Annotated in this window: 54 protein-coding genes and 1 pseudogene (2 of these 55 cut by a window edge); 29 read left to right on the top strand and 26 right to left on the bottom strand. The window is 68.3% G+C overall.

What is annotated here, in order from left to right; translation table 11 throughout:
- Positions 1-856 carry the 5' portion of a WS/DGAT/MGAT family O-acyltransferase gene (locus tag AC3ERS_RS15205; protein WP_431967825.1) on the bottom strand. It extends 566 nt beyond the left edge of the window, so the window shows 856 of its 1,422 coding nt (coding positions 1-856); the start codon lies at positions 854-856; its stop codon lies beyond the left edge, outside the window.
- A 647-nt stretch (positions 857-1,503) separates the two neighbouring features.
- Here AC3ERS_RS15205 and secA point away from each other — a divergent pair.
- Positions 1,504-4,347: a preprotein translocase subunit SecA gene (gene secA, locus AC3ERS_RS15210; protein ID WP_431967827.1), complete on the top strand. Its 2,844-nt coding sequence runs from the start codon at positions 1,504-1,506 to the stop codon at positions 4,345-4,347.
- Between the two features lie 201 nt (positions 4,348-4,548).
- Positions 4,549-6,126 carry an ATP-binding protein gene (locus AC3ERS_RS15215; RefSeq protein WP_431967829.1) on the top strand — a complete coding sequence of 526 codons (1,578 nt, stop codon included), beginning with the start codon at positions 4,549-4,551 and terminating at the stop codon, positions 6,124-6,126.
- A 60-nt stretch (positions 6,127-6,186) separates the two neighbouring features.
- On the opposite strand, the gene AC3ERS_RS15220 is transcribed toward AC3ERS_RS15215, so the two are convergent.
- The gene (locus AC3ERS_RS15220) at positions 6,187-6,630 is read right to left on the bottom strand and encodes a DUF4352 domain-containing protein (RefSeq protein ID WP_431967831.1); all 444 of its coding nucleotides are present in this window, start codon (positions 6,628-6,630) and stop codon (positions 6,187-6,189) included.
- A gap of 320 nt (positions 6,631-6,950) precedes the next feature.
- On the opposite strand from AC3ERS_RS15220, the gene AC3ERS_RS15225 reads away from it, so the two are divergent.
- The gene (locus AC3ERS_RS15225) at positions 6,951-7,328 is read left to right on the top strand and encodes a nuclear transport factor 2 family protein (protein ID WP_431967833.1); all 378 of its coding nucleotides are present in this window, start codon (positions 6,951-6,953) and stop codon (positions 7,326-7,328) included.
- 91 nt (positions 7,329-7,419) lie between these two features.
- Here the strand turns inward: AC3ERS_RS15225 and AC3ERS_RS15230 are convergent, their stop codons facing one another.
- The 4 genes from AC3ERS_RS15230 to AC3ERS_RS15245 all read right to left on the bottom strand — a co-directional run bounded on the left by AC3ERS_RS15230 (position 7,420) and on the right by AC3ERS_RS15245 (position 12,141).
- The gene (locus AC3ERS_RS15230; RefSeq protein WP_431967835.1) at positions 7,420-8,175 is read right to left on the bottom strand and encodes an aminoglycoside adenylyltransferase family protein; all 756 of its coding nucleotides are present in this window, start codon (positions 8,173-8,175) and stop codon (positions 7,420-7,422) included.
- A 43-nt stretch (positions 8,176-8,218) separates the two neighbouring features.
- Positions 8,219-9,220: a ribosome small subunit-dependent GTPase A gene (rsgA, locus tag AC3ERS_RS15235; RefSeq protein WP_431967996.1), complete on the bottom strand. Its 1,002-nt coding sequence runs from the start codon at positions 9,218-9,220 to the stop codon at positions 8,219-8,221.
- A complete protein-coding gene (gene aroA / locus AC3ERS_RS15240; RefSeq protein ID WP_431967837.1) occupies positions 9,217-10,512 on the bottom strand; it encodes a 3-phosphoshikimate 1-carboxyvinyltransferase in 1,296 nt (431 codons plus the stop codon). Before aroA ends, rsgA begins: the two co-directional genes overlap by 4 nt.
- 120 nt (positions 10,513-10,632) lie before the next feature.
- Positions 10,633-12,141 (bottom strand): aldehyde dehydrogenase family protein, encoded by a 1,509-nt coding sequence (locus tag AC3ERS_RS15245; protein WP_431967839.1) that lies wholly within the window; start codon positions 12,139-12,141, stop codon positions 10,633-10,635.
- 170 nt (positions 12,142-12,311) lie between these two features.
- Between AC3ERS_RS15245 and AC3ERS_RS15250 the strand changes: the two genes are divergently transcribed.
- Positions 12,312-13,115, top strand: coding sequence for an SOS response-associated peptidase (locus tag AC3ERS_RS15250; RefSeq protein ID WP_431967841.1), 804 nt, complete (start codon positions 12,312-12,314; stop codon positions 13,113-13,115).
- Between the two features lie 36 nt (positions 13,116-13,151).
- Here the strand turns inward: AC3ERS_RS15250 and AC3ERS_RS15255 are convergent, their stop codons facing one another.
- Positions 13,152-13,550 carry a hypothetical protein gene (locus AC3ERS_RS15255; protein ID WP_431967843.1) on the bottom strand — a complete coding sequence of 133 codons (399 nt, stop codon included), beginning with the start codon at positions 13,548-13,550 and terminating at the stop codon, positions 13,152-13,154.
- Positions 13,551-13,889: 339 nt separating this feature from the next.
- A complete protein-coding gene (gene ybaK / locus AC3ERS_RS15260; protein WP_431967845.1) occupies positions 13,890-14,381 on the bottom strand; it encodes a Cys-tRNA(Pro) deacylase in 492 nt (163 codons plus the stop codon).
- Positions 14,382-14,564: 183 nt separating this feature from the next.
- On the opposite strand from ybaK, the gene AC3ERS_RS15265 reads away from it, so the two are divergent.
- Together AC3ERS_RS15265 and rsrA are read left to right on the top strand one after the other, a co-directional pair.
- Positions 14,565-15,329, top strand: coding sequence for a sigma-70 family RNA polymerase sigma factor (locus AC3ERS_RS15265; RefSeq protein WP_488186262.1), 765 nt, complete (start codon positions 14,565-14,567; stop codon positions 15,327-15,329).
- 20 nt (positions 15,330-15,349) lie between these two features.
- Positions 15,350-15,613, top strand: coding sequence for a mycothiol system anti-sigma-R factor (gene rsrA / locus AC3ERS_RS15270; RefSeq protein ID WP_431967999.1), 264 nt, complete (start codon positions 15,350-15,352; stop codon positions 15,611-15,613).
- A 74-nt stretch (positions 15,614-15,687) separates the two neighbouring features.
- On the opposite strand, the gene AC3ERS_RS15275 is transcribed toward rsrA, so the two are convergent.
- The gene (locus AC3ERS_RS15275) at positions 15,688-15,762 is read right to left on the bottom strand and encodes a 50S ribosomal protein bL37 (RefSeq protein WP_022597109.1); all 75 of its coding nucleotides are present in this window, start codon (positions 15,760-15,762) and stop codon (positions 15,688-15,690) included.
- Positions 15,763-15,896: 134 nt separating this feature from the next.
- Between AC3ERS_RS15275 and AC3ERS_RS15280 the strand changes: the two genes are divergently transcribed.
- Positions 15,897-16,112, top strand: coding sequence for a biotin/lipoyl-binding carrier protein (locus AC3ERS_RS15280; RefSeq protein ID WP_431967847.1), 216 nt, complete (start codon positions 15,897-15,899; stop codon positions 16,110-16,112).
- Between the two features lie 20 nt (positions 16,113-16,132).
- Positions 16,133-17,647, top strand: a complete 1,515-nt coding sequence (locus AC3ERS_RS15285) for a sensor histidine kinase (RefSeq protein WP_431967849.1) — start codon at positions 16,133-16,135, stop codon at positions 17,645-17,647.
- A gap of 432 nt (positions 17,648-18,079) precedes the next feature.
- Here AC3ERS_RS15285 and AC3ERS_RS15290 read toward each other — a convergent pair whose 3' ends face one another.
- A complete protein-coding gene (locus AC3ERS_RS15290; RefSeq protein WP_011211115.1) occupies positions 18,080-18,334 on the bottom strand; it encodes a WhiB family transcriptional regulator in 255 nt (84 codons plus the stop codon).
- Positions 18,335-18,582: 248 nt separating this feature from the next.
- Positions 18,583-19,530, bottom strand: a complete 948-nt coding sequence (locus AC3ERS_RS15295; protein ID WP_431967851.1) for a diacylglycerol/lipid kinase family protein — start codon at positions 19,528-19,530, stop codon at positions 18,583-18,585.
- Positions 19,531-19,658: 128 nt separating this feature from the next.
- Between AC3ERS_RS15295 and AC3ERS_RS15300 the strand changes: the two genes are divergently transcribed.
- Complete coding sequence (locus AC3ERS_RS15300; protein ID WP_431967853.1) at positions 19,659-20,087, top strand: hypothetical protein; 429 nt, start codon at positions 19,659-19,661, stop codon at positions 20,085-20,087.
- Positions 20,088-20,108: 21 nt separating this feature from the next.
- Here AC3ERS_RS15300 and AC3ERS_RS15305 read toward each other — a convergent pair whose 3' ends face one another.
- The 5 genes and pseudogenes from AC3ERS_RS15305 to AC3ERS_RS15325 form a co-directional block, all read right to left on the bottom strand.
- On the bottom strand, positions 20,109-20,798 hold the full coding sequence (locus AC3ERS_RS15305; RefSeq protein WP_431967855.1) for an endonuclease V: 690 nt from the start codon (positions 20,796-20,798) through the stop codon (positions 20,109-20,111).
- A 17-nt stretch (positions 20,799-20,815) separates the two neighbouring features.
- A complete protein-coding gene (locus AC3ERS_RS15310; protein WP_431968001.1) occupies positions 20,816-21,292 on the bottom strand; it encodes a GNAT family N-acetyltransferase in 477 nt (158 codons plus the stop codon).
- A gap of 8 nt (positions 21,293-21,300) precedes the next feature.
- A complete protein-coding gene (locus tag AC3ERS_RS15315; RefSeq protein ID WP_431967857.1) occupies positions 21,301-21,909 on the bottom strand; it encodes an acid phosphatase in 609 nt (202 codons plus the stop codon).
- 46 nt (positions 21,910-21,955) lie between these two features.
- A complete protein-coding gene (locus AC3ERS_RS15320; protein WP_431967859.1) occupies positions 21,956-23,191 on the bottom strand; it encodes an Rv3212 family protein in 1,236 nt (411 codons plus the stop codon).
- 1,040 nt (positions 23,192-24,231) lie between these two features.
- A pseudogene (locus AC3ERS_RS15325) lies at positions 24,232-25,644 on the bottom strand (DEAD/DEAH box helicase); the annotation flags it as partial.
- 528 nt (positions 25,645-26,172) lie between these two features.
- Between AC3ERS_RS15325 and AC3ERS_RS15330 the strand changes: the two are divergent.
- Positions 26,173-27,219: an alpha/beta fold hydrolase gene (locus AC3ERS_RS15330; RefSeq protein ID WP_431967861.1), complete on the top strand. Its 1,047-nt coding sequence runs from the start codon at positions 26,173-26,175 to the stop codon at positions 27,217-27,219.
- 55 nt (positions 27,220-27,274) lie between these two features.
- Positions 27,275-27,973 carry a ferritin-like fold-containing protein gene (locus AC3ERS_RS15335; RefSeq protein ID WP_431967863.1) on the top strand — a complete coding sequence of 233 codons (699 nt, stop codon included), beginning with the start codon at positions 27,275-27,277 and terminating at the stop codon, positions 27,971-27,973.
- 79 nt (positions 27,974-28,052) lie between these two features.
- On the opposite strand, the gene AC3ERS_RS15340 is transcribed toward AC3ERS_RS15335, so the two are convergent.
- Complete coding sequence (locus tag AC3ERS_RS15340) at positions 28,053-28,892, bottom strand: helix-turn-helix transcriptional regulator (protein ID WP_431967865.1); 840 nt, start codon at positions 28,890-28,892, stop codon at positions 28,053-28,055.
- A 101-nt stretch (positions 28,893-28,993) separates the two neighbouring features.
- On the opposite strand from AC3ERS_RS15340, the gene AC3ERS_RS15345 reads away from it, so the two are divergent.
- Together AC3ERS_RS15345 and AC3ERS_RS15350 are read left to right on the top strand one after the other, a co-directional pair.
- Positions 28,994-29,545, top strand: a complete 552-nt coding sequence (locus tag AC3ERS_RS15345) for a YceI family protein (protein WP_431967867.1) — start codon at positions 28,994-28,996, stop codon at positions 29,543-29,545.
- 153 nt (positions 29,546-29,698) lie between these two features.
- Positions 29,699-29,926 (top strand): DUF3107 domain-containing protein, encoded by a 228-nt coding sequence (locus tag AC3ERS_RS15350; protein WP_431967869.1) that lies wholly within the window; start codon positions 29,699-29,701, stop codon positions 29,924-29,926.
- A 90-nt stretch (positions 29,927-30,016) separates the two neighbouring features.
- On the opposite strand, the gene fasR is transcribed toward AC3ERS_RS15350, so the two are convergent.
- Positions 30,017-30,706, bottom strand: coding sequence for an HTH-type transcriptional activator FasR (gene fasR / locus AC3ERS_RS15355; RefSeq protein ID WP_431967871.1), 690 nt, complete (start codon positions 30,704-30,706; stop codon positions 30,017-30,019).
- A gap of 576 nt (positions 30,707-31,282) precedes the next feature.
- Here fasR and AC3ERS_RS15360 point away from each other — a divergent pair.
- The 7 genes from AC3ERS_RS15360 (at position 31,283) to AC3ERS_RS15390 (ending at position 39,040) form a co-directional block, all read left to right on the top strand.
- Entirely contained in the window at positions 31,283-32,275 is a 993-nt protein-coding gene (locus tag AC3ERS_RS15360; protein ID WP_431968003.1) for a DUF3152 domain-containing protein, read from the top strand.
- A gap of 95 nt (positions 32,276-32,370) precedes the next feature.
- Positions 32,371-33,555, top strand: a complete 1,185-nt coding sequence (moeZ, locus tag AC3ERS_RS15365) for an adenylyltransferase/sulfurtransferase MoeZ (protein ID WP_431967873.1) — start codon at positions 32,371-32,373, stop codon at positions 33,553-33,555.
- A 186-nt stretch (positions 33,556-33,741) separates the two neighbouring features.
- Positions 33,742-34,593 (top strand): TIGR02569 family protein, encoded by an 852-nt coding sequence (locus AC3ERS_RS15370; RefSeq protein ID WP_431967875.1) that lies wholly within the window; start codon positions 33,742-33,744, stop codon positions 34,591-34,593.
- A gap of 190 nt (positions 34,594-34,783) precedes the next feature.
- On the top strand, positions 34,784-35,701 hold the full coding sequence (locus tag AC3ERS_RS15375) for an SCO2523 family variant P-loop protein (RefSeq protein WP_431967877.1): 918 nt from the start codon (positions 34,784-34,786) through the stop codon (positions 35,699-35,701).
- A gap of 28 nt (positions 35,702-35,729) precedes the next feature.
- The gene (locus AC3ERS_RS15380; RefSeq protein ID WP_431967879.1) at positions 35,730-36,746 is read left to right on the top strand and encodes an SCO2522 family protein; all 1,017 of its coding nucleotides are present in this window, start codon (positions 35,730-35,732) and stop codon (positions 36,744-36,746) included.
- Positions 36,747-36,803: 57 nt separating this feature from the next.
- Positions 36,804-38,033: a GNAT family N-acetyltransferase gene (locus AC3ERS_RS15385; RefSeq protein WP_431967881.1), complete on the top strand. Its 1,230-nt coding sequence runs from the start codon at positions 36,804-36,806 to the stop codon at positions 38,031-38,033.
- A 20-nt stretch (positions 38,034-38,053) separates the two neighbouring features.
- Positions 38,054-39,040 carry an SCO2521 family protein gene (locus AC3ERS_RS15390; RefSeq protein WP_431967883.1) on the top strand — a complete coding sequence of 329 codons (987 nt, stop codon included), beginning with the start codon at positions 38,054-38,056 and terminating at the stop codon, positions 39,038-39,040.
- 10 nt (positions 39,041-39,050) lie between these two features.
- Here AC3ERS_RS15390 and AC3ERS_RS15395 read toward each other — a convergent pair whose 3' ends face one another.
- From AC3ERS_RS15395 to AC3ERS_RS15405, 3 genes are all read right to left on the bottom strand, one after another.
- Entirely contained in the window at positions 39,051-39,917 is an 867-nt protein-coding gene (locus AC3ERS_RS15395; protein WP_431967885.1) for a hypothetical protein, read from the bottom strand.
- Positions 39,918-40,165: 248 nt separating this feature from the next.
- Complete coding sequence (locus AC3ERS_RS15400; RefSeq protein WP_431967887.1) at positions 40,166-41,644, bottom strand: MFS transporter; 1,479 nt, start codon at positions 41,642-41,644, stop codon at positions 40,166-40,168.
- Positions 41,645-41,900: 256 nt separating this feature from the next.
- Positions 41,901-42,572 carry a FadR/GntR family transcriptional regulator gene (locus tag AC3ERS_RS15405; RefSeq protein WP_431967889.1) on the bottom strand — a complete coding sequence of 224 codons (672 nt, stop codon included), beginning with the start codon at positions 42,570-42,572 and terminating at the stop codon, positions 41,901-41,903.
- A 65-nt stretch (positions 42,573-42,637) separates the two neighbouring features.
- On the opposite strand from AC3ERS_RS15405, the gene AC3ERS_RS15410 reads away from it, so the two are divergent.
- From AC3ERS_RS15410 to AC3ERS_RS15435, 6 genes are all read left to right on the top strand, one after another.
- Positions 42,638-43,897, top strand: a complete 1,260-nt coding sequence (locus AC3ERS_RS15410) for a CynX/NimT family MFS transporter (protein WP_431967891.1) — start codon at positions 42,638-42,640, stop codon at positions 43,895-43,897.
- A gap of 262 nt (positions 43,898-44,159) precedes the next feature.
- Positions 44,160-45,617: a nitrate/nitrite transporter gene (locus AC3ERS_RS15415; RefSeq protein ID WP_431967893.1), complete on the top strand. Its 1,458-nt coding sequence runs from the start codon at positions 44,160-44,162 to the stop codon at positions 45,615-45,617.
- Between the two features lie 28 nt (positions 45,618-45,645).
- On the top strand, positions 45,646-48,186 hold the full coding sequence (nirB, locus tag AC3ERS_RS15420; RefSeq protein ID WP_431967895.1) for a nitrite reductase large subunit NirB: 2,541 nt from the start codon (positions 45,646-45,648) through the stop codon (positions 48,184-48,186).
- A gap of 64 nt (positions 48,187-48,250) precedes the next feature.
- Positions 48,251-48,646: a nitrite reductase small subunit NirD gene (gene nirD / locus AC3ERS_RS15425; RefSeq protein ID WP_431968005.1), complete on the top strand. Its 396-nt coding sequence runs from the start codon at positions 48,251-48,253 to the stop codon at positions 48,644-48,646.
- Between the two features lie 6 nt (positions 48,647-48,652).
- A complete protein-coding gene (locus tag AC3ERS_RS15430) occupies positions 48,653-49,897 on the top strand; it encodes a uroporphyrinogen-III synthase (protein ID WP_431967897.1) in 1,245 nt (414 codons plus the stop codon).
- Positions 49,894-50,673, top strand: a complete 780-nt coding sequence (locus AC3ERS_RS15435; protein ID WP_431967899.1) for a sirohydrochlorin chelatase — start codon at positions 49,894-49,896, stop codon at positions 50,671-50,673. Before AC3ERS_RS15430 ends, AC3ERS_RS15435 begins: the two co-directional genes overlap by 4 nt.
- Positions 50,674-50,841: 168 nt before the next feature.
- Here AC3ERS_RS15435 and AC3ERS_RS15440 read toward each other — a convergent pair whose 3' ends face one another.
- Complete coding sequence (locus AC3ERS_RS15440) at positions 50,842-51,120, bottom strand: hypothetical protein (RefSeq protein ID WP_431967901.1); 279 nt, start codon at positions 51,118-51,120, stop codon at positions 50,842-50,844.
- Between the two features lie 10 nt (positions 51,121-51,130).
- Between AC3ERS_RS15440 and AC3ERS_RS15445 the strand changes: the two genes are divergently transcribed.
- The 3 genes from AC3ERS_RS15445 (at position 51,131) to AC3ERS_RS15455 (ending at position 52,620) form a co-directional block, all read left to right on the top strand.
- A complete protein-coding gene (locus tag AC3ERS_RS15445) occupies positions 51,131-51,466 on the top strand; it encodes a TfoX/Sxy family protein (RefSeq protein WP_431967903.1) in 336 nt (111 codons plus the stop codon).
- 136 nt (positions 51,467-51,602) lie between these two features.
- Positions 51,603-52,061, top strand: a complete 459-nt coding sequence (locus AC3ERS_RS15450) for a cupin domain-containing protein (protein WP_431967905.1) — start codon at positions 51,603-51,605, stop codon at positions 52,059-52,061.
- Positions 52,062-52,167: 106 nt separating this feature from the next.
- Positions 52,168-52,620 carry a VOC family protein gene (locus AC3ERS_RS15455; RefSeq protein WP_431967907.1) on the top strand — a complete coding sequence of 151 codons (453 nt, stop codon included), beginning with the start codon at positions 52,168-52,170 and terminating at the stop codon, positions 52,618-52,620.
- Between the two features lie 73 nt (positions 52,621-52,693).
- On the opposite strand, the gene narI is transcribed toward AC3ERS_RS15455, so the two are convergent.
- The 4 genes in view from narI to AC3ERS_RS15475 are tightly spaced (at most 1 nt apart) and all read right to left on the bottom strand, a layout consistent with a single transcriptional unit that may run on beyond the window.
- The gene (narI, locus tag AC3ERS_RS15460; RefSeq protein WP_431967909.1) at positions 52,694-53,452 is read right to left on the bottom strand and encodes a respiratory nitrate reductase subunit gamma; all 759 of its coding nucleotides are present in this window, start codon (positions 53,450-53,452) and stop codon (positions 52,694-52,696) included.
- Complete coding sequence (gene narJ / locus AC3ERS_RS15465; protein ID WP_431967911.1) at positions 53,449-54,129, bottom strand: nitrate reductase molybdenum cofactor assembly chaperone; 681 nt, start codon at positions 54,127-54,129, stop codon at positions 53,449-53,451. Before narJ ends, narI begins: the two co-directional genes overlap by 4 nt.
- Positions 54,126-55,916, bottom strand: a complete 1,791-nt coding sequence (gene narH, locus AC3ERS_RS15470; RefSeq protein ID WP_431967913.1) for a nitrate reductase subunit beta — start codon at positions 55,914-55,916, stop codon at positions 54,126-54,128. Before narH ends, narJ begins: the two co-directional genes overlap by 4 nt.
- A gap of 1 nt (position 55,917) precedes the next feature.
- On the bottom strand, positions 55,918-57,015 hold the final stretch of the coding sequence (locus AC3ERS_RS15475; protein WP_431967915.1) for a nitrate reductase subunit alpha. It continues 2,658 nt past the right edge of the window; the window shows 1,098 of its 3,756 coding nt (coding positions 2,659-3,756); the start codon falls outside the window, past its right edge; the stop codon is at positions 55,918-55,920.

The following is a 57,015-nucleotide window of genomic DNA, read 5'->3' on the forward strand; positions in this document are numbered from 1 at the left end:
GCAGCGCCCCGGTGACCACGGCGAGGATCGCGTCGTTGGTCGAGCAGTCGAAGCGGTGGCGGATCTTGCGGTAGTCCTCCAGATCGGTGCGCACCACGTCGAAGCGGCGGCTGCGCGAGGTGCGCGCGTTGAGCGGGCTGTCCGGCGCGCCGATGGCGGCGGTGCGGACCGCCGAGACGACCGAGTCGACCGCGCGGCCCGCCGCGCCGATCATCGCGAAGGCGTCCGCGCTCGCGTCGCGGGCCACCTCCAGCGCCTCGCGGGGCTGGGCCGCCAGATGGGTGAGCGCGCCGACCAGCAGTTCCACGTCGGTGGGTTCGCGCGGAGCGACCCAGGCGTCGTCGGCCAGACCGCGCGGCGACGGGCTGGCGTCCAGGATGACGTGCCCGATCTCCAGCGCGCCGACGCCGTCCACCAGCGCCGAGTGGGTCTTGGTGAAGATCGCGCTGCGGCCCTCGGTGAGCCCCTCGATCAGGTACATCTCCCACAGCGGTTTGCTCTGGTCGAGCGGCCGCGATGCCAGCCGTGCGACCAGGTCGTGCAGCTGTTCGTCGGTGCCCGGACTCGGCAGTGCGGAGCGGCGGATGTGATAGGTGATGTCGAAGCGGCTGTCCTCCACCCACACCGGTCTGCCGAGCGCGAACGGGATCTCGCGCACCTTGCGGCGGTAGCGCGGGACCAGCGAGAGCCTGCTCTCCACCAGGTCGACGAGCCGGTCGTAGTCGAGGGGCGATTCGCCGTCGAGGAGGCCGTCGCCGGTGTTGCGGACGATCGCGAGCGAGCCGATGTGGATCGGATTGCTGCTCGACTCGAGCCGATAGAACGCCGCGTCCTGTGGCGTCAAACGCGTGATCACGCTGCCCGGTGCTCCTTCCGATGCCGTGTCCCCGCCTCATTGTCGTTCGCGACAAGGAAAAGGTGGTGGATCCTGTGGCATATCCAGCGAAATCGGTACATATCTTTACCCCTGGCAACCCGCGTGGCAGGGTTGTCCGAGCTCGTTCGGGCGGGGTGGGGTTTCGATAGAGGTGGGGACTGCACAGTCGGCGACCGTCGCTTTCGCTCGCTCCGCATCAGGGGATCACGAGCCGCACTGCCCTTGCCGTCCCGCGCATATGCCGCTGCCACCGGCGCGTCGGACCCCTGTCATCGTATGGCACCGACCTTCGAAGCGGCTCGGCTCGAGCGTGATTCGCCCCCGGTTTGCGGCGCGACCGCCCGACGCCACGGCGCTGACCCGCGGATTCGCGCCCGCCGCGGGCGTCGCGCGGACCGCGAGGCGAGTACGGTGAGAAGCGACGCCCCGCGGCCGCCGCGGCGATGGCGCCGAGTACCTGCAGCCGGACGCGGTGCGTTCCGGGCCCCCGCACGTGGCCAGGGCGAACGCGGACGTCGCTAGCATGGTTGCAGCATTACCATGAGGCGTGCTGCGGATTCCGCCGTGCCCGGCGGAAGATGTGGGGGCCGACATTTGACACACCGACCAGAGGACTGACGAGACCCGTGCCTGCGCTGACACTGACGAGGTTGCTACGGATTGGTGAGGGTCGCACCGTCAAGCGGCTCGCTCATCTGGCCGACGAGGTCCTCGCGCTCGAAGCGGAGCACGAGCAGCTCACCGACGGCGAACTGCGCGCGAAGACCGACGAGTTCAAGCAGCGCTACGCCGACGGCGAGAGCCTCGACGACCTGCTGCTCGAGGCGTTCGCGGTGGCTCGCGAGGCGTCCTGGCGGGTGCTCAACCAGAAGCACTACAAGGTCCAGGTGATGGGCGGCGCCGCGCTGCACCTCGGCAACATCTCCGAGATGAAGACCGGTGAGGGCAAGACCCTGACCTGTGTGCTCCCCGCTTACCTCAACGCGCTGTCCGGCGACGGCGTGCACGTCGTCACCGTCAACGACTACCTGGCCAAGCGCGACGCCGAGTGGATGGGCCGCGTGCACCGCTTCCTCGGCCTCGAGGTCGGCGTCATCCTCGGCGGTATGAGCCCGGCCCAGCGCCGCGCCGCGTACAACGCCGACATCACCTACGGCACCAACAACGAGTTCGGCTTCGACTACCTGCGCGACAACATGACGCACTCGCTGGACGACCTGGTCCAGCGCGGGCACAACTTCGCCGTGGTCGACGAGGTCGACTCCATCCTCATCGACGAGGCCCGCACGCCGCTGATCATCTCCGGCCCGGCCGACGCCTCCTCGAAGTGGTACGCCGAGTTCGCGCGCATCGCGCCGCTGCTGAAGAAGGACCTGCACTACGAGGTCGACATCAAGAAGCGCACCATCGGCGTGCACGAGGCGGGCGTGGAGTTCGTCGAGGATCAGCTCGGCATCGACAACCTGTACGAGGCCGCCAACTCGCCGCTGGTCAGCTACCTGAACAACGCGGTCAAGGCCAAGGAGCTCTACCAGCGCGACAAGGACTACATCGTCCGCGACGGCGAGGTCATCATCGTCGACGAGTTCACCGGACGCATCCTGGTCGGCCGCCGCTACAACGAGGGCATGCACCAGGCGATCGAGGCCAAGGAAGGCGTCGAGATCCAGCCGGAGAACCAGACGCTGGCCACCATCACGCTGCAGAACTACTTCCGGCTCTACGACAAGCTCTCCGGCATGACCGGTACCGCCGAGACCGAGGCGGCCGAGCTGCACCAGATCTACGGCCTGGGTGTCGTCCCGATTCCGACGAACAGGCCGATGGTGCGCGCCGATCAGTCGGACCTGATCTACAAGACCGAAGAGTCCAAGTTCGCCGCCGTGGTCGACGACGTCACCGAGCGGCACGAGAAGGGCCAGCCGGTGCTGATCGGCACCACCAGCGTCGAGCGCTCGGAGTACCTGTCCAAGCAGTTCACCAAGCGCGGCATCCCGCACAACGTGCTGAACGCGAAGTTCCACGAGAAGGAAGCCGAGATCATCGCCGAGGCCGGTCGGCCCGGCGCGGTCACCGTCGCCACCAACATGGCGGGCCGCGGTACCGACATCGTGCTCGGCGGCAACCCGGACATCATCGCCGACATCCTGCTGCGCAAGCAGGGCTTGGACCCGGTCGACACGCAGGAGGAGTACGAGTCCGCCTGGCATCCGACCCTGGAGCAGGTCAAGCAGCAGACCGAGGAGGACGCCGAGGCGGTCCGCGACGCGGGTGGTCTGTACGTGCTCGGCACCGAGCGCCACGAGTCCCGGCGTATCGACAACCAGCTGCGCGGTCGCTCCGGCCGTCAGGGCGACCCGGGCGAGTCCCGCTTCTACCTGTCGCTGGGTGACGAGCTGATGCGGCGCTTCAACGGCGCGGCGCTCGAGGCGATCATGACGCGGCTCAACCTGCCCGACGACGTGCCGATCGAGGCCAAGATGGTCTCCAAGGCGATCAAGAGCGCGCAGACCCAGGTCGAGCAGCAGAACTTCGAGATCCGCAAGAACGTCCTCAAGTACGACGAGGTGATGAACCAGCAGCGCACCGTTATCTACGGCGAGCGCAACCAGATCCTGCGCGGGGAGGACATGGAGGGCCAGGTCCAGAACATGATCACCGACGTGATCTCCGCCTACGTGGACGGCGCCACCGCCGAGGGCTACGTGGAGGACTGGGATCTGGACAAGCTGTGGACCGCGCTGAAGACCCTCTACCCGGTCGGCGTCGACTACAAGGAGCTGACCGGTGAGACCGGCGTCGGCGAGGCGGGCGACCTGACTCGCGACGAGTTGCTCGACGCCCTCCTCGACGACTCGCACGACGCGTACGACAAGCGCGAGCAGGAGATCGACGGCCTGGCCGGCGAGGGTTCCATGCGCAATCTCGAACGGCAGGTGCTGCTTTCGGTGCTGGACCGCAAGTGGCGCGAGCACCTCTACGAGATGGACTACCTCAAGGAGGGCATCGGCCTGCGCGCCATGGCGCAGCGGGATCCGCTGGTCGAGTACCAGCGCGAGGGCTTCGACATGTTCTCGGCGATGCTCGACGGCCTGAAGGAGGAGTCGGTCGGCTTCCTGTTCAACCTTCAGGTCGAGGTGCAGCAGCCGCAGCCCGCGGGCGTCGCCGTCGACCCCGGCCTGCGCTCCCCGGTCGGCGCCATGTCCGGCGCCCCCGCCCCGCTCCCGACCGAGGAAGCCCCCGCCGCCAACGGCGCCCCGGCCGCCTTGCGCGCCAAGGGCATCGACGAGCGCACCACCCGCGGCTTCAGCTACTCGGGCCCGGACGAGCGCGGCGGCGCGGAAGTCCACAGCGACGCCGAGGAGTACGGCTCCGAAGCCGGCGCCCACTCCACTCGTCGCGAACGCCGCGAAGCGGCCCGCGCCGAAAGCAAGGGCAAGCGCGCTCCGAAGTCGCGTCGTCGGCACTGAGCGACCCGAACACCGAAGGCGCCCCGGGGTTTCCCGGGGCGCCTTCGCCCGTTTTCCGGCTCGACCTTGCTCATTCGATTCGGATTCTCGTAATCGGAGAGGCACTGCCTTCGGTGCCGTTCGTCAGGGCTCGCAAGTAGTGTGTGCTGGTCGAACCCGCGAGTGAGGTGACTCCAGCGGCCAGGAGGGGAAGGACTTGCATTGCGGTACTTCAACACCACGGGGCCCTGCGACCCGAAACGGCATTACATGCTCCCCGCCGCCGAGCGGCTGCCCGATGCTCGCCGGTTCATCGACCGTGGGCAGTACTTCGTCCTGCACGCGCCGCGACAGTCCGGGAAGACGACCAGTCTGGCGGAACTGGCGCGGGAGTTGACCGAAGAGGGGGAGTACCTTGCGTTGCGCTTTTCTTGCGAGTCTGCCGAACCCTTCGGTGATGACGTCGACGTCGTAGAGCAAGTCCTGCTGGATGTGATAAGCAAACGGGCCATGGCGCGTGGGTTCGCTCCCGAGTTGTTACCCCCCGACCCGTGGCCAGAGGCCAAGCTGGGCAACCGCCTCACCGTCGCACTCACCGCGTGGACCGTCCGTTGTCCTCGGCCGCTGGTTTTGTTCTTCGACGAGATCGACGCAATCCGGGGCGAGAGCCTGCGCAGCGTGCTAAGGCAGCTGCGGGACGGCTACACCGATGAACGGGACGAATTCGTGCATGCGGTCGTGCTGTGCGGGCTGCGCGACGTCCGAGACTACAAGGTGGCTTCCGGAGGCGACCCGTCGCGACTCGGATCCGCCAGCCCATTCAACATCAAGGTCGAATCGGTGCGCATCGGCGACTTCACCCATGCCGAGGTGGCCGAGCTGTATGAGCAGCACACCGAGGAAACCGGGCAGAAGTTCACCGCCCGCGCAGTCGATCTCGCCTACTACTACACCCAAGGTCAGCCCTGGCTCGTCAACGCCATTGCGGCCGAGGTCATCGACAAGATGCGGGTGCGAACCACGATCACCGACGACCACATCGACGAAGCCAAGGAGCGGTTGATCGTCGCGCGTGCCACCCACCTGGATTCGCTGGTCTCGAAACTGGGTGAGGACCGTGTGCGGATGGTCATCGAACCGCTGATCGCGGGCACGTTGCTGGATGCGGATCTCACCTTCAACGATGCCGTCTCCTACGTCCGGGATCTCGGCCTCATCGCAGACGATCGACCGGTCCGCGTCGCCAACCCGATCTACAAGGAAGTCATCCTCCGGGTGCTGGGATCGGCGATCGAGAACAACGTGCTCCTCGAGCCGAGCAGCTTCCGGATGCCGGACGGCCGCCTCGACTTCCCCCGCCTGCTCACCGAATTCGCCGCGTTCTGGAAACTGAACGGTGAGGTCCTCGCTGCCCAACAGGGCTACCACGAAGCGGCCGCGCAGCTGGTGATGATGGCGTTTCTGCACCGAATCGTCAACGGCGGCGGCTACATCGACCGGGAATACGGAGTCGGCCGCGGACGTATCGATCTGCTCGTCCGCCAGCCCTATACAGACGCGAACGGCCGCCGGGCGTGGCAGCGCGAGGCGTTGGAGCTGAAAGTCTGGCGGGACAGGGAAACCGATCCACTCGCCGTCGGCCTCGGCCAGCTCGACGGGTACCTGGACCGTTTCGAATTGAGCACCGGAGTACTGGTGATCTTCGACCGCCGCTCCGCAGCCGAGCCGATCGATCGTCGCACCGTGTTCTCCGAGGCGACAACACCCGCCGGCCGAACGGTCACCGTCTTGCGCGCCTGAACTTGCCAGAACCGAAGGCGCCCAGAGGTTTCCCGGGGCGCCTTCGTCGTCTTCAGTCGATCACCCCAGTGCGACTCGGGCGCCGCCGGAGAAAGCCGAGTCGTGGAATTCGATGGCGGCCGGGACGGTGCCTTTCGGGACGTCGAAGGCGAGGATCACCGAGATCTTGTTGCCGGGGTTGATCTCCGCCGCCAGATCTTTATCGAGGTTCAGCTCGGCCGCGGTGTCGTTGGTGTACAGGCGTCCTTGGTCGTCCACCAGTTTCTGGTTGTCGCCGAAGTAGGTCTGCGGTTTGTCGGCCGTGTTGGTGACGTCGACGTACACCAGGATGTATTCGCCCTGAGCCTCCTTCTTCAGGAACTCGTTGTCACCGACCGAGGCGACGGGCGGATCGACGCGGGTGACGACGAAACCGAACTTCCCGTCGCGAACCTCCGAACCCGCAGGCGCGGCAGAGGTCCGCTTCTCCGTGCTCTCGGCCATCTCGTCGGCCGCGCTGCTCAACAGCGCGACGCAACCGCCGAAGGTGATACTCCGGCGGGCATCCTCACCACGGTCCGGACACGCCGTTGGAGGGTGGCGTCGGCCCCGCTGCCAGCGGGGAAAACCGGGCGGTACGCCAGTGCACGGCCCGTCCGATTCGGAGTACGCGCCGTATCGAGATCGCACGACGAGAGGCGTCCGGGTTTTTCCGGGGCACCTGAGTGTTTCGTTGTCGAGCGACCGACGCGAAATGTGGGTCAGATTGGGCGGTCCAGTTGATCGGGGATAGGCCGAAGCGAATATTCGGCGCTTTCGCCCGCCGCGGGAGTACCGTCTGCGGCATGGATCGCGATACGGTTCGCGCATGGGTGGCGGGCTATGAACGGGCTTGGCGCACATCGGGCACCGACGCTCTCGCTGAGCTGTTCGCCGCCGACACCCACTATGTGGTGTCTCCCTGGGCGGAGCCGATTGTCGGCCGCGCGGCGCTGGCCGAGTTCTGGGAAGCAGGCCGGGACGGAGCGGACGAGCCGTTCGCGATGACCTTCGACCTCGTCGCGGTGGACGGCGACACGGCCGTGGTCCGTGTGCAGGTCGAATACGAGCGGGACGATCCCGCGCGCTGGCGTGACCTGTGGGTCATCCGCTTGGACGATTCCGGTCGCTGCGTCCACTTCGAGGAGTGGCCGTTCGCGCCGGGGCAGCCGGACGTTCAGTGACCACGGCGTCGTGCGGCGTTCGATCCGAACGCTCCGACAAGAGCGCGAACTGCCCGCCCCGACGGCGACGTGCTCGGCGCTTATACGCGATTCACGCGCTGTACTGAAGTATTTCGCTGACGAGCGCGGACGCGGTGTCGTGCGCCTGCGGTAGTCGGTCGGCCCACACGTCCTCGGCGTCCCCAACGTAGACCGCGCGGGCGTGCGCGAGCGCCGGCCGGTGTTCGGTGGGGAGCCGGTCGAGGGCCCAGCTCGCGGCCTCGGATTTGGCGCGAATCTCGCCCGTTTCCAATGTCATCCAGACACGGGCCAGGCGGAGCAGCACGTTGCGGGTGTCGCTGTCGAGTTCGGCGAGCAGGTCGGTGACGCCGTCGAGCAGCACGCCGCGCAGATGCTCCGGCGGGACGGGGTCGAGGAGCTCCGCGGGCGGCGGGCCGAGCAGCGGCGAGTCGGCCTGGAGGGTCATCGTGATCAGGACGGCGAGGTCGGGATCCGGTGCGGCGGTGGGCAGCATGCCCCGTTCGTAGTCGTCGCGCAGCCATTCGCCGTACTGGAAATCGAGGGTCGGCGGGTACTGCCACGGCCGCACATCGGCCTGGGCGACCGTGCTGAGCTCGATCGGTCGCCCCGCGCCGGGGACGCGCGGATCGCCGGAAACGGTCAGTAGTCCGTCCATCAGCGCGCGGCGTCGCGCACTGTCCAGACGCCCATCGGTGACGACGAGAACGTCGATGTCGCTGTGCGGCCGCAACCCGCCGAGCGCGGCCGAACCGTGGCGGTAGGCGCCGAGCAGCAGGGGCCCGAGCGTGGTGCGGAGCAGGTCGGCGACGGCGGCTTCCTGGGTCACCCGGTCCACCCTACTGCCGTAGGGCGCGTCAGCGGGGGAAGCGCTACCAGGGCTCGTTGGAGTTCAACGCCACCAGCAACCGCCGGATGGCGGCCACCCGCCGCTCCTTGTCGGGCAGCGTGTCCAGCGCGCACTCGGGATCCGCGGGCGGCCCGAGGTGGGTGCAGCCGCGCGGGCAGTCCTCGATCGCCTCGGCGAGATCGCTGAACGCCAGGATGACGTCGTCCGGGGTGATGTGGGCGAGGCCGAAGGAGCGCACGCCGGGTGTGTCGATCACCCAGCCGCCGCCGGGCAGCGGCAGCGCGATGGACTGAGTGGAGGTGTGCTTGCCTTTGCCGACGCCGGAGACCTCGCCGACCGCCCGATCGGCGTCCGGCACAAGGCGATTCACCAGGGTCGACTTGCCGACGCCGGAGTGCCCGATGAACGCGGTGAGGTGGTCGGTCAGCAGGCCGAGGACCGGATCGAGTGGATCGTCGATGCCGCCGTAGACGATCGTGAGATCGAGATCGTCGAAGGCCGAGGCGAATTCGGAGTCGGCGGCCAGATCGTGCTTGGTGAGGCACAGCACCGGACGCAGCCCGCCGACGTAGGCGGCGACCATGCACCGCTCCACGAAACCGGTGCGCGGCGGCGGGTCGGCCAGCGCCACCACGATGAACAGCTTTTCGGCGTTGCCGACCACGATCCGCTCGAACGGGTCGGTGTCGTCGGCGGTGCGGCGCAACACCGTCCCGCGTTCGCCGACGCGCACGATGCGGGCCAGGGTGTCGGGTTTGCCGGACAGATCGCCCACGACGTCCACCTGGTCGCCGACCACGATCGGGGTGCGGCCGAGCTCACGCGCCCGCATGGCCACGATCCTGCGTTCGGGGTCGCCGCCCAGCACGCAGCCCCAGCGCCCGCGGTCGACGGAAACCACCATCGCGGCCTCGGCGTCGTTGTGCTGCGGGCGAGTCTTGGTGCGGGGACGCGAACTTCGGCCGGGACGAACCCGCACATCGGATTCGTCGTAGCCCGCGGCGGAGCGTCGTGGCCGGCTCAGTGCGCAGCTCCGTCGTTCAGCATCCGCTCCCACAGCGCGACGAAATTCGGCAGTGTCTTGGCGGTGGTGCCGATGTCCTCGATCTCCACGCCGGGCACCTTCAGGCCGAGGATCGCGCCCGCGGTGGCCATCCGGTGGTCGGCGTAGGAGTGCCAGGCGCCGCCGTGCAGTGGTGCGGGCACGATCTCGAGCCCGTCCTCGGTCTCGGTGACCTTGCCACCGAGACGGTTGATCTCGGTGGCCAGCGCCGCCAGCCGGTCGGTCTCGTGCCCGCGCAGGTGCGCGATGCCGCGCAGCCAGGACGGGGAGTCGGCCAGCGCGGCCAATGCGGCGACGGTCGGGGTCAGCTCGCCGACGTCGTGCAGGTCGATGTCGATGCCCGCCAGGCGTTCCGGCCCGCGCACGGTGAGCACACCGTCGAAGACCCTGGCCTCCGCGCCCATGCGCACCAGGATCTCGCGGATCACGTCGCCGGGCTGGGTGGTGAGGCGTGGCCAGTGCGGAATCCGCACCTCGCCGCCGGTGACCGCCGCCGCGGCCAGGAACGGCGTGGCGTTGGACAGGTCGGGTTCCACGTCCCAGTCGACGGCGCGGACAGGACCGGGCTCGACGACCCAGGTCTGCGCCTTGCGGCTGTCGGCGGGCGCCTGCACCCGAACATCGGCGCGGCGCAGCATTTCCACCGTCATCTCGATGTGCGGCATGGACGGCAGCGCTTTGCCGTCGTGATGCACGGTCAGGCCCTCGTCGAAGCGGGCGGCGGAGAGCAGCAGTCCGGAGACGAACTGCGAGGATCCGGAGGCGTCGATGGTGACCGGCCCGCCGCGCAGTGCGCCCTTGCCGTGCACCGTGAACGGCAGCGCGTCGCCGTCGATGTCGGCGCCGAGCCCGCGCAGCGCGTCCAGAATGGTGCGCAGCGGCCGCACCCGAGCCTGGGCGTCGCCGTCGAAGGCCACATCGCCGACCGCAAGCGCCGCCACCGGCGGCAGGAACCGCATCACGGTGCCCGCGAGGCCGCAATCGACCGCGCCGCCGCCGAGCGTCGCCGGGGTGACGCGCAGCGTCTCGGCGTCACCCGCGATGTCCGTGCCCAGCGCGCGCAGCGCGGCGATCATGAGATCGGTGTCGCGGCTGCGCAGCGCCCCCGTGATCGTGGAGGGTCCGTCGGCGAGTGCCGCGAGGATCAGTGCGCGATTGGTGATCGATTTGGATCCGGGCAGGGTGACGGTCGCGTGTACCGGGACATCGACGTGGGGCGCTGGCCAGAAAGTCACCAGTCCATCTTGGCCCATCGGGTGATCGGACACACCGGCGGTCGTGAACTGCGGCCGAATCGGTGCCGGGAGGACGGGCACGCCGGTATGCGCGAACCAGCCGTCCGCTGCGGCCGGTTCGCGCATACCCGGCGTTGTCTACTTGTGCCTGCCGTGCAGGAACGGAACCAGCTTGCGCAGCAGCTTCATGGTCGAATCGGTGCGGGTGTAGCTGAGCAGCGCCATACCGGGAACCGTGAAGCGCTGCACCGCGATCGAATGCGGCCGGACGAACTCGCGCAGGCCCGGTTCGCCGTGGATGCGGCCGATGCCGGAGTCGGCGACCCCGCCGAACGGCAGACCGGGGATGGCGGCGAAGGCGAGCACCGAATTCACCGAGGTGGCGCCGACGCGCAACCGGCGCGCGATGTCCAGGCCGTTCTTCTTCGAGTACACCGCCGAGGACAGGCCGTACTTGGACTTGTTGGCCAGTTCCACGGCCTCGTCGACGCCGTCGACGGTGCGGATGGTGACGGTCGGCCCGAAGGTCTCCTCGGCCACCGCCTCGGAGTCCTCGTCGACGTCGACGAGGACGACCGGCTCGATGAACGGACCCTTGATCGACTCGGGCCCGCCGAGCACCGCGGTGCCGCCCTTCTTCAGCGCGTCCTCGATGTGACGGCGCACGATATCGATCTGGCTCGGCATGGTCATCGGGCCGTAGGCCGCCTTGTCGTCCGAGCCGGGCTTGATATCGGAGAGGATCCGCTTGACCTCGGCGACGAATTCCTCGCGCACCGAGCGGTCCACGTACACCCGCTCCACGCCCGCGCAGGTCTGGCCGCTGTTGGCGGTGGCGCCCCAGGCCACCGCGTCGGCCGCGGCCTTGACGTCCGCGTCGCCCGCCACGATCACCGCGTCCTTGCCGCCACACTCCAGCAGGACCGGGGTGAGGTTCTCGGCGGCCGCGGCCATGATGCGCTTACCGGTCGCGGTGGAACCGGTGAAGGCGATCTTGTCGACGCCGGACTTCACCAGCGCCGCGCCGGTAGCGCCGTAACCGTTGATGGTCTCGAAGACGCCCTCGGGCAGTTCGGGGTTGGCCTTCTTGAACGCCTCGGCGAGGAAATTGCCGATGCCCGTGGAGAATTCGCTCGGCTTGAACACCACGGTGTTGCCAGCGGCCAGGGCGTAGGCGATGGAGCCGTTCGGGGTGTAGACGGGGTAGTTCCACGGTCCGATCACGCCGATGACGCCGAGCGGGCGCTGCTCGAGACGGGCGGCGAAGTTCGACATCAGCACACCGGGGGAGACCTTCTTCGGCGACAGCAGCTTCTTGGCGTTCTTGGCCGCCCAGGCGATGTGCTCGAGCGCGAGCATCAGCTCCAGGAACGCGTCGTCGAGCGGCTTGCCGTTCTCCTTGTGAATCAGCGCGGTGAATTCCTCGGAGTCGGCGACCAAGCGGCTCGACCAGCGCAGCAGATGCTTGCGGCGTTCGTCGAAGCTCAGCGCGCCCCAGGTGGTGGCGGCGGCACGGGCCTTGGCGACGGCCGCGCGCACCGCGTCCTCGTCGGCGATGGGATAGGTGGCGATGACCTCGCCCGTGGCCGGGTCGACAGACTTCAGCAGTGTGTCGGGTGTGGCGGGGGTGGTCTCGGTGGTTGTCACGTGGGCTCTCCTCTTGCCTCTACGGTGGCCGGTCGGTGCGCGTGCCGGAGCGGATGGGTGTGATGGCCGTCCCATCCGTTGAGAGAATGCTAGGTCAAAACTCTCACCAGGTCACCACTCGGTATCGATTGTCCCCGAGCTTGTCGGTGTGGGGTGGGAGTATCGGAGATATGTGCGGACGATACGCGACGACGACGAACCCGGGCAGGCTCGCGGTCGAGCTGGACGCGATCGACGAGACCGGCAGCGAAAACGATTCGCGCGGAGGCGGTTTCGAGAACTACAACGTGGCGCCGACGAACCGGGTGCTGACCGTGGTGGAGCGGCACGACCACGACCACCCGGACGACGATCCGACGCTGCGCATCCGGCGCATGCGCTGGGGACTGATCCCGACCTGGACGAAGGCATCCGAGCCCGGTGTCCCGGCCAAGGGCAAACCGCTGTTCAACGCCCGCGCGGACAAGGCGACCACCACCGCCTCGTTCCGCGACGCCGTGAAATACCGGCGCTGCCTGGTGCCGATGGACGGCTGGTACGAGTGGCTGACCGAACCGGACCCGATCGGCGGCGCGAAAGGCAAGGCCGTCAAGCACCCGTACTTCATGGCCAACGCGGACGGCTCCCTGCTGTACATGGCCGGGCTGTGGTCGGTGTGGCGGGACCGCTCGGTGCGCGACAGCGAGCCGCTGCTGTCCTGCACCATCCTGACCACCGACGCGGTCGGCGACCTGACCCGCATCCACGACCGGATGCCGCTGCCGATGCCGCGCGAGCACTGGGATGCCTGGCTGGACCCGGACCACCCGGCCCCGGCGGAGCTGCTCGAGACGCCGAGCGTGGACGCGGTGGCGGGCATCGTCGCGCGACCGGTGTCGCCGCTGGTGAACAGCGTGAAGAACAACGGCCCCGAACTACTCGCCGAGGTGTCGGGAGGCGGCGGAGAGAAAGCCGGGCAGATCAGCCTCTTGTGATCGCCCGGCCGTCGCGCTATCGGCGGTTCGCGTAGCTCACAGCTTGCATTTCACCGCGTCGGTGGCGATGTTGAGCCCGCACTTGATGATGTTCGCCATCAGATCGATGATCGCGGAGGTGACGCCCCCGCCGTTCTTCTCGGCCTTGTCCGACTGCTCGTTCTGCTCCTCGTCCAGGCCGGACTTCTTGTCGGACTTGCCGTCGGACTTGTTGTCGGACTTGTTGTCGGAATTCCCACCGGACAGCCCGGCGAAGGGATCGTCGTCGGACTCGTCATCGGCCAGCCCGTCGAACGGGCCCTCGACCTGAGTCGCGGACGGGCCGCCCGGCGCGGCGGCGGCCTCGGGCGCCTGCAACGCGGCGGAGCCGACGGTCAGCAGGGCGGCTCCGGAGAGGGCGACGATCGCGGTGCGCAGACGGTAGTGCTGGGACATTTCGCATCACATCCTCGGGTCGGACGAATCGGACCTTGTTCGGTAACGCAGCTATCGGCGACGTGGAACGGGTGACGCACAGATCAGTAACGCACAGAAGAGGCGGCGCGCCCGCCGGTTTCACGGCGTTGCCGCCCGAGGCGTTACACAAGCAATTCGACGCCGCCAGCGCGCCGGTTGGGCCGTCCTTCTCGCCGATACGGTCCGTTCTCGCCCGCTCGTCGCAATCCCGGAGGCGGAGCCCACCGGCCCGATCGTTCAGGCCGTGATGGATGCGCTCTGTTCGTGCGCTCGACGCGTCCCGGGGCCCTGCCAACAGGAGCCGACCGGGCGCTCCGCTCAGGCCGTGATGGGCGCGGTGACCGCTGACGCGGCGCGGACGAGGTCGGCGGGTGCGAGCTCGATCTCCAGCCCACGCTTGCCCGCGCTGCACAGCACGCGGTCCCAGCTCAGCGCCGAGTCATCGATCACGGTCGGCAACTGCTTGCGCTGCCCGAGCGGGGAGATGCCGCCGAGCACGTAGCCCGTGGTGCGTTCGGCCTTGGTCTTGTCGGCCATGGCTGCCTTCGGTGCACCAAGCGCCGCGGCGGCGGCCTTGAGCGAGAGGGTGTTCGGCACCGGAAGCACCGCGACGGCGAGCACACCCGTCGACAATTCGATGATCAGGGTCTTGAAGACCTGCGCCGCGGTCACGCCGAGCTCGGCGGCCAACGCGTCGACGGCCTCGGCGCCGTAGGAGTCGGCGCGCGGATCGTGGGCGTAGGAGTGCACGCGGTGCGCGATGCTCGCCTTGGCCAGGGTGCGGATCGCGGGGGTCGAGGCGCCTGCCATGGGCGACAGATTAACGGCGCTCGGCGCCCTCGCCGCAACTCGTTTTCCCGGGCGGTGGCCGCGCGGGAAACCACGGCGCGCCGGATGCGGGAACACAGCGTGAGTCGGGCATGTTGCATGCGATACAGGCGCGGCGGACCGCCGTCGCGCCGGACGAACAGTACGAGGGACGACGTGAAGGAGATGTCGGTGTCCGTTCTGCTCGACGAACGTCCGGTGTGGACCGTCGCGTCGCCGACGAAAGCCGGGTTCCCCTCCGATCTGGACTTGCCGGTAGATTTGGCAGGTACAGCTATCGAAGGGACAGGTGTGACGAGCGACGAAGGCGTGGTGCACGACGACGGCGAGGTCGGCACCGCGGTCGATGATGCCGAGCTGGCGCAGCGTTTCGAGCGGGACGCGCTCCCGCTGCTCGACCAGCTCTACGGCGCGGCGCTGCGTATGACCAGGAACCCGGCCGACGCCGAGGACCTCGTGCAGGAGACCTACGTCAAGGCGTTCCAGGGGTTCAAGTCCTTCAAGGAAGGCACCAACCTCCGCGCCTGGCTGTACCGGATCCTGACGAACACCTACATCAACTCCTACCGCAAGAAGCAGCGCCAGCCCGCGCAGTACCCGACCGACGAGATCACCGACTGGCAGCTGGCCGCCACCGCGGAGCACAGCTCGACCGGCCTGCGCTCGGCCGAGGTCGAGGCGCTCGACGCCCTGCCGGACGACGACATCAAGGCCGCGCTGCAGGAACTGCCGGAAGAGTTTCGTATGGCGGTGTACTACGCGGACGTCGAAGGCTTCCCGTACAAGGAAATCGCCGACATCATGGGCACTCCCATCGGTACGGTGATGTCCCGGCTGCACCGCGGCCGCAAGCAACTGAAGGGTTTGCTCGCCGACGTGGCGCGCGAACGGGGGTTCAACCGCAGCGAGCGCCAGGAGGTCAAGCAGTGAGTGTGGAGCGGGACCCCGACATGGAGCTCGACTGCACGGCGGTACTAGCCGACGTCTGGCTCATACTGGACGGTGAATGCGACGACGCGACCCGCGCTCGTCTGCAGCATCACATGGATCACTGCTCGCCGTGCATCGAGGCGTACGGCATCGAGGAGAAGATCAAGAGTCTGCTCAGCCGCAAGTGCGGCGGCGACAAGGCGCCGGACTCGTTGCGCGACCGGCTGACTCTGGAGATCCACAAGTCGATCACGGTGATCAGGTCCGACACCACCGAGGCCTGACCACCCGAAAACGACCGAGCGGCACGCTCTTCCCCATGGGGAGCGTGCCGCTCGGTCGTTTCGTGCGCTACAGCTCAGGCGTTGGGCCGCTTGCCGTGGTTGGCCGCGTTTCCCTTGCGGCTGCGCTTCTTACGTCCGCGCTTACCCATAGGTAGTCTCCCTTCTGATTGAAGGTCATTCTTTCACGTGTGGTTGGCTGTACCTTCAGCGGATACAGGCGCGGTGCGGCGTCGCCGTCGGAGGTCCGGCGGAGCCGCCCGATCAACCGAGTGAATGAGGTGTCATGGCTGAGGAAGTGCGCGCGGAGATGGTGTCCACGGTCCTTACCGTCGAGGTGGCTGTGGGCGATCACGTCGAGGTCGACCAGACGCTGATCCTGCTGGAGTCGATGAAGATGGAGATCCCGGTCATCACCGAGAACGGCGGCGAGGTCACCTCCATCGCGGTGAAGCCGGGCCAGGTCCTACAGCAGGGCGATCTCATCGCCGTCGTCTCCTAGCGCGAAGCGGTAGACCGAACGTGGCGACACTGAGCGAGCTTCTTGCCGAACACACCGACCTCCCCGGCGTCGCCGTGGATCACCTGCAACGGGTGGTAGGAGATTGGCAGCTGCTCGCCGACCTGTCCTTCGCTGATCTGCTGCTGTGGGTCGGCGCCGGACCGGTGGTCGAAGGCGCGGACATCGTCTGTGTCGCCCAGTGCCGCCCCACCACGGCAGCCACCGTGCACGTGGAGGATCTGGTCGGCACCACCGCCGTCCAGGCCGATCACCCGCAGGTCTTCGACGCGTTGACGACCGGCAAGATCGTGCGCGCCGACAGCGATGTGGAGGCGCAGGGCGTCTATCACCCGCACCCCGTGCACGCGATCCGCGAGGCCATCCCGGTGCGCTGCGGGGACGACGTGATCGCAGTGCTCTCCCGCGACACCGACATGCAGCGCTCCCGGGTTCGCAGCACCCTCGAGATCGCCTATGTCGCGTGCGCCGACGACCTGTGCCAGATGATCGCCGACGGCAGCTTTCCGACCACCGAGGACCGGGCCGCCACGCACTCCAGCCCGCGCGCGGGCGACGGCTTCATCCGGCTCGACACCGACGGCACGGTCGTCTACGCCAGCCCGAACGCGCTCTCGGCCTATCACAGGATGGGCTTGCAGAGCGATCTGGCCGGACAGGATCTGGCCGTCACCACCCGCTCGCTGATCACCGACCCGTTCGACGCCCAAGAGGTCGTCGGCGACATCCAGGCCGCGCTGGCCGGGCGCACCGGGCGGCGCATGGAGGTCGAAGCGCGCGGCGCCACCGTGCTGCTGCGGACCCTCGTGCTGCGCCCGCACGGCGAGCTCGCGGGCGCCGCCGTGCTGGTCCGCGACGTCACCGAGGTGAAGCGGCGCGACCGCGCGCTGTTGTCCAAGGACGCGACGATCCGCGAGATCCACCACCGGGTGAAGAACAACTTGCAGACCGTCGCCGCGCTGCTCCGTTTGCAGGCCAGGCGCACCGAGAACGAGGAGGCGCAGGTCGCGCTGACCGAGTCGGTGCGCAGGGTGACCTCGATCGCCTCGGTGCACGAGATGCTGTCGATGTCGGTGGACGAAGAGGTCGATCTGGACGAGGTCGTCGACCGGCTGCTGCCGATCATGGCCGATGTCGCGACCGTGCACACCACCCGGATCAAGGTGCGCCGCGCGGGTTCGCTCGGCGTGTTCTCCGCCGAACGCGCCACCCCGCTGGTGATGGTGCTGACCGAGCTGGTGCAGAACGCCATCGAGCACGCCTTCGACTCCGGCCAGACCGGCACCGTGACGATCCGTTCCGAGCGTTCCGCACGCTGGCTCGACGTGATCATCAGCGACGACGGCCGCGGCCTCCCACCCGGCTTCAGCCTGGAGGCCTCCGACCGCCTCGGCCTGCAGATCGTGCGCACCCTGGTGACCGCGGAACTCGGCGGCTCCATCGGCCTGCACCCCGGCGCGGACGTGGGAACGGACGCCGTCCTCCGAGTCCCATTGGGCCGTCGTTCCGGCCGCTGACCTGCGATTTTGGTCGGCTGACCCGCGGTTTCCGTTGGCGTTCACGGGCCTTGCAGGAGGCGCAACGAGGCCACCCAATCCCTCGACCGCCTACCGTCATGTGACGAAGATCTCCCGATATGTCGGCGTGTCCCGGCACACTTCTGGCGTGTCACCGTCCATCGCCCCGCAACCACCACAATAAGCCTGTCCAACAACAGGTTTCGAGCGAAGCGAGATCGAGCATCAGCGTTCGCGGCCGTCTCGCGCCCGAGCGACCGAAGCGCACGCGACGCAGTCGCAAGTCTCGGTCGCTCGGGCGCGAGACACTAAGGGCCGCGAACCGCCGCGACGAAGTCGCGGCAAAACAATAGAGCCCGGCACCTCTAGGGTGCCGGGCTGAATGCTTTACCGGGCCGGGCTGGACAAGGCCCGGTAAGGCCGGTCGTCTTGTCAGACGACAGTGCGGGTGCGGGTGCGCGCGTTGCGACGCTTGAGCGCCCTGCGCTCGTCCTCGCTCATACCACCCCACACGCCGGCGTCTTGTCCGGACTTCAGGGCCCAGGACAGGCAGTCGGCAGTAACGGGGCAGCGAGCGCAGACCAGCTTGGCATCGGCAATCTGCGCGAGCGCAGGACCACTGTTACCCACCGGGAAGAACAGTTCGGGGTCCTCATCGCGACAGATGGCCTTGTGGCGCCAGTCCATTCCTCTGCTCCTTTGCTGGGCGCCGCAAAGGGCGCCTGTCGTTAGTGGATCGTTCACTTGTGCGACTCGAATGTTTCCGCACGGTTGCTTGTGAATGCTTTCACGAACACCGTAGATGTCAATAGGTATCCGGTGCACCGTGGGGAAGCTCACGCCATCGAGGTGTCCCCAAGGGGGACCTGCCCGGTCCTTTGTACTCGCTCTATGTGGTTTTCGCAGCACAACCGCGAGTTTTTCGCGGCGTTTCGTCAGCGGCGAGGCTGCGGCGCGACCACTTCGAGCACGTCGGGGACCGCCGTGAAATCCACCACGTTGCGCTTCCCGATAAAGTCGCCATCGATTTGCAGGCCGATGGGCTGCTTGGTCTCGATACGCACCGAAGGCACGTCGTCTTCACGAAACAAATTGCGGGACTTGGGATTTCCGTTTTCGGACAGGAGTTGCCGGGCGAGCATCAGTGTGGGCAGCACCGCCATGGATCGGACGGCGAACAGCCCGAGGCCCGTTTCGAAGCTCGTGCCGGGGTTGGTGCGCACCGGAGTGGCGTTCAGGTACGTCCACGGACTGGCGTTCGTGACGAACGCGTAGTGCACCTCGTCAACTACTTCGTGCCCCGGAATTTCGATGCGAATGTCCGGTTCCCGACGCTTCGCGCGAAAGAATTGTCGCACAGTTGTTCGAACATATCGACCGGGAGTGGCGGCGTGGCCTTTGGCGCGACTGGCGTCGATGGCCTCGCACACGTCGGCGTCGAGCCCGACGCCCGCGCTGAACGTGAACCAGCGGTCGTCGGCGAGACCGAGGCCGATGGTGCGATCGTGTTCCAGGGTCAGCAGGTCGATCAACTGGTTGGTCGCGGTCACCGGATCGGGCGAGATGCCGAGCGCTCTGGCGAACACATTCGCCGAGCCGCCGGGGATCACACCGAGCCGGGGAATCCACGCCTGTCCATCGTTCAGTTCGGGCAGCGGGAGGAAACCGTTGATGGTCTCGTTTACTGTCCCATCGCCGCCGTGCACGACGATCAGGTCCATCTCGTTGGTCGATGCCCACTGGGCCAGTTCGGCCGCGTGGCCGCGATGCTGGGTGTGCGCAACGGTCAGCTGAGTGCGGCTCTCCAAAGCATGGGCCAGTAGGTCTCGGGTCGCCGGTGTGGTCGAGGTGGCATTCGGGTTCACGATCAGCAACGTCCGCACGTTCGCAGCCTAGTAGGCGCGGCGGATCGCGTTCGCCGGCAGCGGGCGCACGACCGGGGTACGCCAGGACGCGACGGCGGGCGCGGCCGTGACCGGGCGCACCCTACGACGCGTCGTAGGCTTGGCGCGTGGCGGAAAGCGGCAAGGCAGAGGTTTCGGCGGACACGGTTCCCGCGACGGTCCGCGGCGCGGGCGGACTGGTCGCGCTGGAGGGTGCGGTCGCGGTGACGGTGGCGATCGTGCTCGTGGTGCGCGGGCTGCTCGGTCACGACCAGTCGCAGGCCAGCGGCTACGGCACCGCGGCGTGGTTCGGCATCCTCGGCGGCGCGGTGCTCGCCGCGGGCGTCGGGCTGCTGCTCGGCCACCGCTGGGGCCGGGCCATCGCCGTCATCGCCCAGATCCTGCTGCTTCCCGTGGCGTGGTCGCTGCTCACCGATTCGCACCAGCCGGTGTACGGCGCCCTGCTCGGCGTCGTCGTGGTCGCCGCGCTGATCCTGCTGTTCGTGCCGTCCTCGACGCGCTGGATGGCCAGGGACTACGGGGTGGCGCCGGACTAGCCGGACGCCGCCCTGCCGCGTCTAACGCGCGGCCGCGATCGCCGCGCGCAGCGCCTGCCGGCACAGCGCGTCGGCCCTGCGGGTGGTCTCGGGCTGGCGGTACTGCGGCGTGAGCGCGAGCACCTGCGCGCAGGCGGTGTCGAGATCGATCAGGTGCCCGACCGAGACGAAGACCGGCTTCACGCCCGTCCTGGTGCGCAGCGCCCTGCCGACCACCTCGCCATCGATGACCAGATCCGACGCGTCGCCGCGCTCCGGACCCGGCTCGGCGTAGTCGCCCCACGCGTTCTTGGCGACCCCGATCGTCGGCACCCCGGCCAGCACGCCGACGTGGCAGGCCAGCCCGAAGCGGCGCGGGTGGGCCAGTCCCTGGGCGTCGCAGATCAGCAGATCCGGTGCGGCGCCGAGTCTTTCGAGCACGCCGAGGGTGGTGGGCAGCTCGCGGAAGGCGAGCAGGCCCGGCACGTACGGGAAGCTCACCGCGCCGTGCGCGACGGCGGTGTCGACCGTCGCGAGGGTCGCGGCGTCGAGCACGACGACGGCCGCGGCGACCACGCCGCTCTCGTCGTCGTAGGCCGAGTCGAGCCCGGCGACTGTCCCGAATTGCGGCGGCTGGGGATTCGCGGCGACCACGAGCGGGCGCAGCGAATCCTGGATCGCCATCGCCTCCTCGGCGTCGGCGGGCCAGCGATCGGGTGTGTCGATCAGCACCGATGCTCCGCGCGGGCTCAGGACGCTTCGGCGGCCAGCTTCACCAGCTCGCCGCCCGCCAGCCGGTACCCGACCCACTCGTCCTGTTCGACGGCTCCGATCGAGCGGTAGAAGTCGATGGACGGCGTGTTCCAGGTGAGCACCGACCAGGAGACCCGGCTGTAGCTCTTGTCGACGGCCTCTTTCGCCAAGGCCGCGATCAGCGCCTTGCCGTAGCCTTTGCCGCGCGTCTCGGGCTTGACGTACAGGTCCTCCAGATAGATGCCGTGCACGCCGTCCCAGGTGGAGTAGTTCAGGAACCAGATCGCGCAGCCGACCACGCCGGTCTCGTCCTCCGCCACGTGCGCGAACAGCGCGGGCGCGGGCCCGAACAGCGCGGCGCGCAGCTGCTCCAGCGTGAGCGTGCACTCGTGGCGCGCCTTCTCGTACTCGGCGAGGTCGTAGACGAGGTCCACCAACGCCGGGACGTCGGCGGGGGTGGCGCGGCGGATCAGATCGGTGGTCACTCGGCTCCCTCGATGGTCGAAACGATGTTGTGCGCGTGGATGGTTCGCTCGTCGTGCTCGTAACCCAGCAGGCTCAGAGCGGCGGTCGACATGGCGAAGCGCCTGCCCTCGACGACCTCGAACTCGGCCCACCGCGCGATGAGCACGCGAGAGAAGTGCCCGTGCCCCACCAGCACCACATCCCGCTCCGGCAGGACGGGCTCGACGGTCGCGAGCACCCGGTCGGCCCTGACGCGGACCTGCTCGGCGGTCTCGCCGCCGGGCGTCACGCCGGTCCAGACGGTCCAGTCGGGCGCGGTCTCCCTGATCTCCTTGGTGGTCGTGCCCTCGTAGTCGCCGTAGTCCCATTCGGCGAGGTCGTCGTCGACGGTGGACTCGGGGAGACCCGCCAGCGCCGCGGTGCGCACCGCGCGCTGCCGCGGGCTGGTCAGGACGAGCGGATCACGCAGCTTCAGCTCGGCGAGCACCCGTCCCGCGGCCTCCGCCTGCCGCTCGCCGCGCTCGGTGAGCGGCAGATCGGTGCGACTGGTGTGCCGCAGATCGCGCGACCAGGAAGTCTCGCCGTGCCGGAGCAGAACCAGCCGGGCGTCGTTGTGTGCGGACATGTTCTCCATCATGGTCAGGCGCCGGACTCGCCGCCCGCCCGGTGCGTCAGCCGAGCGCGTGCAGGTCCCCGTCGTGCAGTTCCAGCACCGTGGTGCCGAGGACGGCGAGGGAGATCGGACCGCCCGCGTAGCCGGCCCGCTCGACCGGGATGCGTCCGACCTCGGCGCCCGAGGTCGTGTCGAGGACGGCGAGGCCGTCCGCGACCGGCATCAGCATCCGTCCCGCCATCAGCGCGGGCGAGCCGAGCGCGTTGGGCGCGACCCACAGCGGATCGAAAGTGCTTGCGTTCAAGGCGATCAGGCTGTTGCCGGTGAACACCAAATAGGACGAACCGATCCGGGTGGTGGTCGCGTTCGCCGCGAGTGGCGCGGAAAGCTGATGCACCACAAGGGGATTGCCGGTGCTGTCGTACACGGCCAGGCGCGGCGGCGTGGCTTCACCTGTGCCGGAGGCGGTTCCGCCGGGCAGGTAGAGCACGATCCGGTTGTCCGACACCGCGACCACCCTGGCGTCGGGTGAATCGGCGCCGGAACCGGCGAGCACGTGCGAGCCGTACTCCTCGGGCACCGTGTTGTCCTTGGGCGCCGGATTGAGCACCGTCAGCCGGGCCGCCGGATCCTCGGGGCAGCGTTCCAGCACGGCGAGGCGCGACGAGCTGGAACCGGCCGAGAGCAGCGTGCAGCCTTTGCGCGGTTGGGTTTTCACGTTCACCGGCGCGTCGACGTAGCCGTACTCCAGCGTCCGCACCAGATCCGAGCGCCACATCTCCAGCCGCCGCTCACCCTGCGCGAGCACGTAGGTGCCGTCCACGGAGAGGCGCACGCTCGGATCCATGTAGCTGCTGCGTGCCGTGCGTCGTTCCCCGGTGTCGCCCGCCAGCAAGGTGGCCTGGCTGCAGCCGCGCTGATCCCGGTACACCGCGACCACCATGCCGAACTGCGCCTCCACCCCGCACAGCGGCATATCCCGCCGGTAGCGCCACAATTCGGCGCCGGTGAGCGGGTCACGCCCGGTGACGGCGCCGTCCGAACCGGTGATCACCGCGCCACCGGAGACCAGCGCTCGCGCGGAGGCGTCGTCGGGCGTGTGCCACAGCTCCCGCAGGTTCGCGGGGAGCTTGTCGGCGGTCGGCGGCGTGGTCGCCGGGGTCGGCGCGGTCACCGATTCGGTGCCCGTCGCGTCGCCGCGCGCCCACACCACCAGCGCCGCGACCACCACGAGCACGGCGATCGCGACTGCGGAGATGATGTCGGCGCGCGTCCGCCGCTCAGGTGCGAGCACGATTGCGAGACTAGCGGATCCGCCGAACTACGCCGAAGCAGCCGTTCCCGCCGTGGCCGCCTCGGTCTCGCTCGCCTCGGTCTCGTCGGCCTTGCGCCTGCGCCTGCGCACCGGCTTCTCGGCGGCCTCCGCGTCGGCGGGAGCGTCGCCGTTCCCGTCGACCGCCGCGGCCGTCTTGCGAGTGCGGCGGCGCTTGACCGGTTCGGCCGGGGCCTCGCCGTTGCCGTTCTCGGCGGCGCCGTTGTCCGTCGACTCGGCCGTGGCTGTCTTGCGGGTGCGGCGGCGCTTGACCGGTTCGGCCGGGGCCTCGCCGTCGCCGTTCTCGGCGGCGCCGTTGTCCGCCGACTCGGCCGTGGCCGTCTTGCGGGTGCGGCGGCGCACGGGCTTCGCGGGCGCTTCCTCAGCGGTCGCCTCGGCTGCGGCGGTCCCGGCTGCCTCGGTCGCTGCGGTCTCGGCCGTGACAGGCGCCGAGATTGCGGCCGCCGCGGTTTCGGCCGCACCGGCCGTCGTGCTGTCGGCCGTGACAGGCGCCGCGGTTTCGGCGGCGACAGGGGTCGCAGTTTCAGCTGCGGCAGGAGTCGCGGTTTCGGCTGCGGTGGATGTCGCCTTCTCGGGCGCGACGTTCTCGGCCGTGACGGACGCGGAGTTGTCGGCCGTGACAGGTGCGGCGTTGTCGGCCGCGACGGGCGCTGCGTTCTCGGTCGCCTCGGCGGTTTCCGCTGCGCCGTTCTCGTCCGCCGCCTTGCGACGACGACGCCTGCGCCGCGCCGGAGCCTCGGCGGTCTCCGTCTCGGCACCGCTGTCGGCGCTCTCCGCCTCGACGGACTTGTCGGCGTTCTCGGTCGGCTCGCCTTCGGCGCTCGTTTCCGTCACGCCGTTGTCGGCGCCCTCACCCGCGCCGGAGCGGCGGCGACGGCGGCGACGGCGGGGCTTGCCCTCCTCCGCGTTCGGTCCGGCGGCGGTCTGCTCGGCCGCGGTCTGCTCGGCGTCGTTTCCGTCGGCCTCGACGGTCGACTCGGTGCCGACCTCCGCCCAGTCGACCGGCTGGCCGCCGCGGGTGCGCCTGCGGTTGCGCTTGCGCGGGCTGCGCGCCTCACGCTCGACCACCACGTCGTCCTCGTCGCGGACCGGGCGCGCCTTGCGCACCGTGCCGGTGACGCCCTCGGGGATGCCGAGATCGGCGAACAGGTGCGGCGAGCGCGAGTAGGTCTCCACCGGATCGGGGATGCCGAGGCCGAGCGCGTTGTCGATGGCGGACCAGCGGTTGAGCTCGTCCCAGTCGATCAACGTCACCGCGACGCCGGTGCGGCCGGCGCGGCCGGTGCGGCCGATCCGGTGCACGTAGGTCTTCTCGTCCTCGGGGCACTGGTAGTTGACGACGTGCGTGACGTCGTCGATGTCGATGCCACGGGCGGCCACGTCGGTGGCGACCAGCACGTCGACGGTGCCCTTGCGGAACTTGGTCAGCGCCTTCTCGCGGGCGATCTGACCGAGGTCGCCGTGCACCGCGCCCACCGCGAAACCACGCTCGGCCAAGTCGTCGGCGACCTTCTGCGCGGTGCGCTTGGTGCGCGTGAAGATCATGGTGGCGCCGCGGCTCTCGGCCTGCAGCACCCGCGCGATCAGCTCGGCCTTGTCCAGTGCGTGCGCCCGGTACACGAACTGCGCCGTGCGGTCGTGCACCGCGGAGTCGTGCGGCTCCTCGGCCCTGATGTGGGTCGGGCGGGTGAGGAAGGTGCGGGCCAGGGTGATGATCGGGCCGGGCATGGTGGCCGAGAACAGCATCGTCTGACGTTTCTCCGGCACCATGTTCAGGATGCGCTCGATGTCCGGGAGGAAGCCGAGGTCCAGCATCTCGTCGGCCTCGTCCAGCACGAGCACGCCGATCTTGCCCAGGATGAGATGGTTCTGCTTGGCCAGGTCCAGTAGTCGGCCCGGGGTGCCGACCACGACGTCCACGCCCGCGCGCAGCGCCGCGATCTGGGACTCGTAGGGGCGGCCGCCGTAGATCGAGGCGACCTGCAACTTGCCCTGGTGGTTGCTCAGGTACTTGCTCGCGTTCTCCAGGTCCTCGGTGACCTGGATGCACAGCTCACGGGTCGGCACGATGACCAGCGCCCGCGGCGTGCCGTCCAGCGGCGTGGTGCCGGAATCGGCGGTGGCGATGCGGTGCAGCAGCGGTACGCCGAAGCCGAAGGTCTTGCCCATACCGGTGCGGGCCTGACCGATGAGATCCTCGCCGGCCAGCGCCAGCGGGAGGGTCAGTTCTTGAATGGCGAAGGTGCGTTCGATGCCGATCTCGGCGAGCGCGCGGACGATTTCCTCGCGCACCCCCAATTCGGCGAATGTCGGGGCGGTATGCGTCGCGTCCAGTTCGGCCGTCAACAGCGTGTCCGCCACACCGGGTTCCTGCTCGACAGTGATCTTGCTCAGGTTCGTGCCTTCCTCGTTATCGCGTCACGCGCGCACGAGGCGTGGGGCGGACCGGCCGGTCCACGACAACCACGTATCCGCCGGTATTGCTCGCCGCAGCCGGATGTCGTCGGGTGCCGTCTTCGAACAGCAACTACCGGGGAACATCGGCGCAGCGCAGTCGCGGTGCGGATCTGGTGCGCGCACATTTTCCTGGACATCGGAACCCCCAGCGCCGCGCCAAGCGGCGGACGCGCGGGTAACGAAAATTTCCGTTGTCCGCAGTGATTGTAGCGTGATATTGTGCACGGCTCGAATTGCCGTCGTCGTTATTGCGCGGCAAAAGCCTCATTTCCGGCGAGCTCGCGCCGACCGCCGTTGCGCGACTTGACAATTCAACGCCGAGCTGGAATCCGCCGCAGGCCGCGGAAAGCTGCCGTCCGATGCTATTCGCGCGTGCCGCGCGCGGCCGCTCGCGGTGGTCGGCGACCGTGGCGCCCGCGGGCGGGAAACATCGCAAAACGGACTTGCCTGTTACCAGCGGTACTCCCTTGTGAGACATTCTTGTGGTGAGCATCGCAGAGACCGTCACCATCGCGGCCCGCAACGCCTGGGCGCTGACCTTCGGCCCGGGCGTCGAGGCGCCGGACCCCGCGCCCTCGACGGTGCTGTGGGACGAGCCGCATCGTCAGCTGCGCCGCTACGACGGCGGCGGGTCGGACGGCGCTTCCGCGGTGCTCCTCGTGCCGCCGCTCGCGGCTCCTGCCAGCTGCTTCGACCTTCGCCCCGACCAGAGCCTGGCACGCTTCCTGTGCGAGACCGGCCGCGCCACCTACATCGTCGACTACGGCGAGATCACCTTCGGCGACCGCAGGATGGGCTTCGAGGACTGGATCGACGACATCCTGCCGGAGTCGATCATGCGAACCTCCGCCGACACCGGCGGCAAGCCGGTGGACCTGGTCTGCTGGTCGATCGGCGGAACGCTGGCGCTGCTCACCGCCGCCGCGCACGCGCACCTGCCGATCCGCTCCATCACCGCCGTCGGCTCCCCGCTGGACTACGACAAGATGACCGGCATTCCCCAGCTGCGCGCGGTCGCGAAGCTGACCGGCGGCATCGCCACCTCGACCGCGGTCAGGGCGGCGGGCGGCATCCCGGCTCGGCTCACCCGCGCCGCCTACCGGATCACCGCGTGGGACCGCGAACTCACCAGGCCGTGGTTCGTGGCGAGCAATATCGCCCGCACCGAGACGCTGGCCAAGATGGAGTCCATCGACCGGTTCATGGCCGCGATGCCCGGCTACCCCGGCCGCTTCTACGGCCAGCTGTGGGGCCGCCTCATCCTGAACAACGACATCGGCCGCGGCGTCGTGCGGCTCGGCGATCGGCGCATCGCGCTCGCCGATGTGACGGCGCCCGTGCTGCTGGTCGGCGGGCCGACCGACGTCATCACCCCCGCCGCGGCCGTCGAGGCGGGCGTCCGCACGCTGACCGGCGCCGCGTCCGTCCGCTACGAGACGGCCCCCGGCAGCCACCTCGGCATCCTCACCGGTGAGACCGCTCGCGACACCACCTGGGTTTACCTCGACAAGTTCCTCTCGGAACAGAACTGACCGCAGGGTGCTGTGTTGGCGGACTTCACCCTGCCGCGCCTATTAAGCTAGCGGCATGGGAGCACAGTCATCTGCAGCGCTTGGCGTTTCGTTCGATCCGGCAACCTCGCCCATCGCCGCAGATCATCCCGGCGTGACCGATCTGTTCGCGGTGCTCGCCTACGGTGAGATCTCCGCGTTCTACCGGCTGGCCGAGGAGGCCAAGCTGTCGCCGACGCTGCGCGGGAAGGTCGCCGTCGCGAAGATGGCCTCCGCGGAGATGGACCACTTCAAGACCCTCGAGGCGGCCCTGGCCGAGCGCGGGATCGAGGTGTTCGACGCGATGGCGCCGTTCGTGCGCGCGCTCGACGCCTATCACGCGTCCACCGATCCCTCGACCTGGCTCGAGTCGATGGTGAAGTTCTACGTCGGTGACGGCATCGCCGCGGACTTCTACAGCGAGATCGCGGGCGCGCTGTCGCCGGACGTGGCCGCCGTCGTGCGCGATGTGCTCGCCGAGACCAGCCACTCCGAATTCGTGGTCGAGGAGGTCCGGCGCGCGGTGTCGGTCAGCCGCTCCCAGCGCGACCGGCTCACGCTCTGGGGCAGGCGACTGCTCGGCGAGGCGATCACCCAAGCCCAGTACGTCATGGCGCAGCGCGACGAACTCACCGATCTGGTGCTCACCGCGACCGGCGATCTGAACGGCATCGCCGCGCTGTTCGAGCGCATGCAGGACAGCCACGCCCAGCGGATGGCTGTTCTCGGGATCTGAGGCTCCGCCCGAAAAGGAACCCGAACAGGCGAAGCCGGACGGAGTCCGTCGACAGCCCTGAGCACGGCCGGGGTATGCCTTACTCGTTCGCGGCCCGGTTGTGCACCAGCCGCAGCCCCTGAGAACGGGTCGCGGCCTGGTCGAGCAGCCAGACGACGACGCTCTGGTCGCGGTCGGTCTCCATGGTCTCGAACGGCACGTCGACGTGACCGTGCACCGGGTGATCGAACTCCAGCACGCTCGACACCGGTCCGCCGCCGATTCGGTGCGGTTTCCACCGCTCCAGGAACTCCGGCTCGCGCCGGAGCGCGTCGATCATCCCGAGCAGTTCGTCGTCGCCGGGCCAGCGCAGCTTCGCCCGCAGGAGCGCGGTCACGAACGTGTCCGCGGCCGCGGGCCAGTTGCGCAGCGTTCGCCGCGCCCGCGGATCGGCGAACGTGTACCAGACCAGATTGGCCTCGCCGTGCTCGCCGATCAGGCCGAGCGGGGTCGCGAAGTCGGCCCACGCGTGGTTCCAGCCGAGCACGTTCAGCCGCCTGCCGATGACGAACGCGGGGGTCGGCTGCAGCGCGTCGAGCACGGCGCGGATCGTCTCGCCGAGCTGCTCTTTGGGGGATTCGCTACCCGGACAACGGGATTCGTTACCGGAAGCGAGCGCGAGCACGCCGAAATGATGCCGCTGCGCGCCCTCGAGCAACAGCGCGTCGGCGAGTGCGTCGACCACCGCCACCGACGGATTGGTGTCGCGGCCTTGCTCCAGCCGGGCCAGGTAGTCGGCGCTCACGCCCGCCCGTACCGCGACCTCCTCGCGGCGCAGCCCCGGCGTGCGGCGCCTGCCGCCCTCGGGCATTCCGACGTCGGCGGGCCGGAGCTCACCGCGGCGAGCGACGAGGAATTCGGCGAAACCGTTACGTGCCATGCCTCCATCGTGCCTGTTCCCCGGATATTCAGCCTCGCCCTGGCAGGTCCAGGATAACGGCGGTCTGGTTAACGGACCGCGGTCCGGACAAGGTCGATGGCATGACGAACACTTCCGCACCCACCACCGACACCCAGCAGCTGAAGCCCGGATCCTGGGCGCTGGACACCGCTCACTCCTCGGTCGCCTTCACCGTCCGTCATCTCGGCATCTCGAAGGTGCGCGGCGGCTTCACCCGCTTCGAGACCGAATTCGTGGTCGACGAGGCGGGCGCCGCGACCCTCGGCGCCACCATCTACCTCGACTCGTTCGACACCGGCAACCCCGACCGCGACGCTCACATCCGCACCGCCGACTTCCTCGACGTGGCCAGCCGTCCGACGCTGACCTTCCGCGCCCCGCAACCGGTGCAGGTCGCCGAGACGTTCACCGTCGAAGGCGAGGCCACCCTCGGTTCGGTCACCAGGCCCGTCACCCTCGAGGTCGAATGGGGCGGCGTGCAGGACTTCGGCCCGACCGGCGACCGGCACGCCGGATTCTCCGCCACCGGCACCATCAAGCGCACCGACTTCGGCGTCGGCGGCCCGATGCCCGGCATGCTCAGCGACGCGGTGAAGATCGAGCTGGAGATCCAGCTCATCGAACCCAAGTGACCAGCCGCCGCACCGACCGGGTTTCGCGGTCAGCGTAGGCAGTGCGGTGCCGCGCAGCCGTTGCCCTGCACTAGCCTTGGACCGGACAGCAAGAGCGCACGGGCGGACGCGACGTCCGACCGCCGCACAGGACTCTAGGTTCGGAGGTTGGCCGTGGAGGTCAAGATCGGTATTTCGGATAGCCCGCGCGAGCTCGTGATCAACAGTGGGCAGACTCCGGAAGAGGTCGAGGCGATGGTGTCCGAGGCGCTGAGCGGCGCGGGCGGCGTTGTGGCGCTCACCGATGACAAGGGCCGCAAGTTCCTGATCCAGGCCTCGAAGGTCGCCTACGTGGAGATCGGCACCGCGACCAGCGGCCGGGTCGGTTTCGCCGCCGTCTGACGACAGAGCAACGAGCCCTCGGATTCCCGGTCATCGACCGGGAATCCGAGGGCTCGTTCGCGTTCGCTGCGTGGTGGACCGCGCCGCCGATCAGAAGCGCTGGGAGTTGCCCGAGTAGTCGATCGGATGCAGCGGGACGTGCGACAGACCGCCCCAGGCCAGCGCGACGGTGGTGTCGACGGCCTCGTCCTTGGGGATCGGGCGGTCCGCCTCCAGCCAGTAGCGCGCGGTGAACTGGCTCGTGCCGACCAAGCCGACGGCCAGGATGCGCGCACGGTAGGGATCCAGGCCGGAGTCGTGCGCGACCAGGTCGAAGACGGCGTCCACGCATGCCTCGGTGGCCTGCTCGACCCGGCGCTGCACCTGCGGTTCGCTGGTCAGGTCGGATTCGAAGACCAGCCGGAAGCCCTGCATCTCGTTGTCGACGAAATCGAAGTAGGCCTGCACGGCGGCGCGCACGCGCTGGCGGTTGTCGGTGGTGGAGCGCAGCGCCTGTCGCACGCTCGACACCAGCATGTCGACATAGTTCTGCAGGACCGCGAGGTACAGCTCCAGCTTGCTGGTGAAGTGCTGGTACAGCACCGGCTTGCTGACACCGGCGACCTGCGAGATCTCGTCCATGCCCGCCGCGTGATAGCCGCGGAGCACGAACACCTCGCTCGCCGCGTGGAGTAGCTGCTGCCGCCGTTCGTCGCGCGGCAACCGCGTACCGCGTTTCGCCGGCACCATGGCCTCGGACGACATTCTGCGGGACGTCATCCGGTCCACGAGCTCTGTCATTTCGGCTCTCCCAGTCGATTCCCCGGCAAAAGGGGTTGTGCACCGGGTATCCAAAGAACGATACCCGGTTGTAGCTCACAAGCCGATCGGGGCCGTCGATCTCGTCAACCGATGAGACGTGGCGCACACCAGGAACGCGGTCATTCCGGCGCACGCGCGGGCGGATCGGCGCGGATCGGCCGCGTATCGCGCCTACCCCCGGTCAGGACGCACTCGACCGGCTGTCGTCGGCTCTGTGAGAACCTGTCTTATGTGACCCTGCGTGCAAACGGGGATCGGGCACGCGATTCCGGCCCGTCCATCGTCTCCGGCGGCGGGCGCGATGCGCTCGGCCCCGCTGGCTCCGGGTCGCCCGATTCCGTAGTCTCTGGACCCGTGGCAAGGTCCGGTCCCGAATCGCGTTCGGGTGCGGCTGCCCGATCGGGCGCTGTACCGCGGTCCGGGATCGCAGGTCGGCCCGGCCGATCCAGACCCGAGCGCGGGAGCCGCATCGACCCGTGGCCGCGGAAACCCGACGGCGACGAGGCGGAAACCGCGCCGACACCCCTGCCGCCACGTGACGCCAACGGCGTCGAGATCTACGACCCTCTCGGTCTCTACCCGGGCGCCGCCAACCGCTCCCACCAGCCCCTGCGGGCACGCTGGGATCCCACGGCGCCCGATCCGAATCGCGCCCGCGGACCACGACCCGAGCGCAACACCAAGAAGCAGAGCGCCCTCGGTCGTTTCGTCTCCACCTACGGCTGGCGCGCGTACGCACTTCCCGTGCTGTTCGTGGTCACCGTGCTGGTGATCGTCGACGCGGTGCGCGGCGGCGCGGGCGGCACTGGTTCGAGCGTGGCCCCCAGTTTCGGACGGCTCAGTCCGCGCGCCGCGACCGCGGGCATCATCGGCGCACCGCCGGGAGACGGGCAGTTCCCCGCCGACCTGCCCACCGGTGCGCTGCCCGAGGGCGGCCCGTTCACCGAGAACGGCGTGGGCAACTGGCGGGTGGTCCCCGGCACCACCGCCGAGTTCGGCGCGGGCACCGAGTACCACTTCAGCTACACCGTCGAGATCGAGAACGGCGTCGACACCTCCGGCTTCGGCGGCGACGAGTCGGTGGCCAAGATGATCGACAGCACCCTGACCAATCCGAAGAGCTGGGCGAACGACAAGAAGTTCGCCTTCCGCCGCGTCGATCAGGGCAACCCGGATTTCCGGATCTCGCTCACCTCGCGCCAGACCACCAGGAAATCCTGCGGTTTCGACATCCCCATCGATTCCTCGTGCTTCAATGCCGACCTGGACCGGGTGGTGCTCTCCGAGGTGCGCTGGGTGCGCGGCGCGCTCGCCTTCGAAGGCGACATCGGCTCCTACCGGCAGTATCAGATCAACCACGAGGTCGGCCACGCCATCGGCTACCACCAGCATCAGCCGTGCGAGACCGACGGCGGCCTGGCGCCGATCATGATGCAGCAGACCTTCGGCACCAAGAACAACGACATCGCCGCGCTCGATCCCGACGGCCTTGTTCCGATGGACGGCAAACGCTGTCGCTTCAACCCCTGGCCGTACCCGCGCGGCTGATCGCGGACCCGGTGCGCGACGATAATGGGGAAGAACGGCTCGATCGTCGGCGTTGCACATCGCGATCGGCCAATTCGATTCGAGGAGTCCTGGACGTGTCATCACCGAAGTCCCTGCCGCCGCTGGTCGAGCCGGCTGCGGAACTGAGCAAGGACGAGATCGCCCGCTACAGCCGTCACCTGATTATTCCCGATGTGGGTGTGGACGGGCAGAAACGTCTGAAGAACGCCAAGGTGCTGGTGATCGGCGCGGGCGGCCTCGGCTCGCCTGCCCTGCTGTACCTGGCCGCCGCGGGTGTCGGCACGCTCGGGATCGTGGAGTTCGACGAGGTCGACTCCTCGAACCTGCAGCGCCAGATCATCCACGGCGAATCCGACATCGGCCGTCCGAAGGCCGACAGCGCGCGCGACTCCATCCTGGAGATCAACTCCGGCATCGACGTGCGGCTGCACAAGATCCGCCTGGAGCCGGAGAACGCGGTCGAGCTGTTCCGCGACTACGACCTGATCCTCGACGGCACCGACAACTTCGCGACCCGCTACCTGGTGAACGACGCCGCGGTGCTGGCGGGCAAGCCGTACGTGTGGGGTTCCATCTACCGTTTCGAAGGCCAGGTCTCGGTCTTCTGGGAGGACGCCCCCGATGGCCGCGGCCTGAACTACCGCGACCTCTACCCCGAGGCCCCGCCGCCCGGCATGGTCCCGTCCTGCGCCGAGGGCGGCGTGCTCGGCGTGCTGTGCGCGTCCATCGGCTCGATCATGGTGACCGAGGCGATCAAGCTGATCACCGGCATCGGCGACCCGCTGCTCGGCAGGCTGATGGTCTACGACGCACTGGACATGAGCTACCGGACCATCAAGCTGCGCCGCGACCCGGAGCGCCAGCCGATCACCGAACTGATCGACTACGACGCGTTCTGCGGTGTGGTGTCCGACGAGGGCCAGGCCGCCGCGGCCGGGTCGACCATCACCGCGCGTGAGCTGAAGGAACTGCTCGACGCGGGCAAGGACATCGAGATCATCGACGTGCGCGAGCCGGTCGAATGGGACATCGTGCACATCGAGGGCGCGCGGCTCATCCCGAAGGACCGCATCCTGTCCGGTGAGGCGCTGTCCGAGCTGCCGCAGAACCGCCCGATCGTGCTGCACTGCAAGACCGGCATCCGGTCCGCCGAGGCGCTCGCGGTGCTGAAGAACGCGGGCTTCTCCGACGCCACCCACGTGCAGGGCGGCATCGTCGCCTGGGCCAACCAGGTCGACACCAGCCTGCCGGTGTACTAGGCGTACCTCCGCTCGCGCGCCGACGTCCGGCTCTTCGGCGCGCGGCGGGGTTCGCTTGGCGGACGCGCACGGGTGCGATACGACGGATAAGGGCCGTACAGGGCCTGGATCCGTGCGGTAACCAGCTGCGCGCCCGGACCGGCGCGGCGTCCGAATCCGGCCCCTCACCGGCGGTACCGTACGGCCGTGACTTCTGTGGAACCCCCCGAGCACGTGCGCGCCACGTTCGGTCTGCGCGAAGTGACGCCGGTTTCGCTCGGAGACTGGGACGGCGGCTGGCGCTGCGGCAACGTGGTGCTGACCCCGGTCGCCGATCACGCGCGGGCGGCGTGGTCGGCCAAGATCCGCGAGACGCTGAAGGTCGACGGGTTGCGCGTCGCCCGTCCGGTGCGCGCCACCGACGGCCGCTACGTGGTCTCCGGCTGGCGCGCCGACACGTACCTGGAGGGCAGCCCCGAGCCGCGCCACGACGAGGTCGTCTCGATCTCGCTGCGCCTGCACCAGACGACCACGAAACTCGAGCGCCCGCGCTTCCTCGTGCAGCCGCCGATCGCGCCGTGGGTCGACGTGGACGTCTTCGTGGCCGCCGACCGCGCCGCCTGGGAGGCGGTACCGCTGCGCAGCCTGCGCGCGGGCGGCGCGATGCCGGCCACCTCGCCCGACGGCAGGCGCAGCATGGAACTCATCGGCCAGCTGGCCACCCTGCGCAAGCCGGTGCAGACCCCCGCCCAGCTGGTGCACGGCGACCTGTTCGGCACCGTCCTCTTCGCGGGCGCCCACACGCCGGGCCTCACCGACATCACCCCCTACTGGCGCCCGGTCGCCTGGGCCGCGGGCGTCATCGTCATCGACGCCCTCTCCTGGGGCGGCGCCGACGACGGCCTGGTCGACCGCTGGTCCGACCTCCCCGAATGGCCCCAGATGCTACTGCGCGCCGTCATGTTCCGCTTGGCCGTGCACGCCTTGCATCCCCGCTCCACACCCGAGGCATTTCCCGGGCTGGCCCGCACCGCCGATATGGTCCGGCTGATGCTCTGACCGGTACCGGTTTTCGCCGCAATCCGACAGCGACCCAAAAGCCAATCGGCGGAGCGCGATTGGCGGAATGCCGCCCGCGTCGCGTGATATCTTGCGCAGCAAGCGTTGGCGCCGCGCCCGTTCTGCGATGATCGATGCCGCGACCGATCGCCCACGGCGAACCAGGATGCGGCAAGGGGGTGCTGAGCCGATGATCGTGATCGCCACATCGGACAAAGGCGGTACCGGGAGGTCGGTCAGCAGTGGCAATCTCGCGTATCGGCTGAGCACGGCCGGACAGAGTGTCGCCTACCTCGATTTCGATTTCGGTGCGCCCACCGCGGGCGCGATCTTCGAAATCGGTTCGGCACAACGCGGGGTCTCGGGTGGCGCCGGGCTGCATTCATATCTGCTGGGGCGCAACACAACTGCCGCACAGATCGACGTCTACGCGGCCACCGATCGGGTAACGCTGCGCAAACAACGCCACCGGCGCGGTCGATTGGTGTTGCTGCCGGGCGACGAGGGCGGCGGCCAACTGGCGCGCGCCGATCAGCACGACGCGATCACGCGATGCGCCGCATTGCTGCTCGAGCTGCAGCATGCGTTTCAGACCTGCATCATCGACCTGAGCGGCGGCCGGTCGATCGCGATGGAAGTGGTTCTGCGCGCGACCGCCCTGCCGCAAATGCGCGAGTCCCGCATGCGTTGGATCGTGTTCCACAGATGGACGCGCCAGCACATCGTGGCGACGAGCGGCTTGGTCCACGGACCGCACGGGCTGCTGGAAAGCGGTGCGGCCTACGGCCACGATCCGACGAAACTGCTGGAGTCGATCCGCTATGTGCGAACGCTTGTTCCAGCGGCAAACGAGCTCGGCGCTACGACTGCGGCCGGCGCTGTGTGGATACAGGAACAAAACCACGGCTTGAAACGGCTGGCGTCGACCGCGCGGCTCGGCGCGTCCGTGGTGCTCGGCGAAATTCCCTTCGATTCGCTGTTGCAGTGGCGCGAGCAGATCATTCTGGATGCCGACGTCGCCGCGGGTCTCGCGAAGGGCGAGACAGTGGACGCTTTCCAGCAGCTGGGTCGTCGACTGTTCGACGACGCCACCTGGGAAACGCTGTGAGCAGTTCACGGACAGGAGTTCGACACTCGTGAACGACATCGAAGGCTACACGGAGGCCGCCGAGCGGATCCGGGTCGCGGAGGTTCCGCTCTCGCACCTGTCCATCGAGGTCGGGCACTTCTACATGACCGACTTCGACAACGGCGCGGAACACATTCGGGCGGAATTCCGCCGGCTGGCTCCGCTGGTCGGCGCCTTCACCGCTTTCGCGCGGCGAGACTTCGGCCCGCGGGCACGGGTGAGTACCTGTTTCCTGATCGATGACTACTTCCGTCCGGACGCGGACCCCGCGAGGATCCTCGAGCTGCTGCTGGGCGCGGCGGACGAATGCGGAGTCGCGATCGATTATCTGGCACGCGAGTCCGCCTGCTGGGAGGCCCCGGTCGGTACCCCGGAATCGGCGAGCGCCGAGCGAATTCCGTTGGCGGAGATGGTCGCCGCACGCATCGTCGCCGAGCCGCCGCGGAACTCCACGGGCAGCAGGCCGCCGACAGCCGAATCCGGTTGGCTGTGCAACGGAGTGCGCTCCTCGGACGACGAGCCCGGCGAGGCGATGCATCATGCCGGTCCGTACCGCCCGCCGGAGGAGTTCGGCCGACGGGAGCATTCGATCTTCCTCGACGTCCAGATGTGGAGCAGGGACAACAGCCGAGGCAACGGCGGTGATTCGCGGATCCGGTGGTCGTGCCCCTTCCTCGCGTCGATCTGGCAGCTGTTGCGGCTGGGCATGTTGCGCTACGAAGGCGCGGCCGTCGTCGATCCGCAGCCGTGGCGATGGGAGGACGGGTGGCCGAAGGAGTGGCGGGAGCTTCCTGCGGTGATCCAGCTCAATCCGGCGGCGAAGCCGTTCGCGGCCTATCGGACGCTCTCGCTGCTGCCGCAGCGCTATCTCGGAATCGAGCACGCGGTGCAGGTCATTCTCGACCACGTCGATGTGGATCCGGAAGTCACCGAACAGATCACCCGGCGCGGGTTGGCCGACGGAATCACGGTGCCGCGCAGAGTTGCCGAGCGGATTTCGCACACGATGCTCGGCCCATGGTGATCCCATTGTGGTGTCGCGCTTGGTGTTCGTATCGGTGACCGAACGAGGGGAGTAGTCATGAGGACGATTCGGATCGCGGACGAGAACGACATCGCCACCCTGGACGCGCTGGACGCCCTGTGTTTTCCGCCGGGGGATGTCGACAGGGAGCCGGCTTCCGGCGACGAGCTTCGCGACGGGGTTTCGGGGAGAAGGGTTTTCGTCGCCGAGGACGATATCGGCATCATCGGCTTCATCCACTTCGAGCGCCCCTCGCCGAGTCACATCTACATCAGCTCGCTCGCGGTACATCCGGATCGCCGTCACCGGGGCATCGGCGCTCTTCTCCTCGACCATCTGATGCAGCGGCTGCGCGGATCCGAAAACGGGCGCCTGCCGTCGATCTCGACGGTCACCAGTCCACGGAATTATCCGATGCTGCGACTCTTGTTCTCGCGCAAGTTCGTTGCTCGCACCATGATGCGCGGATATTTCGGGCCGGGGCGAGACCGCGTCTATTGCCAGTACAAGCTGCGAATCGACTACGTGGATCCGGACGAGCGTTACCTGGTGCCGATCGAGGCGGAGGGGCATGTCGATCGACTCCTGTCGGACGAGAACTATGTGATCACCGCGATAGTCGAGCTGCCGTCCGGCTCTGCCTTCGAATTCTGCCGATTCGATCGGGACGATCTGGCAGGCCTGGAATCGGACGAGACATCGACGAGTGTCACTTTCGCGGGAACGATTCTCGCCGCGATCACCTTCGTGCTCGGTTTCTCGCTCTCCTCGAACAACTTTCCCAATCTGGCCAAGGCGCTGCTGCTCGGTTCCACGCTCGCCACGACGATGGCGCTGGTCGTCTACACCAACGCCGCGGGCGAGATCGCGCGGCTGCGTTCCCATATGTTCGAATTGCATATGCGGACCGGGAATGTCTTGTCCGAGTACGGGGGCGTGTATCCATTCCTGATATCCCTGCCGATCGCGTTCGAGCACGCGACGGATTCGTTGCCCGCGGGTCTGGCCGCGTCCGCCTTCTTCGTCGTGAGTCTGGCCTTGTACGAACGGTCGAGATTCTCGATATCGTCGAGATTCCAGCAGAGCATCACCACCAGACTGCTGTTGCTGATCACGGTGACCGGCCCGGTGACCGGTGTGCTCGCGATCCGCTCGGAGATCGGCTCATGGGTATGGACCGTCGGCACCTTCCTGGTGCTCGCGCTGCTCTCGCTGATCTTCCTCACGCGGCGCACCGGCGAACAGCGTCGCGTCAATCCGAACGATCACTGGGATGTGCGTGATTGACCGTGCCGACGCCTGAATTCGTGTCCGATCCGCAGACCCGGCCGCTGGTCGTTCTCGGGGAAGTGCGGACCTGCCTGGTGCCCGACTCGGCAGCATTGAGCCAGGGTGTCGTCCAAGATCTGCTCGCCTTGGTTCCGGGACGGCGCGTGGTGTCTCGTTCGCGCCCGGTGGCTCTGGCGAGCTCGCCGAGCACCGCGATCGGCGTGGACTGCCGGCTGGCGACCGCCTCTGGCACGACCCTGCGCGCGGTGGGGACGGCGGCCGCCAAGGCGGTAGTGGTCGGCGGCAGGGTGCTGCAGAGCTCGGTCCATACCGGGGTGGTCCGGTCCTTCAGCACCCGCAGGCAGGCATGGTCGCACTATCTGGGGCGAGCCGGTGTGACCGAGGTGCTGACGCGAGTGTCCGATGGCGACCGGGTCGGCGCCGACCTGGTCGAGGCGGTCATGCTCTCGGGCGTACCGCCGCCGGAGACGCTCGATCTGGGATCGATCAGCGAGCACCTGCTGCGGCGGGTTCGGATGAACGCGGCGTTGGACCAACGTGTCCCCTTCGTGGCCGAGACGACGAGGCTGCGCTGGGCCGCACGGGTCGTGCCCGATGCGCAGCCGAGCCTGCGGTTCCTGCTCGACGACGAGGCAAGGCGGTGCGCGATCGTCACGGTGGGTGACGAGCGTGAACTGGCCGTGGTACCGCGGTTCTGCGAGGATCTCGCGCTCCACGATTGGCTGCTCACCGTCGTCGGCGCCGAGATCGAGCGAGCGGATCTGCTGACACACAACGGCTCCGAATCGGTGAAGATCGTGGCGACGATGCTCGAGCACGTCGTGCATCTCTGGCTGCCCGGCGCGCACTCGCCCGCGGCATTGCGGGGCGTATGGCGCCAGCTGGAATCGGACCCGGGATTCTCTCGCCAATGGGAATCGCGGATCTACCAGCTCCGCGATCGGCTGTCCGTGGCGACCCTGTCCGCGCTGTACCAGGCGGACCTGAGCAGAACGAACTGGTAGCGCGGCGGGATCACAGCCTGAACCATCGTCGGACCAACAGCGCGAAGAAGACCGAAGTGGCAACGACGCTCAGCCAGGATTCGAACACCAAGAGGGCCCGCCCGGACGAACCGAGCGTTTCCTGATCGTCGGCGCCGAGCGGCGCAAGCGCGCTGACCACGCACAGACGCAGCGCCGTGGTGAGCGAAACGCCCTCGATCGCGACGAGGGCCACGGTGCTGAGGATCAGCACGACACCGATCCAGCCGAGCAGCCGGAACGGGTGAAAACCATAGCCGCACAAGAGATCCGCGGCACGCCCCGCAGTGCGCTGCCACCACGGATAGATTCTTGTCGTCCGTATTCTCGCACTGGCCAGTTCGCAGCGGTCCTGCGCATCGCGATCCTCGTTCACGCCGTACAGCCAGGCGGCGCGGCGGAACGCCATGCGCGCGTGCGCGGGCAGCAAGGCACCGCTCAGCGCGCTTCCGAGGCGCTCATAGGTCTGGGCCAGCCGCTCCCGCTGTACGTGGCTCAAGCTGAGCGGCCCGCGAAATTCGGTCTCCGCCGCCACCAGCGCTTCGATGACCTCACCGAGGAGGCTTCCGGTCGTTTCGTCGTCGGCGTCCGACGGCCGTTCGAAGACAGCGGTATAGAGATGCTGAAAAGTCAGGCTGTCGCCGCGTCGCCGGACGCCGGGTGGCTCGTAGCTCACGAGGATGTTTTCCACATGGGCATACAAGTCTTCGAGAATTCGTTCCTCTGCACCGACGGCCCGTGGCGCCGACTCGCGAAAGCGCTCGACCTCGACCGAGTAGGCGTCAGCGTGGCGCGCGATCCTGGTCGTCATCGACGCGACGAACGGCGAGATCGCCGTTCGGCCCACGTCATCGTCCATGATCGGGCTCCCCAGAATCGAAACGACTCGGATGGTCGTCGCTGTCGACCATAGCAACGGAATTCGCCGACGAAGCCGAAACTTTCACGATTACGCGCGATGGTGCGAGCACGGCAATGCCGAATGCCGCTGGGAGGCCCTTGTTCCCAGCGGCATTCGGGGGCTCGGCAGCCCGGAGGGGGTTTCGGGCTGCCAGACCCGGACCGGTATTCGGGGTTCGGGTTCGAATACCGGACGTCGGTTGCGGTTTACACCTTCGCGTAGGCCAGCGAGGGGACGCGGCCGATGGCGAAGGAGGACCGCAGGTAGAAGAACCAGGTGACGGTCGCCATCACGAGGAAGGCCACCGCGTAGGTCCAGAAGGCGGGCGCCATGCTGCCGAAGTTGATGTTGGACAGGCGAAGCGCCTGCTGCAGCAGGTAGCCTCCGGAGGCGCCGACCGCGCCGATGACGCCGATCGCCGCGCCCGCCTGTCGCTTCGCCGACGCCGCGGCTTCGGCGATGTCCAGGCCGTGCTCGGAGGCGTACTTCTTGGCCTCCGCGCTGAAGATGGACGGGATCATCCGGTAGGTGGAGCCGTTGCCGATGCCGGTGAGGATGAACAGCGCGAGGAAGGCGGTCAGGTAGAGCGGGAAGCTCTTCAGCTCCAGCGCCGCCATGATCCCGGCGACCGCGACGGACATGCCGCAGAAGACGAACAGGGTCATCTTGGCGCCGCCGACCTTGTCGGAGATCCATCCGCCGAACGGACGGCTGAACGAGCCGACCAGGGCGCCGAGGAAGGCCAGGTTGCCCAGCGTGGTGATCCAGCTGATCTTGGCCAGGTCGGGGAAGTTCGCCTTGATGAGGGTGGGGAAGGCGAAGGAGAACCCGATGAAGGAGCCGAAGGTGCCGATGTAGAGGAACGACATCACCCAGGTGTGCCGGTTGGTGAGCGCCAGCTTGTAGGACTTGCCGTCGGACTTGGCGGTGCTGATGCTGTCCATGTAGCGCAGCGCGCCGAAGGTGGCGATCAGGATGAACGGCACCCAGACCAGCACCGAGAGCGTGATGCCGAAGCGGTAGCCCGCCGGATCCTTGGCCGTGAGATGGGTGCCGAGGGTGATCAGCAGCGGCAGCACCAGCTGGGTCTGCGCGACACCGAGATTGCCGCCCGCGGCGTTGATGCCGAGGGCCGCGCCCTTCTTCCCCTCCGGGAAGAAGAACGAGATGTTGGCCATCGACGAGGAGAAGTTGCCGCCGCCGAAGCCGGCCAGCGCCGCGAGCACCATGAACACCCACATCGGCGTGCCCGGCTGGTTCACGAAGTAGGCCAGGCCGAGCGTCGGGATGAGCAGCATGGCCGCGCTGAAGGCGGTGAAGGCGCGCCCGCCGAATTTCGGAATGGCGAAGGTGTACGGAATGCGCAGTGCCGCACCGACGAGCGTCGGGGTGGAGGTGAGCAGCAGGGCGTTGCTGACCGCGGTGGGGTTACCCTTGCCGAGTCCGGCGAGGAAGTCGAAGCCGGCGGCGCCCATGCTGGTGACCACCGTGCCCCAGATGACCCACACGCTGAAGCCGAGATTCTCGGCGAATACCGAGAAGATCAGGTTTTTGCGCGCGGTCAGTTTTCCGCCCGACTCCCAGAATTTCGTGTTGTCCGGTTCCCAGTGCTCCAGCCAGCGGCCACGCTTCTGGTGGCTGAACGATTCCGACTGCTGGCCGGTGGCAGCAACTGTGGCAGTCATCGGCTTCCTCTCGATCTGTCTCGACCGACCCTCATCGCGGCAATCGTCGCGCCGTTGCGACGTTGTTCGTCTCGGGACGCCCCTCCATTCGACAGAGGGGCCGTCGAGTTGCCTTGTACGGTCGAGACAAAGGTAGAAGCCGGTTGTTGCGAGCCAATGGCGTTCCGTGACGTTCCGGGCAAATCCGACTCACATGGGGGAAGAGCCCTCGGTGACCGGTTGGTTACCTGGTCGCCTGCTCTAGAACCGGTTGGAACTATCGGGCGTCCGGGTATTCCGCGATGAGCGAGCCGAGGAAGCAGCGCGCGGCCTGCGCGGCGCGATCGGCGTCGCCGTCGACGACGGCTTGCACCAATTCATTGTGCTCCGCGTCGTAGGAATCGTCGGATTTCGAAGTCCGCGAGCGGATCACCTGTTCGATGGTGGGCAGCAGCGAGTCGTAGAACTCGAGGTACACCGCGTTGTGGCTGGCGACCACGATCGCGCGGTGCAGCGCCACGTCGGCGGCGATGGCGGTGCGGGTGTCCTCGTCCCAGTGGAGGCTGCGTTCCTCTAGCAAACTGCGCAGGTTCGCGATGTCGGCGTCGTCGCGACGGCGCGCCGCCAGCGCGGCGGCGGTGGTGTCGAGGGCCAAGCGCAATTCGAGGACGTCGCGCTCCTCGGCGTCGGCGAAGTACTTGCCGAGCGTGCCACCGACTTCCGAGGCGGCGATCACATAGGTGCCCGAGCCTTGGCGTCGTTCCAGCATGCCGGCGTGCACTAGCGCCTGGACGGCCTCGCGCACCGTATTTCGACCCGTCCCGGTGAGCTCGGTGAGCTCCGGTTCGGTCGGGATGCGGGAGCCGATAGCCCAACGGCCGGAACGAATTTCGGCACGCAGCTGTTCGGTTACCTGGGCGATGAGGCTGGTGCGCCGGACGGGTTGCACCGGAACAGAGTACCGCCCGTCACAAATTGTTGCCGCCGATCATAGGGTCATCCTATGATTTTTCGGTGACAGCGACCCTTCCGGACACCGCGACCCGCCACGAATCCGCCGCCCCCGAGCTGCGCGAGCGCGCGCTCGTCGAGGGCAGGCTGCTCGTCCTCACCGCGATCGTGATGTCCGCACTGGTCCTGCGAGTCGCCGTCACCGCGTTCAGCCCCCTGGCCGAACGGATCGGCGCCGACATCGGTTACTCGACCGCCGTCGTCGGCGTGTTCGGCATGATCCCGACCGCGATGTTCGCCCTCTCGGGCCTGCTGACGCCGCTGCTGGTGCGCCGCATCGGCCTGGAGCGCACCGCGCTGACCGCGATGCTGATGGCGGGCCTCGGCATGCTGATCCGGGCCTCGGTGCACGGCACCGCCGAACTGCTGATCTTCTCCGCGCTCGCGCTCGGCGGCATGGGCATCGGCAACGTGGTGATCCCGCCGCTGGTCAAGCGGTACTTCCCGGACCGGCTCGCGATGATCAGCTCGCTCTACATCACCATGGTGCAGCTGGGCACGGTGGTGCCCGCCCTGATCGCCGTGCCGGTGGCCGAGGCGCACGGTTGGCGGATCTCGGTCGGCCTGTGGGCGCTGCTCGGTTTCGCCGCCGCGGTGCCCTGGCTCGGGGTGCTGCGCGCCCGGCGCGGCCGCGACCTGGCCGACAGCACCGGTATGGGTGCGGACCACAACGAGCCTGCGGGGCAGGTCTGGCGTTCGCCGGTCGCGTGGGGGATGGCGGGCATGTTCGGCATGACCTCGCTGAGCACCTACGCGATCTTCGCCTGGCTGCCCAAAATCCTGGGCGAAGCGGGCGCGAGCGCCGCGTTCGGCGGCACCATGGTCGGTCTGTTCGCCCTTGTCGGGTTGGTGGCCGCGCTCTCGGCGCCGACCCTGGTCGCGCGTTTCCGTAATCCTTTCCCCGTCGTCGTGGTCTGCGCGGCTCTGTTCTTCGTCGCCTTCGCAGGTCTGCTGATCGCACCGATGAGCGCGCCGGTGCTCTGGGTGGTGATCCTCGGCCTCGGCCCGAGCACCTTCCCGATGGCGCTCACCCTCATCAATCTGCGCACCAGGACGCCGCGCGGTTCGGCGGCGCTGTCCGGATTCACCCAGGGCGTCGGTTACGCCGTCGCGTGTGCGGGCCCGTTGCTGTTCGGCATGCTGCACACGGCGACGGGCGGCTGGCTCGCGCCGTTCGCGATGCTGAGCGTCGCGGTGCTGATCTTGCTCGCGGGCGCTTGGCAGGCGTGCAAACCACGCATGCTCGAGGACAGCTGGGCTTGACCGCCCGCGACTCGCCTCATTCGAGTTGCGGGTCGGCACGACGCGGCGCATGCTGTGCGCGTCACACCTCACCGGCCGCTGTGCGCGAGATCGGCTGTTTGTCACCCGTGGAAACCCTTATGTCACACGGGTGAAACATTCGGTTGAAACTCACCCCGATATCCGGGTAATCGTGAGCAACCGTTGATTTGACGGTCATTTCCCGCAGCATTTCGGCAATACCTGTTTCCTACCGTTGGGGCCAACCGATTTTGGGAGGCCCTTGTTGAGCACGCTGACGCGTAACCACAACATCGAGCACTGGGATGCCGAAGACGTCGCGGCCTGGGAGGCGGGCGGCAAGGATATCGCCAAGCGCAACCTGATCTGGTCGGTCTTCGCCGAGCATGTCGGTTTCTCGGTCTGGTCGATCTGGTCGGTGATGGTGCTGTTCATGCCCACCGACAAGTACGGCATCGACCCCGCGGGCAAGTTCTTCCTCGTCGCGATGCCGACGCTGGTCGGCGCGTTCCTGCGGATCCCCTACACCGTGGCCACCGCCCGGTTCGGCGGACGCAACTGGACGATCTTCAGCGCCTTGATGCTGCTGGTCCCGACGCTGTTGACGCTGTACTTCATCAACCAGCCGGGCACGTCCTACACCACCTTTATGGTCGTGGCGGCGTTCGCGGGCTTCGGCGGCGGCAACTTCGCCTCCTCGATGACCAACATCAATGCCTTCTACCCGCAGCGGCTCAAGGGCTGGGCCCTCGGCCTGAACGCGGGCGGCGGCAACATCGGCGTTCCGGTCATCCAGCTGCTCGGCCTGCTGGTCATCGCGACGCTCGGCAACGGCTACGCCTCGCTGATCTGCGCGATCTACCTGGTGCTCGTCGCGCTGGCCGGTGTCGGCGCCGCGCTCTACATGGACAACCTGAAGAACCAGAAGGCCGACCTGTCCTACATGATCACGGCGCTGAAGGTGCCGCAGTCCTGGGCGATCGCCTTCCTCTACATCGGCACCTTCGGTTCGTTCATCGGCTACAGCTTCGCCTTCGGCCAGATCCTGCAGATCAGCTTCAAGGCGGGCGGCGACACCGCCGCGCAGGCCGCGCTGCACGCCGCGCAGATCGCCTTCATCGGCCCGCTGCTCGGTTCGCTGGCCCGCCCGTACGGCGGCAAGTGGGCCGACCGGATCGGCGGCAGCAAGGTCAGCATGTACGTCTTCGGCGCCATGATGGCCGCCGCGCTGCTGGTCGGCCTGGCCAGCACGGCCGCCGACGGCAACAAGGGCGTCGCCACCGGCGGCGTGATGACCGTGCTCGTCATCGGCTTCATCGCCCTGTTCGTGCTCTCCGGCATCGGCAACGGCGCGGTCACCAAGATCATCCCGTCGGTGTTCGACGCCAAGTCCAAGAGCCTGGACGCCGGCCCGGCCGAGCAGGCCGCCTGGTCGCAGAACACCTCCGGCGCGCTCATCGGCTTCGTCGGCGCGATCGGCGCGCTCGGCGGCGTCGGCATCAACCTGGTGCTGCGCACCTCCTATGCCTCGACCAGCTCGGCCACCGCCGCCTTCTGGGTGTTCATGGTCTTCTACGTGGCCTGCGCCACGGTGACCTATCTGGTCTTCCTCCGCCGTCCCACCATGGCCGCCGACACCGACGTCGTGCACGAGGCCGAGGCGCTGGTCCTCGAAGCCGAGGCCGCCGCAACCAAGTCCAACTCGTCGGCTCGCGCCTGACGCCCGAACCATTCCCAGGGAGGTCACCATGAACCCCACAGTCGATCCCGCCCAGCGCAAGACCGCGGTGGTCGTCGGCCACGGTATGGTCGGGCACCGTTTCGTCGAGGCACTGCGCTCGCGCGACGAGGCCGACCAGTGGCAGATCGTCGTCCTCAGCGAGGAGCAACTGCCCGCCTACGACCGCGTCGGCCTGTCCTCCTACGTCGGCACCTGGGACGCGAGCGCGCTCGCGCTGCCGGGCAACGAGTACGCCGGTGACGCGCTGGTGGAGCTGCGCCTCGGCCAGCGCGCCGAGACCATCGACCGCGAGGCGCGCAAGGTCGTCACCTCGGCGGGCGACACCATCGCCTACGACGCGCTGGTGCTGGCCACCGGTTCCTACGCCTTCGTGCCGCCGGTGCCGGGCCACGATCTGGATGGCTGCTTCGTCTACCGCACCATCGAGGATCTGGACGGCATCCGGGCCGCCGCCGAAGCGGCGGGCCCCGGCGCGATCGGCGTGGTGGTCGGCGGCGGTCTGCTCGGCCTGGAGGCGGCCAACGCGCTGCGCCTGCTCGGTATGACCCCGCACGTCATCGAATACAACGACCGGCTGATGCCCGCGCAGGTCGACGCGGGCGGCGGCGCGATCCTGGAGCGCTTGGTCACCGACCTCGGCCTGAACGTGCACACCGGCGTCGGCACCCAGGCGATCGAGGCCGTGGGCGAGAGCAAGCTGAAGCTGACCCTCTCCGACGAGTCGGTCATCGAGGACGCCTCGCTCGTGGTGTTCTCCGCGGGCATCCGTCCGCGCGACCAGATCGCCCGCGACGCGGGCATCGAAGTCGGTCCGCGCGGCGGCATCATCACCGACCTGGGCCTGCAGACCTCGGACCCGAACATCTGGGCCATCGGCGAGTGCGCCGCGGTCGAGGGCATCTGCTACGGCCTGGTCGCCCCCGGTTACAGCACCGCCGAGGTGGTCGCCGACCGGCTGCTCGGCGGCGCGGGCGAATTCCCCGGCGCCGACATGTCCACCAAGCTGAAGCTGCTCGGCGTCGACGTGGCCAGCTTCGGTGACGCGCACGGCACCACCGAGGGCGCGCTGTCGGTCGTGCTGCACGACGCGGCCAAGGGCACCTACGCCAAGCTCGTCGTCTCCGACGACGCCCAGATCCTGCTCGGCGGCATCCTGGTCGGCGACGCCTCCGCGTACTCGGCCCTGCGTCCGCTGGTGGGCCGCCCGCTGCCCGCCGATCCCGCCTCGCTGATCTCCCCGGCGGGCGCGGAACTCGGCGCGGACGCCCTGCCCGACGACGCGCAGATCTGTTCCTGCAACAACGTCAGCAAGGGCGCGATCTGCGGCGCGATCGCCGAGGGCGCCTGCGATGTGCCCGCCATCAAGAGCTGCACCAACGCGGGCACCTCCTGCGGCGGCTGCGTGCCGATGCTCAAGAAGCTGCTCGAGCAGTCCGGCGTCGAGGTCTCCAAGTCGCTGTGCGAGCACTTCACCCAGTCGCGCGCCGAGCTGTTCCAGATCGTCCAGGTCACCGGTATCCGCACCTTCTCGGGCCTGATCGCCAAGTACGGCAAGGGAACCGGCTGCGACATCTGCAAGCCGACCGTCGCCTCCATCCTGGCCTCCACCTCGAGTGATCACATCCTCGACGGCGAGCAGGCCGCGCTGCAGGACACCAACGACCACTTCCTGGCCAACCTGCAGAAGAACGGCACCTACTCGGTGGTGCCGCGGATGCCGGGCGGCGAGGTCACCGCCGAGCAGCTGATCACCATCGGCGAGGTGGCCAAGGAGTTCGGCCTCTACGTCAAGGTCACCGGCGGCCAGCGCATCGACCTGTTCGGCGCGCGCGTCGAGCAGCTGCCGAAGATCTGGCAGCGCCTGGTGGACGCGGGCATGGAATCCGGCCACGCGTACGGCAAGTCGCTGCGCACCGTCAAGAGCTGCGTCGGCTCCACCTGGTGCCGTTACGGTCAGCAGGATTCGGTCGGCATGGCCGTGCTGCTCGAAAAGCGTTACCGCGGACTGCGTTCCCCGCACAAGCTGAAGCTGGCCGTCTCCGGCTGCGCCCGCGAATGCGCCGAGGCGCGCGGCAAGGACGTCGGCGTGATCGCCACCGAGCACGGCTGGAACCTCTACGTCGGCGGCAACGGCGGTCTGACCCCGAAGCACGCGGTGCTGCTCGCCGGTGACCTCGACGACGAGACGCTGATCAAGTACATCGACCGCTACCTGATGTTCTACATCCGCACCGCCGACCGGCTGCAGCGCACCGCGCCGTGGCAGGAGGCGCTCGAGGGTGGCATGGACTACCTCAAGGCGGTCGTCTGCGAGGACAGCCTCGGCATCGCCGACGAGCTGGAGGCCGCCATGGCCAAGCACGTCGACGGATACAAGGACGAGTGGGCCGCGGTGCTCGACGACGAGGAGAAGCTCTCGCGCTTCGTCTCCTTCGTCAACGCGCCGGAAGAGTCCGACCCGACCATCTCGTTCGACGACAGCGGCGAGCGCAAAGTGCCGGTGCTGTTGGGTGTGCCACAAATGCCGGCCGCCACGCACGGGAAATAACGTCTTAACCGTGTGGAAACAGGACGCCGGTACCAATGAGTATGGCGTTCGGAGGAGGAACCCGATGACCGTGATCGATACACCCAGCATCTCGCCAGCTACGGCCACCGGTTGGACGCAGGCATGCCGACTCGACTATTTGATCCCCGGCCGCGGCGTTGCGGTGTTGCTGAAGGGTGGCCAGCAGGCCGCTCTGTTTCGACTGACCGACGGCAGCGTCTACGCCGTCGGCAATATCGATCCGTTCGGTCGCGCGGCCGTCATGTCGCGCGGGATCGTCGGTGATCGCGGCGGCGTGCCCGTCGTGGCCTCGCCGCTGCTGAAGCAGGCGTTCTCGTTGCTCGACGGGCGATGCCTGGACGACGAATCGGCGGCGCTGCCGGTGTACGCGGTGCGTGTCGACGACAGCATCGTTTCGGTTTCCAACGAGCCGGCGGCGCTCGACTCCTCGGACGGGTGAACATCCATGACGACAACTGAGGCGGGCGCCTGTCTCGCCGGATTCACGGTGGGCATCACGGCGGCGCGGCGGGCCGAGGAGTTCGCCACCCTGCTGGTCAGAAGGGGCGCCACCGTCGTGTCGGCGCCCGCCATCCGGATCATTCCGCTGGCCGACGACAACGAATTGGAGCGGGTCACCCGGACGCTGGTCGCCGAGCCGCCGCAGATCACCGTGGCCACCACCGGCATCGGTTTCCGCGGCTGGATGGAGGCGGCCGAAGGCTGGGGTCTGGCCGAAGACCTGCGCAGCACGCTGGCCGCCACCCGCATGCTGGCCCGCGGCCCGAAGGCCAAGGGCGCCATCCGCGCCGCGGAACTGCGCGAGGAATGGTCGCCCGCCTCCGAATCCTCCGCCGAGGTGCTCGATCACCTGCTGGCCGAGGGCGTGGAGGGCGTGCGGATCGCGGTGCAGCTGCACGGCGCCACCACCGAGTGGGAGCCGGTCCCCGATTTCTGCGAGGTATTGCGTTGCGCCGGAGCGGATGTCGTTCCGGTGCCGGTGTACCGCTGGACTCCACCCGCCGATCAGGGTCCGATGGACCAGCTGATCGAGGCGATCGTCACCGCGAGCCTGGACTGCGTGACCTTCACCAGCGCTCCCGCCGTGGCGTCGATGTTGATGCGCGCCAAGGAAACCGGACTGTTGGAGGGTGTGCTGCACGCCCTGCGCGGCCGGGTGCTCGCGGCGTGTGTCGGGCCGATCACCGCTGCGCCGCTGGAAGAGCTCGGCGTGCCGACCTCGATGCCGGGGCGTGCGCGGCTCGGCGCCCTGGCCAGGCACGTGGCCGAGGAACTGCCCAGGCGGGCCAACCGGATTCATGCCGCCGGACACAACATCAGCGTGCGCGGCGCCTGCGTCGTCGTCGACGGTCAGGTGCGTCAGCTGGCGCCCGCGCCGATGGCGCTGATGCGGTCGCTGGCTCGCCAGCCCGGTCGGGTGGTCTCCCGCGAGGACCTGCTCTCGGCGCTACCCGGCGGCGGTGACGACACGCACGCCGTGGAGACGGCGATCGCCCGGCTGCGGGCCGGGCTCGGCACGCCGAAGGCGATCCAGACCGTGGTCAAGCGCGGCTACCGGCTCGCCTTGGATCCGGCCGAGTGCACCGACAACAATCCGCGCCAGCTGCCGCCGACGCGGCCGCAGGGACCCGGTATCGGCGCGCCCGTGCGTGCTCCCAAATACGCCCCGCAAGCGATGGGAAGCTGGTGAGCACGCCGGCCCTGGTGCTGGTGGCGCACGGCACCCGAAGCACCAGGGGTGTGGAGATGATCGCCGCGCTCGCCGAGGCGGTCTCCCGTGAACTCGGTGCGGCGCAGGCTGTTCCGGAGCTGGGCGCCGCGATTTCGGGGCGCGGCGCCCACACCGGCGCGCCCGTCGTCCGCACCGCTTTCGTCGACGTGCTCGGCCCGTCGCCGTCGGAGGTGTTGCGCGACCTGAGCGGCGCGGCGGAATCCGTTCCCGCCGTAGTGGTTCCGGCCTTCCTCGCCTCCGGTTACCACGTCTACCAGGACGTGCCGCGCGAGGTCGCCGAGAGCGGCAACGACGCGGTGGCCGTCACCCCGGCCATGGGGCCGGACCCGGCGCTGGCCAGGATCATGGCGATGCGGTTGCGTGCGGCGGGCTGGCGGCCCGGTGACGCGGTCGTGTTCGCCGCGGCGGGCTCCTCGGATGCGCGTGCGCGCCACGATGTTCGGCGCGCGGCCGCGATGCTGGCCGAGCACCTCGACGCGCCGGTGCGCATCGGCTACGTCGCCACCGGCGCCCCCCGCGTCCCCGAGGTGGTCACGGATCTTCGTGCCTCCGGCGCGCGGCGGGTGTTCATCGCGTCCTACCTGCTGGCGCACGGCCTGTTCCAGCAGCGCCTGCACGACGCGGGCGCCGACGGCGTCGCCGAGCCCATCGGCGTGCACCCCGCGGTCGTCCGGCTCATCGCCGACCGCTACCGCGCAGCCGTCCTTGACCTGGCCAAAACCCGCGTACGCTGAGCACCGCCCCGGTCAGGGCCGCTGAGGGAGGCGGCCCTGACCGGGGATGCTTACGGCTCGGCCGACGTGTACTCCCCGCAGCCCCGCACCTGTCACTGATGGCGTGAGGTGGCGGAAAACTCTGTGTCGTCAGAGGATTGGATACCGCCGAAGTACGGACGTCCGCGTTCAATACTCGAGTTCGGACCAGGGAATGCGAATCGGGAACGGGTGGTCGATATCGATCCCATCCGTGTCGCCGGGGATCCACTCGCCTGCCACGATGTAGTTGGTTCGCCGCAGCGGGCGGACGCCTTCGGGGAGTTGGCCCGGCGCGGTCTCCAGCACGTACGCGCGAATGCTGGCGATGCCGCGAGGGTCGCGCGCCAGCCGGACCTCCCAATACCACGGGATACCACTGCCCGCATATCGGGCTTTCTTGGCTTCGATGTCTGTCCCGAGGTCCACACTGTGACCCATGGCTTACGACGAGGAACTGGCCGAGCGGATCCGCGACCTGATCGAGCCCGGCCCTGACGTGACCGAGAAGAAGATGTTCGGCGGCCTCGCCTTCCTGATCGGCGGCAACATGGCGGTGGCGGCCAGCCGCCAGGGCGGACTGCTGGTCCGCATCGATCCCGCCGAGGGCGGCGCCTTGATCGACGACGACTCCGTGAAGCCCATGATCATGGGCGGCCGCGAAATGGACGGCTGGGTCCGCGTCACCGGCGCAGCGATCCACAACGACACCACCCTGCGCGAGTGGGTCGACCGCGGCGTCGGCTACGCCCGCTCCCTCCCGGCCAAGCGCTAGCCGATCGCCGTCTCGAGGTGCGCTTGTCACTGCGCGACGTTCCACTGATAGGGGCAATCTCGTTTCGAATCGGACAGTTTGGACGGATTCGTTGTCGGCCCTTCCGTGACTGTCGCGGGCTCGATACGCTGCGGCGATGATGCCCATTGTGCGCGGGGTCGTCGTGGTGGCGGCGCTCGGCGGGTCGCTCGGCGGGTCGCTGGTCGGGGTGGGGCGGGCGGAGGGTACGCCCGGGTCGGAGATCACGGCGGTCACCCTTGGGCAGGCGCAGATTCCGGCGGGGCTGTTGCCGTTCGTGGCGGGGACCGATCTGGTGGCTCGGGAGATCACGATCGGGCCGGGTGGGTCCACCGGGTGGCACTTTCACGACGGGCCGGTCTTCGGGTTCGTTCGATCCGGCACGCTCACTCATCCCGGGCCGGATTGTGTGGCGCCGGTGTATCGCGCCGGGGATTTCATCTACGAACCGGCGGGGGAGTGGAACGTGCACATCGGCCAGAATCTCGGGACGGAGCCGTTGGTTCTCGACGTCGTCTACGCTCCGCCGACGGGCGATCCCCTGTTCCGGGACGCGCCGGCTCCGGACTGCGCCTGAACCGCCGGAAAAAATTCTCGAGATTTCCGCCGAAGTATGTCGAAGCCCTCGAATCGGCTCCGACCAACGGGTGACAGCAAGGTCAAACCATTCAAAGGAGCCCATCATGGCCGTCACCACCTTCTTCTGGTTCGAGTCCGAGGCCGAGCAGGCCGCCACCCGCTACGTCGAACTGGTGCCCCGCTCCCGCGTCACCGACATCACCCGCCACCCCGACGGCTCGGCCTTCGTGGTCTCCCTCGAACTCGACGGCCAGTCGGTCACATTCATGAACGGCGGCCCCGGCCACCCGCAGACCGACGCCGCCTCTATCCAGGTCACGGTCGACACCCAAGACGAGGTCGACCGCCTCTGGGACGCCCTCACCGACGGCGGCGCACCCGGCGAATGCGGCTGGCTCGTCGACCGCTACGGCATGCACTGGCAGGTCGTCCCCGCACCCCTCCTCGACCTGCTGTCCGGCACCGACCCGCCCAAAACCGCCGCCGTCGGCACCGCCCTGCGCACCATGTCCAAACTGGACCTGAAAGTCCTGCGCGACGCCTACGACAACGCCTGAGCTGCGAACGACTGTCCCCACCAAAAGAATTCGCCCCCACCCGATCGCGGTGGGGGCGAATTGGCATCGGAATTCAGCGCCAGCGGTCCGGGGTGACCGGGGCGTCCCAGGCGCGCGCGTAGCGGCGGGTGTCGGTGGCGTTGGGTTGCTTGTGGCGGTAGACGATGTAGGGGCGGGTGAGGTAGCCGACGGGGGCGCTGAACATGTGGACCAGGCGGGTGTAGGGCCACAGGGCGACCAAGGTCAGGACGACCAGCCCGTGGAGCTGGAACGGCCACGGGGTGTCGACCATCAGTTCCGGTTGCGGGTTCAGGGTGAACAGGCTGCGGAACCAGGGAGAGACGGTTTCGCGGTAGTTGTAGGTGCCGAACAGCAGGTTGGCGCCCCAGGTGTTCGTCAGGCCGGTGACCAGCGCGGCGGTGAGCAGGGCGTACATCAGCTTGTCGTTGGCGGTGGTGGCTTTGCGTACCGCGGTCACCGTGAACCGGCGGTAGAGCAGAATGCCGACACCGGCCAGCACGGAGAGCCCCGCCACCGAACCGGCGCCGACGGCGATCAGGTGATAGGTGTGGTCACTGATGCCGACCGCCGCGGTCCAGGACTCCGGGATCAGCACGCCGAGCACGTGCCCGAAGAACACGCCGAGCATGCCGAAGTGGAACAGGGGGCTGCCCAGCCGCAGCAGCTTGCTCTCGTAGATCTGCGAGGACCGGGTGGTCCAGCCGAACTGATCGTTGCGGTAGCGCCAGATGTGCCCGAGCACGAACGAGGTGAACGCGACGTACGGCAGGATCAGCCACAATTCGACGGGCAGGTGCAGGACGGCGTTCATCGACGGCCTTCCGATTGAGCGAACATCGTGGGGTCCATGGCGAAGGGCTCGAGGCCGACCTCTTCCTCCGGCGGTCCCTCGGCCGCGAGCTCGGCGATGCGCCGACGATCGGCCGTGGTGAGCGGCGGCAGCGTGGCCACCACCGCGGCCAGCGCTCCCGCGTACGGAGAACCGCTGTCGGACAACGAGAGTCGTAGCAATTCGATAACCGGAAGGTGCTCGCCGAGCAGGCGCTCACCACCGATCGGGTCCACCGTCGCGGCGAATTCGAGCAGCACGGGCAGGTGGTCGGGCAGTTCCTGATCCCCCAGCTCCACCCCGGCGTGCCGGTAGGCGTGCTTGAAACGCAGCAGCGCCATGCCCCGCTTGCGGGTGTCGCCGTAGGCGTAGAAGGTCAGGTGCAGGCTGGCGCGCCGCCGCAGGTCGAAGGTCGCCACGTAGTCGGCGGCCAGGTCGATCGGCGACGTCGTGCGCAGATGAGTCAGCAGTCCGGCCAGCTGCGGCCGCACCTCGTCGGGCAGTTGCTCTGCCGCACTGGACAATTGGTCCAGCATAGCGAGCGTCTCCCGGCTCGGGTAGTCGAGCAGCAGTGCGACCAGCCGCCACACCAGGCGGCGCTCGCGCTCGGCCATCCGCACGGCCGGCTCGGGCCGCCGCCGCAGCTTCAGCAGACTCATCGGGACGCCCCGCTAGACGTCGCGGACACGTCGGACGAACCGTTCCCGGCAGCGCCGTTACTGCCGTTCACGGCCTCTCCCGCGGCAGCGCCGTTGCTGCCGTTAGCTTTCGCGCCGTTGTGCCCGGCGCCGTTGGCTGCCGAGCCGTTCGATCCAGCGCCGTTGGACTCAGCACCATTTGGCCCAGCGCCGTTCCCGGACGGAACCAACCCCGTGGTGCTCTTCCCGTCCCAGTTGAGCAGATTGATCCGGTTCGACTTCTCATCCGGTGCGGCGCCATTGGTGTCGGTCAGGTGGAACTTCTCCACCATCTGGTCGAACGCCGTCATGCCCGGCCCGCCGTCGGTGTCCAGGCTGCACCCGGTGGCCAGCGAATCCAGTTCGTGCGCCTGCGAAGTCGCGCCCTGCGGGATCACGTAGCGGTGCTCGTACTTCGCGATGGCCAGCAGCCGGTAGAGCGACTCGATCTCCTCGGGCTCCAACCGCACCGACGGCGCGATCGAGGGGTCCGGCTCCTCGCCGAGGTTCACCGACCGCATGAACGACCGCATGGCGGCGAGCCTTTGCAGCGAAGCCCGCACCGGACCGATCTCACCCGCGGTGAACAGTTCGGCCAGGTACTCCACCGGGATGCGCAGCGCGTCGATGGCGCCGAACAAGTTCGCGTGGTTCTCTCCGTCGTGCCCGGTCTCGGTGAGCACGTCCACCACCGGCGACAGCGGCGGCACGTACCAGACCATCGGCATGGTGCGGTATTCCGGATGCAGCGGCAGCGCGATCTGGTAGTCCACGATCAGCTTGTAGACCGGCGAATCCTGCGCCGCCTGAATCCATTCCGGCGAGATCCCGGCGCGCTCGGCCTCGGCGATCACCCGCGGGTCGTGCGGGTTGAGGAAGACGCCGAGCTGCGAGGGGTACAGATCCTTGGTGTCGGTGACCGACGCAGCCTCCTGCACCTTGTCCGCGTCGTAGAGCATGACGCCGATGTAGCGCAGCCGCCCGACGCAGGTCTCCGAGCACACCGTCGGGATGCCGACCTCGACACGCGGGTAGCAGAAGGTGCACTTCTCCGCTTTGCCCGTCTTGTGGTTGAAGTAGATCTTCTTGTACGGGCAGCCGGTGATGCACTGCCGCCAGCCGCGGCACTTGTCCTGGTCCACCAGCACGATGCCGTCCTCGGCGCGCTTGTAGATCGCGCCGGACGGGCAGGACGCCGCGCACGACGGGTTCAGGCAGTGCTCGCAGATGCGCGGCAGGTAGAACATGAAGGTCTCTTCGAACTCCAGTTTCACCTTGTCCGAGAGCCGGTTCAGCAGCGGGTCCTTGCCCACCTGCTCGGGGCCGGAGCCGAGGTCGTCGTCCCAGTTCGCGCCCCAGGTGACCTTCGTGTCCTCGCCGGTGATCAGCGATTTCGGCCGCGCCACCGGCGTGGTGTCGATGGCGGGGGAGGACAGCAGGTTGTCGTAGTCGTAGCTCCACGGGTCGTAGTAGTCCGACACGGTGGGCAGGTCCGGGTTGGCGAAGATATTGAGCAGCCGCTTCATTCGCGAACCGGACTTCAGGGTCAGCTTGCCGCGCTTGGTGAGCGTCCAGCCGCCCTTCCACTTCTCCTGGTCCTGGTACTGGCGCGGATAACCCTGTCCGGGACGGGTTTCCACGTTGTTGAACCAGACGTACTCGGTGCCGCCGCGGTTGGTCCACGCCTGCTTGCAGGTGACGCTGCAGGTGTGACAGCCGATGCACTTGTCCAGGTTCATCACCATGGCGAGCTGAGCCATGACACGCATATCAGTACTCCACCTTCTGCGAGCGCCTGCGGATGGTTGTCACTTCGTCGCGCTGATTTCCGGTGGGGCCGTGGTAGTTCAGTGCGAAGGACTGCTGCGCGTACCCGCCGATGAGGTGCGAGGGCTTGATCATGATCCGGGTCAGCGCGTTGTGGATACCGCCGCGCTTGCCGCGCGCGTCGTTCACCTCGGGGGTGCCCTCGATGCGCGGCACGTCCACCGCGCGGTCCTGCGCGTGGTACATGAACACGGTGCCCTCGGGCATGCGGTGCGAGACGATGGCGCGCGCGACCACGATGCCGTTGCGGTTGATCGCTTCGATCCAATCGTTGTCGGCCACACCGATCTTCGCGGCGTCCTTGTCCGACATCCAGATCGACTGACCGCCGCGCGAGAGCGTGAGCATGTGCAGGTTGTCCTGGTAGGCGGAGTGGATCGACCACTTCGAGTGCGGCGTCAGATACCGCACGGTGACGCCCTTCTCGGTCACCGAACCCACGCCGGGCTCGCTGAACAGCGCGGTCATGTCGAGCGGCGGCCGGAAGATCGGCAGCTGCTCGCCGAGCTCGATCATCCAGTCGTGATCGAGGTAGAAGTGCTGGCGTCCGGTGAGGGTGTGCCAGGGCTTGAGCCGTTCGGTGTTGATGGTGAACGGCGAGTACCTGCGCCCGCCGGTCTCGCTGCCCGACCATTCCGGCGAGGTGATCACCGGCACCGGCCGAGCCTGGGTGTCCGCGAAGGTGATTCGCTTGCCCTCGTGCTCGGCGGCCAGGTCGGCCATCTTGGTGCCCGTGCGGCGCTCCAGCGCCTCGAAGCCCTCGACGGCGAGCCGGCCGTTGGTGGTGCCGGAGAGCGCCAGAATGGCCTCGGCGGCGTGGGTGTCCTTGGCCAGCGACGGGCGACCCTGCGCCACACCCGAGACCACGGTGCCGTTCATCCCGGCCAGGTACTCGACCTCTTGGTCGGGATAGGTCGTGACGCCCTTGGTGGTGACGCCGAGGGTGTCGACCAGCGGGCCGAGCGCGGCCATCTTCTCGGCCACCTTCGGGTAGTCGCGTTCGACGACCACCAGCTTCGGCATGGTCTTGCCCGGAATCGG

The sequence above is a fragment of the Nocardia sp. bgisy134 genome (genome assembly GCF_057708325.1).

Bases quoted from the DNA above. Each gene is read 5' to 3' on its own strand.
- AC3ERS_RS15395 (WP_431967885.1), bottom strand. From the start codon at position 39,917: ATGGACGATGACGTGGGCCGAACGGCGATCTCGCCGTTCGTCGCGTCG.
- aroA (WP_431967837.1), bottom strand. From the start codon at position 10,512: ATGGGCCAAGATGGACTGGTGACTTTCTGGCCAGCGCCCCACGTCGAT.
- narJ (WP_431967911.1), bottom strand. From the start codon at position 54,129: ATGAGTCTGCTGAAGCTGCGGCGGCGGCCCGAGCCGGCCGTGCGGATG.
- nirD (WP_431968005.1), top strand. From the start codon at position 48,251: ATGACCGTGATCGATACACCCAGCATCTCGCCAGCTACGGCCACCGGT.
- narI (WP_431967909.1), bottom strand. From the start codon at position 53,452: ATGAACGCCGTCCTGCACCTGCCCGTCGAATTGTGGCTGATCCTGCCG.
- ybaK (WP_431967845.1), bottom strand. From the start codon at position 14,381: ATGGCAGGCGCCTCGACCCCCGCGATCCGCACCCTGGCCAAGGCGAGC.
- AC3ERS_RS15385 (WP_431967881.1), top strand. From the start codon at position 36,804: ATGAGGACGATTCGGATCGCGGACGAGAACGACATCGCCACCCTGGAC.
- AC3ERS_RS15430 (WP_431967897.1), top strand. From the start codon at position 48,653: ATGACGACAACTGAGGCGGGCGCCTGTCTCGCCGGATTCACGGTGGGC.
- AC3ERS_RS15225 (WP_431967833.1), top strand. From the start codon at position 6,951: ATGGATCGCGATACGGTTCGCGCATGGGTGGCGGGCTATGAACGGGCT.
- AC3ERS_RS15400 (WP_431967887.1), bottom strand. From the start codon at position 41,644: ATGACTGCCACAGTTGCTGCCACCGGCCAGCAGTCGGAATCGTTCAGC.
- AC3ERS_RS15290 (WP_011211115.1), bottom strand. From the start codon at position 18,334: ATGGACTGGCGCCACAAGGCCATCTGTCGCGATGAGGACCCCGAACTG.
- AC3ERS_RS15280 (WP_431967847.1), top strand. From the start codon at position 15,897: ATGGCTGAGGAAGTGCGCGCGGAGATGGTGTCCACGGTCCTTACCGTC.
- AC3ERS_RS15315 (WP_431967857.1), bottom strand. From the start codon at position 21,909: ATGTCCGCACACAACGACGCCCGGCTGGTTCTGCTCCGGCACGGCGAG.
- AC3ERS_RS15340 (WP_431967865.1), bottom strand. From the start codon at position 28,892: ATGGCACGTAACGGTTTCGCCGAATTCCTCGTCGCTCGCCGCGGTGAG.
- AC3ERS_RS15335 (WP_431967863.1), top strand. From the start codon at position 27,275: ATGGGAGCACAGTCATCTGCAGCGCTTGGCGTTTCGTTCGATCCGGCA.
- AC3ERS_RS15450 (WP_431967905.1), top strand. From the start codon at position 51,603: ATGATGCCCATTGTGCGCGGGGTCGTCGTGGTGGCGGCGCTCGGCGGG.
- AC3ERS_RS15445 (WP_431967903.1), top strand. From the start codon at position 51,131: ATGGCTTACGACGAGGAACTGGCCGAGCGGATCCGCGACCTGATCGAG.
- AC3ERS_RS15345 (WP_431967867.1), top strand. From the start codon at position 28,994: ATGACGAACACTTCCGCACCCACCACCGACACCCAGCAGCTGAAGCCC.
- narH (WP_431967913.1), bottom strand. From the start codon at position 55,916: ATGCGTGTCATGGCTCAGCTCGCCATGGTGATGAACCTGGACAAGTGC.
- AC3ERS_RS15255 (WP_431967843.1), bottom strand. From the start codon at position 13,550: ATGTCCCAGCACTACCGTCTGCGCACCGCGATCGTCGCCCTCTCCGGA.
- AC3ERS_RS15455 (WP_431967907.1), top strand. From the start codon at position 52,168: ATGGCCGTCACCACCTTCTTCTGGTTCGAGTCCGAGGCCGAGCAGGCC.
- AC3ERS_RS15265 (WP_488186262.1), top strand. From the start codon at position 14,565: ATGTCGGTGTCCGTTCTGCTCGACGAACGTCCGGTGTGGACCGTCGCG.
- AC3ERS_RS15250 (WP_431967841.1), top strand. From the start codon at position 12,312: ATGTGCGGACGATACGCGACGACGACGAACCCGGGCAGGCTCGCGGTC.
- fasR (WP_431967871.1), bottom strand. From the start codon at position 30,706: ATGACAGAGCTCGTGGACCGGATGACGTCCCGCAGAATGTCGTCCGAG.
- rsrA (WP_431967999.1), top strand. From the start codon at position 15,350: ATGGAGCTCGACTGCACGGCGGTACTAGCCGACGTCTGGCTCATACTG.
- AC3ERS_RS15375 (WP_431967877.1), top strand. From the start codon at position 34,784: ATGATCGTGATCGCCACATCGGACAAAGGCGGTACCGGGAGGTCGGTC.
- nirB (WP_431967895.1), top strand. From the start codon at position 45,646: ATGAACCCCACAGTCGATCCCGCCCAGCGCAAGACCGCGGTGGTCGTC.